Genomic DNA, 56,979 nt, shown 5'->3' with positions numbered 1-56,979 from the left:
CGCTGGGGTGGACGGTGAGCACCCCGGCGGCGGCCAGGGCCAGGACGGGCACGAGGGCGGCGACGGCGCGCCACGGCCGGTGGGCGGGCGGCCGGTCGGGGGGCAGCAGCAGCGCGATCGCCCCGGGGGCGAAGGCGATCGCGGCGGCGTTGGGCAGCGCCCCGGAGTCGTGGTGCATGGCCAGCAGCGGCTGGTGGGCCAGCGCGGCGGCGACGGCGGCGACCCCGCCGGCGGGCAGCCAGGCCGGGGGCAGGGCGCGGGCGGCGAGCGCGACCAGCCCGAGGGTCTGGACGACGGCCAGGACGACGACGCTGGTGGCGTTGAGGCCGCTGACCGGGTCCACGCCCGCGGCCTGCGCGGTGAGGGCGGCCCACTGGTGCAGGCCGTTCGGGTAGTACTGCGCGGGGTCGCCGGTGATGACGTCGATCGCCTGCGCGCGCCAGGGGGCGGCGTCGCCGGTGCGCAGGACCCGCGCGGTGACGAGGGTGTGGGTGATGGTGTCGTGCTCCTGCGACGGGGTCGCGAGGGCGCCCAGGCCGCGGCGGAACAGCTCGGCCGTCGTGCCGACCGCGGCGAGCGCGAGGGCTGCGGCGACGAGCGCGGTGACCGGCAGGGGCCCGCGGGGCGGCCGGTCCCCGGGCGGCCCGGCGCGGCCGCGCAGGACGGCGGCGAGGGCGGCGACGAGCGCGGTGGCGACCAGGACGGTCCCCCCGCCGAACCGGGTGCCGAGCGCCCCGGTGGCGGTGGCGGCGAGGGTGGACAGGCCGACGCTGACGGCCGGGGCCCCGCCGAGCAGGACGGGCAGCCGGCGCACGCCCGCGGCCAGCAGGACGGCGGCGCCGGGGACGAGGACCCACAGCGTCGCCACGGCCAGGGTGAGGACGTCCCCGGCGGGCGTGCCTCCCGTGATCGGGACGACGGTCACAGCAGCTCGGTGACGGCGTCGGCGGCGCGCTCGGCGGCCGCGGCCAGCGAGCCGTGCTCCAGGGCCCACCGGCGCAGCCGGGCCCGGCGCTCGGGCGTGGGCGTCGCGACGCGGGCGAGGGCGTCGGCGACGGCGCGCGGGTCGTGGTCGACGGCCCAGCCGAGGTCGTGGTCGCGGACCGTGCGCGCGCCGCTGCCGACGCCGGCGAACAGGACGGGGGTCCCGCAGGCGGTGGCGGCGTAGATCTTCGTCGGGGACATCAGGTCGTACCCCGAGCCGGGGACGAGGGAGGCCAGGGCGACGTCGGCGCCGGCGAGCAGCGCGGCGGCGCGCCCGGGCGGGACCGTGCCGGGCAGCTCCACGCCGGGGACCGCGCGGGCGAGCTCGCGCAGCCGCGCGACGTCCACGCCGCCGCCGACCATCGTCAGCGTCGCCCCGGGGTGGTCGGGGGCGATCAGGGCGAAGGCGCGGACGAACACCTCCGCGCCCTGCCACTCCGACATGGTGCCGCTGTAGACGACCCGCGGGCCGTGCGGTGCGACGGGTGCGGGGTCGGCGGGCCGGAAGACGTCGACGTCGACGCCGTTGCCGACGACGCGGACCCGGGTGGGGTCCACGCCGCCGCGGACGACCTCGTCGGCCATGCCCCGCGTGACGGCCAGGACGCGGTCGGCGCCGCGCAGCGCGAGCTGCTCGGCGTGCCCGACGGCGGCCAGGACGGGCCGGGGGGCGCCGGCGGCGACGGCGCCCTGCGCCCACACGTCGGGCAGGTAGGAGACGTAGGGGACGCGCCGCAGCCGGGAGGTGAGGCGGGTGACGACCCCGGTCGTGGGCGGGGGCTCGTGGACGACGACGTCGGGGCGGCGGCCGGTGAGCAGCCGCGCGGTGAGCGGGACGTCGAAGGACAGGTACGGCAGGTAGCCGCGGACCACGCCGTCGCCGTCGCGCAGCACCGGCAGCCGCCGCGTCCGCACGCCGGGGTCGGCGTCCTCGGGGGCGGTGGCCGAGGTGGTGACGACCTCGACGTCGCAGCCGCGCGCCGCGAGGGCCCGGGCGAGGGCGCGCAGGCGGAACGGCGCGGCCCCCACGTCCGGCGGGTAGGTCCGCGTCGCGATGCGGACCAGCGGCGACACGATGCGGAACCCTACCCAGCGTCGCGGGGGGCTCCGGCGCGCGACACCCGGGGCGGGGTCTCAGCCGTCCCAGGCGACGAAGTCGTACTCGTGGAACTCGGCGACCTCCGGGGCCCAGCGGTCGGCGACGAAGGCGCGGTGCGCGGGGTGCGCGTCGTAGGCGTCGTAGGCGGCCCGGTCGGCGAAGACCATGGAGAACTGCCAGGTGCCGGGGCTCTTCACGCTGACCTGCCGGTGCACGGTGAAGTCGCGGACCCCGGGGACGGCGGCGAGCTCGTCCCGCGCGGTGCGCAGGAAGGCGGTCTCGGCGGGCGAGCCCGGCTCGTGGACGAGGGTGAAGACGACGGTGTGCTGGATCACCGGCGCCACCGTAGCCGCGCGGGCACCCACAGGGGGACGCGGTCGCGGTAGTCGGCGTACTCCGCCCCGAAGCGCGCCAGCAGGAACCGCTCCTCGGAGGGCCGGATGACGACCTGCCACAGCAGCGCCCCCGCGGGCGGCACGAGGTAGTACGCCGGGGAGCCCAGCAGCAGCGCCACCCCGAGGGCCTGGGAGACGCCGCTGACGGCCATCGGGTTGCGCACCCGCCGGTAGGGGCCGGTGACGACGAGCCGCGCGGCGGCGTCGAAGGGCACCGGGGTCCCCTCGCCGCGGGCCATGGCGAACGCGCACCGGACCCCGGCCGCGCTGGCCGCGACGAGCAGCAGGACCCCCGCGACGCGGCCGCCGGGCAGGTGCCACGTGGGCACCCCCAGCCGGGTCTCGACCGCGCGCAGCACCGCGGGCAGGACGAGCAGGGCCAGGGACCAGACGACGAGCATCCACGCCAGCGTCGCGACCAGGTGCCGGCGGTGGGTCGCGGGCCGGGCCACCCGGTAGAGCCTCACCGGCCGCCCCGCAGCGCCCGCGCGGCGGCCGCGCTGCCCGCCGTCGCCGCCGCCATGGCCGCGACGCCGAGCCCTCCGCTGCGGCCGGCGACCGCGCACCGGCAGGTCCGGGCCGTGCTCGCGCCGACCACGGCCACGACCAGGCCGGCGACGGGGCCCGCCGCGCGGTGCCGGGCCAGGGCCAGCCCGGCGGCCGCGGCCGAGGCGAGGGCGAGGACGACGTCGCCGCGGGCGAAGGAGTCCAGCACGGCGCGGTCGCCGAGCTCGAAGGGGCGCCGGAACGCCGGCGAGAGGGCCAGCCCGGCCCACCACACCGGCACGGCGGCGGCCTGGGCGCCGAGGTAGGCCGCGGCCAGGAGGCGGGGGGTCGGGACCACCTCCCGAGCATGGCCCACCCGCGCCCCGCGGGGAGGGCGTACCGGAGACCCTCAGGCCCCCGAGGTCCCCGTCAGCCCCGACAGCTCGGCCTGCACGGCGAAGTCCGGCACCCGCGCCACGACCTCGTCGAAGGTGCCGACGTCCACGACCCGCCCGCCCTCCAGCAGCACGACGGCGTCGCAGTCGCGGACGGTGGCGAGCCGGTGCGCCACGACGAGCACGGTCACGTCCTCGCGCAGCCGCGCGACGGTCTCGGTGACGGCGGCCTCGGTGGAGGCGTCCAGCGCGGACGTCGCCTCGTCCAGCACGAGCACCTTGGGGTCGGTGTAGAGGGCGCGGGCGATCCCGAGCCGCTGCCGCTGCCCGCCGGACAGCCGCAGCCCGCGCTCGCCGACGGGGGTGGCGACGCCCTGCGGGAGCCCGGCGACGACGTCGGCGAGCTGGGCGGCGGCCAGGACCCGCTCGACGCGCGGCACGTCGACCTCCTCGGGCCGCCAGGACAGGGCGACGTTCGCGGCGACGTCGGCGTCCAGCAGCGCGACCTCCTGCGGGACGTACCCGATCCGCCCGCGCCAGGAGGCGGTGACGTCGGCCAGCGGCTCCCCGGCGACCAGGACCCGCCCGGCGGTGGGGGTCAGCAGCCCCAGCACCACGTCGACGAGGGTCGACTTGCCCGACCCCGAGCGCCCCACGACCGCGACGCGGGACCCGGCCGGGACCCGCAGCGACACCCCGTCCAGCGCGGGCCGGTCGCTGCCGGGGTAGGTGAAGCCGACGTCCTCCAGGACGATCTCGACCGCTCCCGGCGGCAGGGCCACCGGGGCCGTCCCGGGCTGCGCGACGGGCCGGTCGTCGCGGGAGGCGCCGGTCTCGCGCAGCGCGTCGAGGACCTCGTGGGCGTTCGGCTCGTGGGCGTGCATGGTGGCGAACACCGACTGCAGCCGGGTCAGGCACGGCACGACGCGGAACCCGGCGACGGCGAACAGCCCGATCGCCGAGACGGCCTCGGTGACCCCCTGGGTGAGGACCGCGACGCCGCCGACGACGAGGAACCCGCCGAGCAGCGCCGCCTCGAGCACGAACCGGGGCCCGACGGAGTAGAAGAAGGCCATCCCGCGGGCGCGGGCGCTGCCGGTGCGGACCTCCCGGGCCACCCCGGCGAGCTGGTCGCCGCGACCGCGCAGGGTGATCTCCTTCGTCGTGGCGAACGACTCCTGCACGAGCCGGATGGTGTGGACGCTGGCCGACGTCGCGGCCCGCCCCGCGGCCGCGGCCCGCCGGGCGATCACGGCGTACAGCAGCACCGCGATGAGCCCGAAGTAGACGGCGGCCACGATCGCGGTCTGCCAGGCCGCGACGAGCACGACGACCCCGACGGCGACGAGGGAGGCGACCTCGGCGACGAGGCTGGAGAACGGCATGAGGAACCCGTTGAAGGACTGGTTCAGCGACTCGTCGACCGTGCGGACGGCCCGCGCCGACGACGACCGCAGCCGGTAGGCCCACGACGCGGACAGGTAGGCCCGCACGAGGCGGTCGGCGACGTCGACCTCGTGCTCGGCGAACCGGACCACGCCCCAGCGCACGAGGGCGAGCTGGGCCAGCGACTTCAGCACCAGCAGCAGGCTCGCCACGCAGATCAGGACGATGAGCTGGACGGTGCCGACGGCGGACCCGACGCCGGGCAGCGCGACCGCGAGCCGCCCGTCCCCGCTGACGGCCGCGGGCAGCAGCACGGCGAGCAGCCCGAGCGCGGCGACGTCGAAGACCGACAGCAGCGCCTGGGCGGTGCAGTACACCGCGACGAACCGCGAGCTGCCCGCCGGCAGCAGGGCGAGCAGCGCGCGGACCGTCGACAGCAGGGACTTCACGCGCGTCATCCTCGCCGATGCACGACCCGGGCCGGTGACCCGCCATGATGGACGGGCCGTGACCACGCCAGCCCCCTCCCCCGCCGACACCCCGCCGCGCCCCGCGCCGGGGTTCGACCACACGTGGGTCGTCGTCCCGCTGTACTGCGAGGCCACCGTCATCGGCGACGTCGTGCGCGGGCTGCGGGAGCGGTTCCGGCACGTCGTGTGCGTCGACGACGGCAGCGCCGACGACTCCGCGCGCGTCGCGCAGGACGCCGGGGCGGTCGTGGTGCGGCACGCGGTGAACCTGGGGCAGGGCGCGGCGCTGCAGACGGGCATCGCGTACGCGCTGCGGGACCCGCTGACCCGGTCGGTGGTGACGTTCGACGCCGATGGCCAGCACCGCGTCGAGGACGCGGTGACGATGGTGCGCCGCCTGCACGACGAGGACCTCGACGTCGTGTTCGGCACCCGCTTCCTCGACGGCCGCACCGAGCTGGACCCGCTGCGGCGGGTGGTGCTGCGCGCGGCCGTCGTCTACACCAACCGCACCACGGGGCTGCGCCTGACCGACGCGCACAACGGGTTGCGGGTGCTGTCGCGGCGGGCGGCGGCGACGCTGCGGATCCGGCACAACCGGATGGCCCACGCCAGCGAGATCGTGCACCAGGTGGGGCGCTCGGACCTGCGCTGGGCCGAGGAGCCCGTGCACGTGCTGTACACCGACTACTCCCGCTCCAAGGGCCAGTCGCTGCTGAACAGCGTCAACATCCTCGTCGAGACGCTGCTGGGGTAGGGGGTAGCCGTGCTCGCGATCCAGGTCCTGCTCATCGCCGTGGTGCTCGTCGTCGGGGTCCTCCTCGTGCGCAGCACCGCCGGGGCCCGCCACCAGGCGGTGCGCCGGCTGCTGCTGGCCGCCCTGGTGGCCCTCGCGGTGGCCAGCATCCTGGCGCCGGGGGCGGTGACGGCCGTCGCGAACGCCGTGGGCGTGGGCCGCGGCGCGGACCTGCTGCTGTACGGGCTGGTCGTGGCGTTCCTGGGGTTCGTGGTGTCGTCGTACCGGCGCTCGCGGGCGCTGGAGGAGACCGTCACCCAGCTCGCGCGGCGCCTGGCCCTCGACGAGGCCCCCACACCGGAACAGGCCCGCCACCGCGAGGGTGACGGGCCTGCCGGGTCCTGACGCGGGGCGCCGGGGTCAGCTCGCGGCGGCGACCGCGGCGTCGTAGGCGGCGTTCGAGACGGAGTTCTCGCTGCCGAACACGAGGACCTGGGTGATCGACTTGCCCCCGGCGGCCGCGTCGGCCTTGAGGACGTCGATGGCCCGCCGGGTGCTGTCCGGCAGGGAGCCCTTGGCGGTGAGCAGCATGGGGCCGCCGCCGTAGGCCATGAGCGCCGAGCCCGACAGCGCGTCGGGCCAGTTCTCGCCGGTCGCGACGCCGAGGACGGTGGTGGCGTCGTCGAAGAACGCCGCGGAGGTGAACTGCTGCGCGACGAGCGCGGCGGTCTCGTAGCGGTCGGCGCCGGCGAGCTGGGCCCAGCCGGCGGTGCTGCGCCCGACGGCGGTGACGGCGGTCCCGCCGACGGCGAGCTTGGTCTGGAAGGTGCGCGAGCCCAGGTAGTTCGCCGTGGGGGCGCCGAGGTTGGTGCCGTCGCTGAGCAGGACGACGCCGATGCTGTGCCTGGTGTCCTTCTCCACGACGCCCATGAGGGCGCCGGCGGCGAGGCCGTCGGGGAAGTTCCAGCCGTTGACGACCGAGACGGTCGTGGCGGCGGGCAGCAGCTTGGCGATCTCGACGGCGGTGCTGAGCCGGTCGGCGCCGGAGACGCGCTGGGTCTTGTAGCCGAGCGCCTTGACGGCGTTCTCGACGTCGGCCGACAGCGCGTTGCCGTCGCCGAGGAGGTAGACGGTGCCGGTGGACGCGAGCACGTCCTTGATCGCGGCGGCGACCTCGGGCTGCAGCGCGGTGCGCGACGTCATGAGGACGGGACCGGTCTTGTCGGAGGCCAGCGGCGCGCCGGCGAGGGCGTCGGCGTAGGTGTCCGAGCGGGTCAGGACGACCGCGGCGGCCTTGCCGCCGGAGAAGGACTTGGAGGCGGCGACGGCCGTGCCGACGCGGTCGGCCCCGTAGACCCGGGCCCCGGCGGCCTTGAGGTCGACGCCGGGGGACGCGGTCGCGGGCGCGGCACCGGCGACGAGGGCGGAGCTCATCGCGAGAGCGGCGACGAGGCCGAGGGTGCGGGGACGCAAGCGCATGGTGACCTTCCGGTGGGACGTGCCGTGGCTCCTGGTCTCGACCCCGAACGGCCGAATCTTGAGGCACAGAGTGTCACGACTTTTCCCGATCCCGGTCGCCGCACCCGCAGCAGTACCCCGTTGCGGCCCTTCTCACACCCGCGCGATCGGACGCAGATGTGTTCACAGCGCGTACGTGTGGCTACTCTGCGCTCCATGCGGATGACTGTCATCGGGTGTGGGTACCTCGGCGCCGTCCATGCTGCGTGCATGGCCGAGCTGGGGCACGAGGTCATCGGGATCGACGTCGACCCGGAGAAGGTCGCGGCCCTGCAGGCCGCCAGAGCGCCGTTCTTCGAGCCGGGCCTGCCCGAGCTGCTCGAACGCACCATGGCCACCGGCCGGCTGCGGTTCACCACCGACATGGCCGAGGCCGCCGGCTCGGCGGTGCACTTCGTGTGCGTGGGCACCCCGCAGAAGCGCGGGGAGTTCGCCGCGGACATGACCTACGTCGACGCCGCGGTGGACTCCCTGCTGCCCCACGTCGGCGCCGGGGAGCTGGTCGTGGGCAAGTCCACCGTCCCGGTCGGCACCGCGGCCCGCCTGGCCGTCAAGGTCGCCGACTCCCAGCCCGCCGCGGCGCTGGCCTGGAACCCCGAGTTCTTGCGCGAGGGCCACGCGGTGGAGGACACCTTGACCCCCGACCGGCTGGTCTACGGCGTGCCCGGCGGGCAGACCACCGCGGCGGGCAAGGCCGCCAAGGCGCTGCTGGACGAGGTGTACGCCACCCCGCTGGGGCGCGGCACCCCGCTGATCGTCACCGACTACCAGACCGCCGAGCTGGTCAAGGTCGCCGCCAACTCCTTCCTGGCCACCAAGATCTCCTTCATCAACGCGATGGCCGAGCTGTGCGAGAAGGTCAACGCCGACGTCACCCAGCTCGCCGACGCCATCGGCCACGACGACCGCATCGGGCGCAAGTTCCTCAACGCCGGTCTCGGCTTCGGCGGCGGCTGCCTGCCCAAGGACATCCGCGCGTTCATGGCCCGCGCCGGGGAGCTGGGCGCCGACCAGACGCTGACGTTCCTGCGCGAGGTCGACTCGATCAACATGCGCCGCCGCATCCGCATGGTCGACCTGGCCCGGGAGGTCTGCGACGGGTCCCTCATCGGCAAGCGGGTGGCCGTGCTGGGTGCGGCGTTCAAGCCGCTGTCGGACGACATCCGCGACTCCCCGGCCCTGAACGTGGCCGCCCAGATCCGCCTGCAGGGCGGTGACGTGGTGCTGACCGACCCCGCGGCGCTGGACAACGCCCGCAAGGCCGTGCCGGACATCTCCTACGCCGACACCGTCGAGGAGGCCGTCACCGGCGCCGACGTGGTGCTGCTGCTGACGGAGTGGAAGGAGTACCGCGACCTGGAACCGGCCACCATCTCGGCGCTGGTGAAGGAGAAGCGGATCCTGGACGGGCGCAACGCCCTGGACCCCGGGCGCTGGCGCGCCGCGGGCTGGACCTACCGCGCCCTGGGCCGCCCCCGCTCCTGAGGCACCGCCTCACCCTCCCCGCGTGTGAGGGGAGGGTGAGACTCGTGCGCACGCTCCCGGGTGGGGCGTCCCGGCGGCCGTACGGTGGGGCCATGCCCGCTGAACCGCCCGAGCAGGACGACCCCGACCGCGGCCCCGGGGACGCTCAGCGCTGGCACTCCACGACCTACGGCCGCCCGCACCGCCGTCCCGCCCGGCCCGTGCGGCCCGCGGCGCAGACCCCGGGCCGCGAGCAGCGGCTGGCCGAGCTGAGCCGCCCCGCCCCGGCCCCGCCCCGCTCGTCGCCGCGGCCGCCCTCCCCCGCCCCGGCTCCGCGCTCCGGGTCCCGCCCGGTCCGCTCGCCCGGCCGCGCGCGGGTGCGCCGCCGGCGTGTCCTGGTCGCGGCGGCCCTGGTGGCGGTCCTCGCGGTGGCCTACCCGGTCACCCTCGGCTGGCGCGCCTGGTCGGCGGTGGACCGCGTCGCGGCGGCCTCCACGGGCTCGCGCCCGGCCGTCACGCCCGGCACGACCTACCTCATCGTCGGCTCGGACTCCCGCGACGGCCTCAGCGCCGAGGAGATCGCCGAGTACTCCGCCGGCGGCGACGACATCGCCGGGCGGCGCACCGACACGATCATGCTGCTGCACGTGCCCGCCGGTGGCGGCCCCGCGGCGCTGGTCAGCATCCCCCGCGACTCCTACGTCCCCATCCCCGGCCACGACCGGAACAAGATCAACGCGGCGTTCGCGATCGGCGGGGCGCCCCTGCTCACGCAGACCGTCGAGGAGGTCTCCGGCCTGCGCGTCGACCACTACGTCGAGACCGGGTTCGGGGGGTTCGCGCGGATCGTCGACGCCCTCGGCGGGGTCGAGATGTGCCCGGCCGCCGCGGTCGACGACGTGCGGGCCGGGCTGGACATCCAGGCCGGCTGCCAGACGATGGACGGGAAGACGGCCCTGGGGTACGCCCGCTACCGGTACAGCGACGTCCAGGGCGACTTCGGCCGCGCGCAGCGCCAGCGGGAACTGCTCGGCGCGATCACGGCGAAGGCCGCGAGCCCGGCGACGCTGCTGAACCCGTTCCGCGCCTACCCGCTGGCCTCGGCCGGCGGCGGCGCCATCACCGTCGACGACGACTCCTCGCTGCCGGAACTGGTGGCGTTCCTGCGCGGCATGCGCGCCGCGACCGGCTCCGGCGGGATCTCCATGACCGTGCCGGTCTCGGACCCGAACTACCGCACCGGCCACGGCCTGGCCGTGAAGTGGGACACCGACAAGGCGCTGGCGATGTTCGAGGACCTCAAGTCCGACGACACCGAGGCGCTGCGCTCCCTCACCGCCTGAGCACGCGAGAACCCCCGCGGCCGGGACGGGTGCGTCCTCGACCGCGGGGGTTCCCGGTGCGTGGGTCCCGATCAGTACTGCGTGACCGCGGTGAGCGCGTTCACGACGCCCTCGCCGTAGAACCCGTTGTCGTCGCCGCTGCCGGCGCAGGTGGCCGTGGAGATCAGCTCACCGGCCGTCGCCGACACCCGGCGGTAGGTGAACTCCGCCGGGACCGGGCACGGGGTGTCGGTGGCCGATCCGAGCAGGTACGACTCGGTGACGTCCGGGTCCAGCGTCAGCGTCCCCGGGTGGGCGGGGTCGCGCTTCCCGTACTCGCTGACGATGAGCGCGGCGACCCCGGCCGCGTGTGGGGCGGCCATCGAGGTGCCCTGCAGGTACTGGTAGTACGCGGCCCGGCCGTCGCGGGTGGTGACCTTCAGCACCGTGGCGGTGGTGGGTTCACCGTCCTCCCCGATCGTCCCGGCCGCGCGGCCGACCGACTCGGGGTACGCGGCGAGGATCATGCCCGCGGGCGAGATCCGCTGGTTCGGGGTGTCGTACGCGTCGCCGCCGGGCGCCGACACGTCCGACTGCTCGGTGCCGTAGTTCGAGTAGTACGCCTTGCGGCCCGAGGGACCGGTGGAGTTCACCGTCACGACGCCGTCGGTCTCGGCGGGCACGTTCAGGCAGGTGGCGTTGTCGATCGTGCGGTCGCGGGCGTCGACCGGGTTGCCCTCGGCGTCGACCGGGTAGTCGGGGCTGGAGGAGTCCACCCCGGGGGCGCCGAGGTCGGTGGCCTCGTTGCCGCTGGCCGAGACCGGCAGGACGCCCTTGCCGCGGGCGTAGTCGACGGCCCGCTGCACGGCCGCGACGATGATGCGCTGCTGCTGCTGCTCGGCGGGCGAGTCAGCCGGGTTGGCCTGGCAGTTGTACAGCCACGGGTCGACGTAGAAGCTCATGTTCACGACGTCGACGCCGGAGTCGGCGGCGAACGTCAGCGCGTCCAGGGTGGGCTGGAGGAAGAAGTACCCGGAGTCCTGACCGGCGCGCAGGTTCACGAGGTTCACCTTCGGCGCGACGCCGGCGATGCCGAGGCCGTTGATCGGGGACCCGATGGTGCTGGCGACGTGGGTGCCGTGGCCGTCGTCGTCGACGTCGACCGGGTCGACGCAGCCCTCGACCTCGCACTCGCCGTCGATGTCCGGCAGGTCGGTGACGAAGTTCCGGCTGCCCTCGGCGTCGAAGTTCGGCGCGATGTCGGGGTGGTTCCCGTCGACACCGGTGTCGATGATCCCGACCGTCACCTTCTTGCTGCCGCGCTGCTCGGCGTAGGACCCCTCGGCGGTGGCGCCGATGGCCCGCATGTCCCACTGCAGCGGGGCCAGCGGTTCCTCGGCGGGCTTGCGCGCCGCCAGCGACTTCAGCGTCGGCCGGCCCTGGAGGGTGGCGCGCTCGGCCTCGGACAGCCGCTCGACGTCGTCGGCGCTCACGACCACGTCGGCCGGGGCGCGGCCGATGCTGCGGTCGGCGGCGGCCCCGACGAGGGCGGCGGCGCCGTCCGCGCGGTCGGCGAAACCGGCGTCGGTGCTCTCGACGACGGCGTAGCCGACCGCCGCGTTGCTCGACACGACGGTGCCGCCGGCGGCGGTGATGGCGGTGCGCGCCTGCGCGTCGTCGACGCCCGGTTCGTACAGGACGACGTACCGGGTCGCACCCGTGGTGGTGGCTCCCGTGGCGGTGGTGGTGTTCAGGTCGGAACTGGTCTGGGCGGACGCGGACTGCGTCACGGCCAGCGTCGTCGCGAGGAGCGCGGAGCTCATCGCGGCCGACAAGACGATCTTGCGCACAGGGCCTCCCTGCTCGGTGGTTCGATCGGGCACACTGTGCTGCACAGAGTGCACACAGGCAACCCTTGACCTCGGGCAGTCTGCGCGGTATCCGCCCTCAGCGGCGGGCCAGGTCGACCAGCACGTCGAGCAACCGCCGGCCGTCCAGCCGCAGCCCGTCGTGCTGGTACTCGTTCGTCACGAACGTCCGCGCGCCCCGGACCGCCGCCGCGGTCGCGCGGGAGAACGCGTACGGCACGAACATGTCGTCGACGTAGACGGCCGCCGCGACCGGGACGGTGTTCCGCGCCAGGACCGCCGCGTCGTACAGCGGCGGCAGGGTGTCGTCGGCGGCCAGCAGGTGGGCCGCCTCCCGCAGCGGCACCAGCGCCGGGTCCTCCTCGAACTGCCACGGGTAGACGTGCTCCCCGGTGAACGCGAACCCCGGCGCACCGGTGGCGAACCCGGCGAACTCCTCGCGGACCCGGTGCGCCGACCAGTTCGTCGCCGCCCCCTGGGCGTAGATGCTCTCGTGCAGCAGCGCGTACAGCGGGTGGGCCGCGAACGAGACCCGCTGCCCCACCTCCACCAGGAACCGCTCGCGCAACCGGCCGCCGGGGGTGAACGGGTCCTCCAGCGCGAAGTGCAGCGCGTCGAAACCCGACGCCTGCCCCAGCGCGATCCCGATCGTGGCGAACCGGCGGGCCGACAGCCGCTCCCCCGTCGGCAGGAACTCCTCGGTGCCCTCCAGGTGCTCGGCGACCCGCTGCGCCACCGCCACGTCGCGCGGGTACCGGGCGGCGAACTCCGCGCCCCGCACGGCGGTCTGCGCGTAGGTCGCGCGGTACACGTCGTCGGCGGTCGTGGTCAGACCCGGCAGGCCGGCGGTGATGAACACCTCCCGCAACCCGTGCGGCGCCTGCGACAGGTACGTCGTGAGGCAGAAACCCCCGTAGCTCTGCCCCAGCGCCGCCCAGGTGTCCCCGCCGAGCGCGGCGCGCAGGAGCTCGGCGTCGGCCACGATCGAGTCGGCGCGGAAGTGCGTGAGGTACCGGGCCTGCTCGGCCGGGGTCCCCGTCAGCGACCGCCGGTCCAGCGGCGTCGAGCGGCCCGTGCCGCGCTGGTCCAGCAGCACCACCCGGAACTCCTCCAGCGCCCGGTCCAGCCAGCCGCCGACGACGTCGGGCCGGGTCGCGGGGTGCCCCGGCCCGCCCTGGAAGTACACCAGCCGCGGCGCGTCGCGCCGGCCGTCGCGGACGTACTCGCGCGCGAAGACCTCGACCGTCCCCGGCGCCGCACCGCGGTGGTCCAGGGGCGCGACCAGGACGTGCTCGTGCACGTCGTGGCCGTCGACGCGGTGGGACTCGGTGCTCAGGGTCGCGCTGGAGGTCACCGGCGCGACGCTACCCGGCGGCGGCGCGCCTCAGCGGACGGCGGTCGGCCGGTCCGGTGCCGGCACGTCGTGGAAGGACATCACCCCACCCGCGAAGGTGAAACCCGGTCCGGTCGCCGCGACCTCCGTGACGGTGCCCTCCACGCGCAGCCCCTCCCCGACCACCCGCAGCCAGCCGGGCCACACGACCGCGGAGTCGACGACGCGCAGTCGGCGGGCCGGGCCCGCCCGCCGCGGGCGGGGCAGCCCCAGCTCCTCGGGAACCAGGTCCCCGGTGCACTCCAGCACGCTGCCGTCGTCCAGCCCGAGCTGCAGGTACCCCTCCTCGGCGCCGAGCTCGTCCACCACCCGGCCCCGCCAGGGCAGGACCCAGCCGGGGTCGGCGGCCGGCTCGGGCGTCCCGTACCCCCCGACGAGCAGGTCCGTGCCCGTCGCGGCGTGCGCGGCGACGGCGTCGGCCTCCAGGAAGATCCCCGCCCGGGCGGGGTCGGTGTCGGCGCAGTCGACGACGGTGAACTGGTCGACGTCGACCGCCCCGCCCCACGCGGCCGCCTCCGCGAACAGCCCCGCCGGCACGACGTGCCCGTCGCCGGGGGCCTGCTGGATGAGCACCCGCACCGTGAACCCGCGCCCGCGCAGCACCGCCAGCGGCCCGCGCAGCGGGACGACCCGCTCCAGCAGCCGCCGCGTGGCGACCGTGAGGGTCTGCCCCGCCGGGGGGTCCTCCCGCAGCACCCAGCTCACCCCGCGGCGCTCGTCCTCGCGGTCGCCGCGGCACCCCACGACGTCGAGGACGTCGTCGAGGGTCGCGTCGGGGGCGGCGTCGCGCCGGCTCACCTGCAGCTCCACCGACGGACGCGCGGTCTGCCGGTGGGGCCGGGGCGCACGTCTCACCCCGGACGCATCGGCCGGGCCGGGCGGGCGCTGGAGCGGTGGCGGCCACGACCACCGGATCAGCGCAGCGGGCGGCGCGGCCGCCCCGGGCTCAGGCCCCGAAACCCACCCCGCCGCGGCGCGTGCGCGCCCGCAGCTTCTCGCCCTTGTCGTGCGCGGTCTGCCGCAGCCCGTCCTGGAACTCCACCATCCGCTCCCGCAGCCCGGGGTCGGCGGCGGCGAGGATCCGCACCGCGAGCAGCCCGGCGTTGCGGGCCCCGCCGATGGAGACGGTCGCGACGGGCACGCCCGCGGGCATCTGCACGATCGACAGCAGCGAGTCCATGCCGTCGAGGTGGCGCAGCGGCACGGGGACGCCGATGACCGGCAGCGGCGTGAGGCTGGCGAGCATCCCCGGCAGGTGCGCGGCCCCGCCGGCCCCGGCGATCACGACCTGCAGCCCGCGGCCGGCGGCCGCCGTGCCCCAGGCGACCATGTCCTGCGGCATGCGGTGCGCCGAGACGACGTCGGCCTCGTAGCCGACGCCGAACTCCTCCAGCGCCTTGGCGGCCTCCTCCATCACCGGCCAGTCGGAGTCCGACCCCATGACCAGGCCCACGCGAACGCTCACTCGTCGATCTCCCCCGCGATGAAGGCCGCCGCGTGCCGGGCACGCGCGCGGACGGATTCCAGGTCGTCGCCGTAGACGGTGACGTGCCCGAGCTTGCGGCCGGGCCGCTGCTCCTTGCCGTACAGGTGCACCTTGACGCCCGGGTCGTGCGCCATGACGTGCAGGTAGGAGCGGTACAGGTCCTCGTGCCGCTCCTCGATGCGCTCGGGCCCCAGCACGTTGACCATGACCGTCCACGGCGCGCGGGGGGCGGTCTCGCCCAGCGGCAGGTCCAGGACGGCCCGCAGGTGGTTCTCGAACTGGCTGGTCACCGACCCGTCGATGCTCCAGTGCCCGGAGTTGTGCGGGCGCATCGCGAGCTCGTTGACGACGACGTCCCGGACGCCTTCGCGCTCGACCTCGAACACCTCGACCGCCAGGACGCCGGTGACGCCGAGGCCGCCGGCGATCCGCAGCGCGACGTCCGTCAGCCGGGCCGCCAGCTCCGGGGCCAGGCCGGGGGCCGGGGCGGTCACCTCGTGGCACACGCCGCCGCGCTGCACGGTCTCCACCACGGGCCAGGCCGCGGCCTGCCCCGACGGGCTGCGCGCGACGAGCGCGGCGAGCTCGCGGGTGAACGGCACGTGCTCCTCGGCCAGCAGCCCGCCGCGCCCGGCCCAGTCGGCCAGCCACGCCTCGGCCGTGGCCCACCCGGCGGCGTCCTGCGGGCCGTCGAGGACGAGGACGCCCTTGCCGTCGTACCCGCCGCGCGGGGTCTTCAGCACCACCGGCCAGCCCGCCGAGGCGGCGAACGCCTCGACCGCGGCCCGGTCGGCGACGCGGGCCCACGCCGGGCACGGGACCCCGAGCTCGGTGAGCTTCTCGCGCATGACGACCTTGTCCTGGGCGTGCACCAGGGCGTCGGCGCCCGGCTGCACCGAGGTCACCTCGGCCATCGCCCGCAGCCCCTCACCGGGGACGTGCTCGTGGTCGAACGTCACGGCGTCGCAGTCGGAGGCGAACGCGACGAGCGCGGCGAGGTCGTCCGCGGCGCCGACCGGGGCCGGGGTGATGACCTGGGCGGCGGCGACGTCCGGGCCCTCGGCCAGGACCCGCAGCCGCAGCCCGAGGGCGAGCGCCGCCGGCTGCATCATCCGGGCCAGCTGCCCCCCGCCGACGACGCCCACGACGGGGAAGCCGCCGGGACGGGCGTAGGGGGCCGGGTCGGGGCGCGACGGCTCGGCCGCCGGGGTGGCCGACGGGGTGGTCGTGGGGGCGGTCACGTTCGTCAAGGGTAGTGGGTGGCGCGGGCCCCCCGGCCTGCCGACGGACCCCGGGACGTCCCGGGGTGCCGCCCGCGCCCGGGTGGGACACGCTGGTCGCACGCGCCGCGGCCCGGTGGTGCGGCCCACGGAGGGGGAAGACGTTGTTCACCGTGATCGCCTGCGTGGCGCTCGTCGTCGCCGGTCTCGTCGCGGCGGTGAAGATGGAGGACCACCTCGCCCCCCGCCGGCCGCGCGAGGAGACACGCGCGGGCGCGGACCGGTGATCTGGAGCCGGTTCCCAGGCTGACCCGTCAGACTGCGTGGCCGCAGGACGAGTTGGCCACCACCGAGGGGACGCGAGTGAGCAGGGACGACCGGGACGGCACGGGTCTCGTGCGCAGGCTGCGGGACACCTACGAGGTGCTGGCCCGGGAGGCGGCGAAGTTCGGGATCGTCGGCGCGGTCGCGTTCGTCACCGACTTCGGCCTGTTCAACCTGCTGCGCTTCGCCGGTCCCGACGGGGTCGGGGTGCTGCACCACAAGCCCCTGACGGCGAACGTGATCTCGGTCGTCGTGAGCATCGTCGTGGCGTGGCTGGGCAACCGCTACTGGACGTTCCGGCACCGGCGGCGCGCCTCCGCCCCGCGCGAGCTGTTCCTGTTCTTCGTGATGAACGGCGTCGGCCTGCTCATCTCCCTGGTGTGCCTGGGGTTCACGTACTACGTGCTCGACCTGCGCGGGCCGGTCGCCTCGAACGTCTCGGCCAAGGTCGTCGGGGTCGCGCTGGGCACGCTGTTCCGCTGGTGGGCCTACCGCCGCTTCGTGTTCGTCGAGGAGCTGCGCGAGGAGGGCTGGCAGGCCCACCCCGCGCCCTCCGCACCCCCCGCCGACGGGACCGCCGACGGGACCCCGGGCGGGACCCCGGGCGGGACCTCAGGCGGGCCGCAGGTGGACGACGTCCGCCGCAGCCAGGCTCGTCCGGGCCCCGCCTGAGGGCTGCACGACCAGCCGGCCGTCGTCCTCCACGTCGACGGCCACGCCCTCCAGCGCGGTGCCGTCCGGCAGCTGGGCCCGCACCCGCTGCCCGAGGGTGAGGCTGGCGGCGCGGTAGTCCGCCAGCACCGGCTCCCCCGCGGCCCAGGCGTCCAGCCGTCCCCGCAGCGCGCGCAGGTAGCGGCGCAGCACGGTGTCGCGGTCGCGGGCGCGGGCCCCGGCCAGCGCGATCGAGGTGGCGGTCTCGACGGGCAGCTCGCCGGTGCGCAGCGAGACGTTGATCCCGGCGCCGACGACGACGCGGCCGGGACGGACCTCGCACAGGATCCCGCAGACCTTCCCGGGGCGGTCCGGGCCGGTGACCAGGACGTCGTTGGGCCACTTCAGGCCCGCCCGCACGCCGAGCGCGTCGAGGGTCTCGACGACGGCGAGGCCGGTGACCAGGGGCAGCAGCGACCAGCGGTCCACCGGCGGCGCGGGGCGCAGCAGCACCGAGACCGCCAGCGAGGACCGCGGCGGCGCCGTCCACGTCCGGCCGAGCCGGCCCTTCCCGGCGCCCTGGTGGTCGGCGACGAGGACGGCCCCGTCGGGGGCGGACTCGTCGGCGAGGAGGTCGGCGTTGGTGGACCCGGTGGTGGCGACGACGTCGAGGCGGCTCCACCCGCCCGGCCCGACGAGCGCGGCGCGCAGGGCGGCCGCCCGCAGCGGCGGGCGGTCGAGGTCCGTCCAGGACGACGGGCCGGGCCGCTCGGGGGGTTCCACGGGTCGATTGTGCCCCGCGGATTTCGCCCAGCCGGGCAACCTGTGGTGAGGTGAGCCTCCCCTGACCCGTGAAGACAGGAGTCCTCCCCGTGCCCACGACGCGCCGCACCGTGCTGTCCACCGTCCCCCTGCTGGCCGGTCTGCCCCTGCTGGGCGCCTGCGGCTCCGACGACGGCTCCGGCGACGCCGCGAGCACCCCCGCGGCGACCACCGGCGGCGGCGCGGCCGGCTTCCCCGTGACGATCGAGCACGCGCTCGGCACCACCACGATCGAGGCCGAGCCGCAGCGGGTCGTGTGCCTGGGCTGGGGCTCCCAGGACGTCGTGTGGGCGCTGGGCGGGCAGCCCGTCGGCGTCCCGGAGATCACCTACGGCGGCAACCCCGACGGCACCCTGCCCTGGTGGGAGGGGCACTTCGACGCCGGCACCACGACCTTCCTGCCGAACCCGACGTCGGGCGAGGTCCCCTTCGAGCAGATCACCGCGCTGGCCCCCGACCTGATCCTGGCCGTCTACTCCGGCATCACCGCCGACGACTACGCGACGCTGGAGCAGATCGCCCCGACCGTCGGCTACCCCGACCAGCCGTGGCTGACGAGCTGGCAGGACCAGACCACCCTCGTCGGCAAGGCGCTGGGCAAGTCCGCCGAGGCGGAGAAGCTCGTGGCCGACGCCGAGGACGACCTCGCCACCCGGGCCGCCGCCACCCCGTCGCTCAAGGGCAGAACGTTCAGCTACGTCTACGCCACCCCCGAGAACCTGTCGGTCTACCTGCCCGGCGACTCCCGGGTCGACACCCTGCACGAGCTCGGCCTCGTCGACGCCCCCGGCATCACCGCGCTCGCCGACGCCCAGGACGCCTTCTACACCGAGCTCGCCAAGGAGCGCGTCCGCGACGTCGACAGCGACCTGATCGTCGGCTACGGGACGATCACCCGCGACCAGCTGCGCGCCGACCCCGTCTACGCCACCATGCCGGCCGTCGCCTCCGACGCCGTCGCCTGGATCGACGACGAGCAGCTCGTCACCGCCACCTCCGCCACCCTGCTCAGCCTGCCCTGGGCGCTGGACCGGCTGGTCCCGCTGCTGGACGCCGCCGCGCAGAAGGCCCCCGCGACGACGTCGTGATCACTAGGGTCGGGGTGTGAGCGAGCAGCAGCGGCGGCCCACCGCGATCGACGCGGTCGCCGAACGACACCTCGAGTCCGTGCTGCGCCTGCAGCCGTCCTTCGCGCTCAGCCTGGGGGTGCCCGACCCGGCCCCCGGGCTGGGCGACCGGTCCCCCGCCGGGCTGGAGGAGGTGGCCGACGCCGCCCGCGCCACCCTGCGCGACCTGGCCCGCACGCCCGTCGAGGACGACGTGGACCGGGTCACGGCCGCGGCCCTGGCGGACCGGCTCGGCCTGGAGGTCGCGCTGCACGAGGCCGGGGAGCTGCTGGGCGACCTCAACGTCATCGCCTCCCCCGTGCAGGACCTGCGGATGGTCTTCGACCTGCTGCCCACCGGCACCGACGCCGAGCGCGCCCTCGTCGGCGAGCGCCTGGCCGCCGTCCCCGCCGCCGTCACCGGCTACGTGGAGTCGCTGCGCGCGGCGGCGGCCGGCGGCCGGGTCGCCGCGGCCCGGCAGGTCGAGGCGTGCGCGGTGGAGGCGGCCGGGTACGCGACAGGGTTCTTCCCCGACTTCGCCGCGCAGCACGGCCTCGGGCCGGCGGGGGACCTGGCCGCGCGGGCGTACGCGGAGCTCGCGGGGTTCCTGCGGACCGAGCTGCTGCCGCAGGCCCCGGCGGCCGACGCCGCGGGTCGCGACCGGTACGGGCTGTGGTCGCGGTACTTCGTGGGCGCCGACGTCGACCTCGACGAGACGTACGCGTGGGGGCTGGAGGAGGTCGCGCGGGTGCGCGCCGAGATGGCCGACGTCGCCCGGCGGGTCACCGGCTCCGGGGACGTCGCGGCCGCGGCCGCCGCCCTCGACGCCGACCCCGACCTCGTCGTGCAGGGCGCGGCGAACTTCCGCGCCTGGATGCAGGACCGCTCCGACCGGACGGTGGACGCGCTGCAGGGCAGGCACTTCGACATCCCCGCCCAGATCCGGCGGCTGGAGTGCCGGATCGCGCCGACCACCAGCGGCGGCATCTACTACACGGGCCCGAGCGAGGACTTCTCCCGCCCGGGCCGGATGTGGTGGGCCGTCCCGGCCGGGCAGACGACGTTCTCGACGTGGCGCGAGGCGACGACCGTGCACCACGAGGGCGTCCCGGGGCACCACCTGCAGATCGGCCAGACCGCCGTGCGCGGCGAGGTGCTGAACCGGTGGCGCCGGCAGGGCTGCTGGATCTCCGGTCACGGGGAGGGCTGGGCGCTGTACGCCGAGCGGCTCATGCAGGACCTGGGTTTCCTGGAGTCCCCCGGCGAGGTGCTCGGGATGCTCGACGCGCAGCTGCTGCGGGCCGGCCGGGTCGTGCTGGACATCGGCTTCCACTGCGGGCTTCCGGCCCCGGCCGAGGTCGGCGGCGGGGCGTGGACGTACGAGACGGCGTGGGCGTACCTGCGGTCGGTCTCGGGCAACCACCCCGACGTCCTGCGGTTCGAGCTGGACCGGTACCTGGGCTGGCCGGGGCAGGCGCCGAGCTACAAGGTCGGCGAGCGGCTGTGGACGGCGCTGCGCGACGACGTCGCGGCCGCCGAGGGCGCGGCGTTCGACCTGAGGGCCTTCCACCGCCGCGCGCTGGACGTGGGGTCGGTGGGGCTGGACGTGCTGCGCTCGGCCCTGCTGCCCTGACCCGGCTGCCCCGACCCGGCTGCCCTGACCCGGCTGCCCTGACCCGGCTGCCCCGACCCGGCTGCCCCGGCCCGGCTGCCCCGGCCCGGCGCCGCTGACGGGCCGGGGAGCCGCGCGGGCCGTGGAACGATGACGGCGTGACGACGCTGCTCCTGGCCTCCGCCTCCCCCGCCCGCCTCGCGACCCTGCGCGCCGCGGGCCTGGACCCGGCGGTGCTGGTCTCCTCCGTCGACGAACCGGCCGTCGTGGAGCGCTACGGCGTCACCGACGCCGAGGACGTCTGCCTCGTGCTGGCCAAGGCCAAGGCCGAGGACGTCGCGGGCGACGACGAGCGCCCCGAGGACGCGCTGATCCTGGGGTGCGACTCGGTGCTCGCCTTCGACGGGGAGGTCCTGGGCAAGCCGGCCGACGCGGCCGAGGCGACGGCGCGGTGGAAGGCGATGCGGGGCCGTTCGGGTGTCCTGCACACCGGCCACTGGCTCATCGACGACCGCGAGGACTCCTCGGGGGCCACCATCGGCGGCGTCGCGAGCGTGACCGTCCACTTCGCCGACGTCACCGACGCCGAGATCGACGCCTACGTCGCCACGGGCGAGCCGCTGAAGGTGGCGGGCGCGTTCACGATCGACGGGCTGGGCGGCGCGTTCGTCAAGGGCGTCGAGGGCGACCACCACGCCGTCGTGGGGGTGTCGCTGCCGCTGCTGCGCGACCTCGTCCGCGAGGCGGGCGTCGCCTGGACCGACCTGTGGGCGACGCGGGGCTAGACGGCGCGGGTAGTCTCAGCCATCGCCCCCGCCCCCCGAACTCCCGGAGATGCCGCATGACCTCCCCCGATCCGACCGCTGTCACGGGTCCGGTGACGAAGGTCCTCGTGGCCAACCGCGGCGAGATCGCGGTGCGCGTGGTGCGCGCCGCCCGGGACGCGGGGCTCACCTCCGTCGCGGTGTACTCCGAGGGCGACCGGGACGCGCTGCACGTGCGCAGCGCCGACGAGGCGTACGCCCTGGGCGGCAAGACCGCCAAGGAGTCCTACCTGGACGGCGCGAAGATCGTCGAGGTGGCGCTGCGGGCCGGCGCCGACGCCGTCCACCCGGGGTACGGGTTCCTCTCGGAGAACGCCGCGTTCGCGCAGGCCGTCATGGACGCGGGGCTGACGTGGATCGGCCCGCCGCCGGCGGCCATCGAGGCCCTCGGCGACAAGGTCTCGGCCCGCCACCTGGCCGCCCGCGCGGGCGCCCCGCTGGTGGCGGGGACCCCGGACCCGGTCGCGGGCCCGGAGGAGGTGCTGGCCTTCGCCGACGAGCACGGCCTGCCCATCGCCATCAAGGCCGCGTTCGGCGGGGGCGGGCGCGGGCTGAAGGTCGCCCGCACCCGCGAGGACGTCCCGGAGCTGTTCGCCTCCGCGGTCCGCGAGGCCGAGGCCGCGTTCGGGCGCGGGGAGTGCTTCGTGGAGCGCTACCTCGACCGGCCCCGGCACGTGGAGACGCAGGTGCTGGCCGACGCCCACGGCGGCGCCGTCGTGGTCTCCACGCGCGACTGCTCGCTGCAGCGCCGGCACCAGAAGCTCGTCGAGGAGGCGCCGGCGCCGTTCCTGACGCCCGAGCAGGACGCCGAGCTGCGCCGCGCCTCGCTGGCCATCGTGAAGGAGGCCGGGTACGTCGGGGCCGGGACGGTGGAGTTCCTCGTCGCCGCCGACGGGACGCTGGCGTTCCTGGAGGTGAACACCCGGCTGCAGGTGGAGCACCCCGTCACCGAGGAGATCAGCGGGATCGACCTCGTCGTGGAGCAGTTCCGCATCGCCCGCGGTGAGCACCTGGGCTACTCCGAGGTCGCCACCCGCGGCCACTCCATCGAGTTCCGCATCAACGGCGAGGACCCCAGCGCGAACTTCCTGCCCCGGCCCGGCAAGCTCACCCGGTTCTCGCTGCCGTCCGGCCCGGGCGTGCGCGTCGACACGGGGATCGACCCGCGGGCGGCGGCCGTCAACGGCGGGGTGGAGATCTCCCAGGACTTCGACTCGCTGCTGGCCAAGCTGATCGTCACCGGGGCCACCCGCGAGCAGGCGCTGGCCCGGGCGGCCCGGGCCCTGGGCGAGTTCGTCGTCGAGGGCGTCCCGACCGTGATCCCGTTCCACCGCGCGGTCGTCGCGGACCCCGCGTTCGCCGCGAAGGACGCCGAGGGGTTCACGGTGCACACCCGGTGGATCGAGTCGCCCGAGTTCGACGCCTCGAAGATGGGCGGGTCCGGGGCCCTGGAGGCGGCCGGGGACGGTGCGGCGCACCGGGAGACGATCGTCGTGGAGGTCGCCGGGAAGCGCCTGGAGGTGTCCATCCCGGTCGAGCAGCTCAACGCGCAGCTCTCCCGCGCCGGGCACGAGATCTCCCGCGCCGGGGTCGCCACGGGGGCGGCGGTGGCCCGCGCCTACCGGTCGGCGACGCACCGCGGGAACCGGAAGGGCAAGTCCGGGGGCGGGTCGGCGAAGAACCCGAACGCGCTGGTGACGCCGATGCAGGGCACGATCGTCAAGATCGACGTCGCCGACGGCGACACGGTGGCCGTGGGCGACCTCGTGGCGGTGCTGGAGGCCATGAAGATGGAGCAGCCGCTGCTGGCGCACCGCGCGGGCACGATCTCCGGCCTCACCGCGAAGCCGGGCGACACGACCACCACGGGCGCGGTGCTCTGCGAGATCGTCGACGCCTGAGCGGCCGGGCCCGGTGGCGGGCCCGGCCCGGGGTCACTGCGGTTCGACGGCACCGCTCGTCTGGTTCCCGCACCCGACGGTGCGGGCGCCCTCCACGCGCGGGTCGTCGGCGGCCAGGCCCTCGGCGACCACGGTGGTCTCCCCGTTGGTGGCGCGGCGGCCGGAGTCGTCGAGCTGCACGGCCGTCCGGGTGACGCGGTAGGTGCCGTCGCCGGCGTCCACGGCGTTCAGCCCGGCCAGCGACAGGTCCTCCTCGTCGCCGCCGGCCACGCACCCGACGCCGGTGCCGTAGCCGGTGAACCCGAGGTCGAAGACGTACTGCTCGCCCTGCGCGTTCAGCGTGGGCGTCAGCGCGCAGTCGACGACGGCGTACAGCGCGACGGAGCGGCCGGTGTTCAGCAGGACGACCGCCGGGCCGGCCGGCTGCAGCTTCTGGCCGATCGCGGTGGCGGCCTGCGGGGCGGCGCCGGTGAAGGTCGTGGAGAACGTGGCCCCGGTGGCGGTGGTGATGCCCAGGGTGCGTTCGGGGCCGCCGCTCAGCCAGACGGTGTCGGCCTCGCCGTCGAGGTCGACGTCGCCGGTGGTGGCGGTGCCCGCCCCGGCGGGGGCGGTGGCCGAGTTCGGGGCGCAGCCGTTGCCGGCCCCGGCGCCGACGCCGTCGGGGACCCCGTCGGCCGCGGTGGACGGGCCGGCCGAGGAGGTCGCGCCCACCGGGCTGCTCGCCGCGCTGGACGTCTCCTCGGCGCCGGTGGTGCCGTCCTGGCTGCCGCAGGCGGTGAGGACGGCCGACAGCGCCAGCAGCGACGCGGCGGGCAGGGCGAGGGCGCGCGAGGAGATCACCCCAGGCACCTTGGCACTGCACGCGCCGTGAGTCGAACCGGACGCGCGGTGACGGCTGCCGCCGATCGGCTCTCCCCCCGGTGGTCCATCGGCGATCACCGGCCCGGTGCCGATGCCCAGGACAGGTGTGGAGCAGCGGCGCACCGACGAGCACGTGGAACCTGGAGGAGACGTCGTGAGCAGGAACGTGGACCGCGTGGGGACCCGGCTGGGGGCGGCACTGGTGCTGGCGCTGTCGTTCGCGGCGGTGGGCGCCCCCGCACAGGCCGGTCAGTCCGGGTCCGGTGAGGTGCTGGAGGTGGAGGTCCGCCCCGCGATCGCCACCCCCAGCGGGGTGGTCACGGTGGCCGCGGAGTACGACGCCTCGGCCGCCGCGGGACCCGGCGACGACGCGGACGACTCCGACGACGACACGGAGGAGGACGGCCCCACCGCCTCGCCCACCGCCTCGCCCACCGCCTCGCCCACCGCCTCGCCCACCGCGTCCCCCACCGCCTCGCCCACCGCCTCCCCCACCGCGTCCCCGGTCACCCCGCTGGCCCGCCCCACCGAGCGCCCCGCGCAGCGTCCCGCCACCGGGCGCCCCGCCACCGGCCTGGAGGTCGTCGTGGACTACGGCGACGGCACCGCCCCCACCCCGATGCGGGTGGTCGGCGGCTCCCGCCAGGTGAAGGCGTTCGGCAAGCACGCCTACGGGAAGGCCGGCACGTACACGGTCACCGTCACCGCGACCCCCGCCGGGGGCGACCCCGTCACCGTCCCCGTGGAGGTCACCGTCGGCGCCGGCAGCGCCCGGCTGTCCGGCACCGACCGCTTCGAGACGGCCAACCGGCTGGCGCGCGAGGACTTCCCCACCGACGGCGAGGCCGACACGGTGCTGCTGGCCCGCTCCGACGGGTTCGCCGACGCCCTCGCCGCCGCCCCGGCCGCGGTGCTGCAGGACGCGCCGGTGCTGCTGACCTCCACCGCGGAGCTGCCCGACAGCGTCCGCGCCGAGATCACCCGCACCCTCGGGGAGAGCGGGACCGTCTACGTCCTGGGCGGGGACACCGCCATCGCCCCGTCCGTCGCCGCCGAGCTGACCGCGGCCGGGTACGAGGTGGTCCGCATCGCCGGGCAGGACCGCGTCGAGACCGCGCTGCTGCTGAGCCGGTTCCTGCTCGACGCCGGGGTGCGGATCGACGAGGTGCTGCTCACCAACAGCGCCAACTTCCCCGACGCCCTGTCCGGGGCGGCCTTCGCCGCCGGGGCCCAGGCCCCGGTCCTGCTGACCCCCACCGACGCCCTCGACCCGCGCGTCCTGGCGTTCCTGGAGGAGCTGGGCGACGTGCGCGTCCACGTCGCCGGGTCGGCCGCCGCGGTCGGCGACGCCGTCGTGACGCAGCTGCGGGGCGCCGGGTTCGCGGTGGACCGCATCGCCGGGCAGGACCGCTACGCGACGTCCGCCCAGCTGGCGGCCACCCTCTTCCCGGCCGCCTCGACCGTGGTGCTGGCGACGGGGAGGAACTTCCCCGACGCCCTCGCCGGTGCCCCCACCGCGGGGCGGCGCGGGGCGCCGGTGCTGCTGGTGGGGTCGGAGCTGTCCCCGCAGGCCCGCGCCTACCTGGCCGCGGGGAAGGGCCGGATCCAGGCGGTGTACGTCCTGGGCGGCGAGGGCGCCGTCCCCACCGCCGTGCGGGACGAGGTGGACGCCCTCCTGGGCCTGTGAGCCCCGCCGGTCAGGAGGTGGCGACGGTGACGTCGCCGCCGGTGGTGCTCAGGTCCAGGCGCGGGTCGGCGGCGGCGTCCCCGGTGGGCACGCCGACGACCCGGTCGCCGAGCAGCGAGCGGCCGGTGACGCGGTAGGCGGTGCCGTCGTCGGGGACGGTCACCTCGACGTCCCCGGCGGTGGTGGAGGCCGTCACCGCCGCGAACCGGCCCTCGAACGTGAGGTCACCGGCCTCGGAGCGGACCTCGACCCGGGTGCCGGTGGGCACGGTGATCGTCCAGTCGCCGTGGCACGGGGACGGCCAGCCCACCCCGCCGCAGGAGCTGGCGAACACCAGGCGGCCGTCCTCCCGCTCGAACCCCCAGGCGGGGCGCTGCCAGCCGCGCACGACCGTCCCCACGGCCTCAGCGCCCACCACGTCCGCGGACGTCCGCACGGTCAGGTCGCCGGTGGCGGTCTCCACGACGAGGACGTCCTGCGCCGGCAGGTCGGCGCGGACCTGCTCGCGGACCTCCTCGGAGGTGAGCTGCCCCAGCGTCGAGACGGTGCCGCCGGCCAGGAGCAGGGCGGTCAGGGCGCCGACGGCCGCCTTCGCGGCGCTCACCGCGACGCCCCGTCGAGGTGGCGCAGGACGGCCAGGACGCGGCGGTGGTCGTCACCGTCGGCCGGCAGGTCGAGCTTGCTGAAGATGTTGGACACGTGCTTCTCCACCGCTTTCTCCGTCACCACGAGCTCCGCGGCGATGGCCTTGTTGGACCGGCCCTGGGCCATGTGCCGCAGGACCTCCGTCTCACGGGGGGTGAGCCGGGCCAGGGGGTCGTCGCGGCGGGCGCGGGCCAGCAGCTGCCCCACGACCTCGGGGTCGACGGCGGTGCCGCCGGCCGCGACCCGGCGCAGGTCGTCGACGAACTGACCGACGTCGGAGACGCGGTCCTTCAGCAGGTACCCGACCCCCCGCGCGCTGGAGGACAGCAGGTCCCCGGCGTACTTCTCCTCCACGTACTGCGACAGCACCAGCACCGCGGTGCCGGGGTGCTCGGAGCGGATGACGACGGCGGCGCGGATGCCCTCGTCGGTGAACGTGGGCGGCATCCGCACGTCGACCAGCGCCAGGTCGGGGGCCAGGCGGGCGACGGCGTCGAGCAGCAGGGGGCCGGTGTCGACGGCGGCGACGACGTCGACGTCCTCGGCGGCCAGCAGGCTGGTCAGCCCCTCGCGCAGCAGCACGGAGTCCTCCGCCAGCACCACCCGCAGGCGCGGCGCGCCGGTCTCAGCGGCCACGGGTCGCCTCCGGGAAACCGGGCAGCCCCACGCTGACGTCGGTGGGCCCGCCGGGGGGCGAGTCGACCTGCAGCCACCCGTCGACGGCGCCGAGCCGGTCGGCCAGGCCGGTCAGCCCGGACCCGGTGGGGCGGGCCCCGCCGACGCCGTCGTCGCTGACGCGGGCCCGCAGCTCGGCCCCGTCGCGCCAGACCTGGACGCGGGCGGAGGTGGCGCGGGCGTGCTTGGCGACGTTGGTGAGCGCCTCGGAGACGCAGTAGTAGGCGATGGTCTCGGCGGCCGGGTGGGGCCGGGTCTCCAGCCGCACCTCCACGGTGACCGGCAGCGGGGCCGACGCGGCGAGCCCGGACAGCGCGGCGTCGAGGCCGCGGTCGGTCAGGACGGGCGGGACGATGCCGCGGGCGACCGAGCGCATGTCGGTGATGGCCTCGCGGGCGTTGCCGTGGGCGGCGGTGAGGAAGCCGCTGACGTCGGCCCGCGGGTCGCGCTCGAGGGCGCGCTGGGCCATGCCGAGCTGGAGGGCGACGGCGACCAGGCGCTGCTGCGGGCCGTCGTGCAGGTCCCGCTCGATGCGGCGGCGCTCGGCCTCGACGGAGTCCAGGGTGCGCTCGCGGCTGCTGGTGAGGGTCTCGACGCGGCGGCGCAGGGCCTCCTCGGTCCGGTGCGGGGGCTGCAGCAGCGCGCGGCCGGCGGCGACCTCGACGGAGGTCAGGGCCGGCGCCAGGAGGAACCCGCCCGCGGCGCACAGGACGCCGCCGGCGACCACGACGACGTCGGGCGCCGCGATCGTGCCCGGGATGCCGAAGGGCCAGTGCACGCGGTCGACGAGGAACGGCGCGACGACGGCCGCGGCGCCGGTGCTGACGAGGACGAGGACGACGGTGCCCAGGGTGGCGCCGACGGTGCTGACGACCCCGAGCTGGGCGGTGGTGCGCCACATCACGGGGTCCAGGGGCAGCCGCAGCCACGGCAGGCGCCGGGGCGGGGGCGGGTCGAGGTGCACGCCCCGCAGGACGCGGTAGCGGGCGCGCTCGACGGCGGCGGCGGCGCGGGCCAGGACCCGGCCCAGCAGCAGGACCGGGTAGCCGGCGCCGACCAGCGGGGTGAGCAGGGCGCCGACGACGACGAGGATCGCGGTGGCGAGGTAGGGGCCGAGCAGGAGCAGGCTGGTGACGCCGTGGCACAGGGCCCACCAGCACCGCCCGAGCCGGTCGTGGATCTTCACGTCCACGACCCTAGGGATCCGGTCGCCCGGTGGACACGGGGTGCTCCCCCGGACCGGGGGTGGGGTTCACCCCACCCCCGCCGGCCGTCCTACTCGCCGAGCACGTGCAGCTGCCGGGCGGCCTCGGCGACCGAGCCGGACAGCGAGGGGTAGACCGTGAAGGCGTGCGCGACGTCGTCGACGTTGAGCCGCTTCTCGACGGCCAGCGTGACCGGGAAGATCAGCTCGCTGGCCCGCGGGGCGACCACGACACCGCCGATGACGGTGCCGGACCCGCTGCGGCAGAAGAGCTTCACGAACCCGTCGTGGATCCCGAGCATCTTGGCGCGGGCGTTGGTGGACAGCGGCAGCTTGACGATCTCCCCCTGGGCCTCGCCGGAGTCGATCTGCGCCTGCGTCCAGCCCACGGTCGCGATCTCGGGGGACGTGAACACCGTGGAGGCCACCGACCGCAGCTTCAGCGGCGCGACGGTGTCGCCCAGGGCGTGCCACATGGCGATGCGGCCCTGCATGGCCGCGACTGAGGCCAGCGGGAACACCCCGGTGCAGTCGCCCGCGGCGTAGACGCCGCGCGCGGAGGTGCGGGACACCTTGTCGGTGTCGATGTGGCCGGACTCGCTGGTCCACACCCCCGCCTCCTCCAGCCCGATGCCGCCGGTGTTGGGGACGGCGCCGACGGCGACGATGCAGTGCGACCCCTCGACGGTGCGGCCGTCGGCGAGGGTCACCACGACGGTGTCGCCGTGCCGCTCGACCTTCTGCGCCCGCGAGCGCGACATGACGTCCATGCCGCGGCGGCGGAACACCCCTTCGAGGACCTCGGCGGCGTCGGCGTCCTCACCGGGCAGGACGCGGTCGCGGGAGGAGACGAGGGTGACGTGGGCGCCGAGGGCGTCGTAGGCGTTGGCGAACTCGGCGCCCGTCACCCCCGAGCCGACGACGATGAGGTGCTCGGGCATCTCCTGGATGTCGTAGACCTGCTTCCAGGTGAGGATGCGCTCCCCGTCGGGCCGGGCGTCGGGCAGCGTGCGGGGGCTGGAGCCGGTGCTGAGGAGCACGACGTCGGCCTCCACCCGGGCCCCGGCGTCCTCGCCGTCGGTGACGACGACGGCGTGCGGGCCGTCGAGGGCCCCGCGGCCGGAGAGGATGCGGACGCCCTCCTTCTCCAGGCGGGCCCGCACGTCGGCGGATTGCGCGGCGGCGAGCGCCTTGACGCGGCCGTTGACGCGGGCGAGGTCGACGGTGACGGCGCCGGCCGGCTCGGAGTCGGGTGTGCTGCCGCCGGGGAAGCGGACGCCGAGCTCGGAGGCGCCGCCGACGGTGGCCATGAGCTCGGCCGTGGCGATGAGGGTCTTGGAGGGGACGACGTCGGTCAGGACGGTGGCCCCGCCGAGGCCGTCGCGCTCGACGACGGTGACGTCGGCGCCGAGCTGGGCGGCGACGAGCGCGGCTTCGTACCCACCGGGGCCGCCGCCGAGGACGGCGACCCGGGTGGCGCGGGCGGTGGCGCGGGTGGTGGGGGACGCACTGGTGGCACTCACCCCTCCATGCTCCCCTACGCTTCGTGTCCGTGCCTGCCTCGCCCTACGCCGCCTACGCGACCAACCTCGACCCGGAGGTGATGGGGCGCAAGGCCCCGCACTCGCCGCTGCGCTCGACGGGGTGGCTGCAGGGCTGGCGGCTGACGTTCGGCGGGGAGGACCGCAGCTGGCAGGGCCCGCTGGCGACGGTCGTGGAGGCGCCCGGTGAGCAGGTGTACGTGGCGCTGTACGACCTGACCGAGGCCGACGAGGTGCGGCTGGACGCCAGCGAGGGCATGGACATCGGGCTGTTCCGCAAGATCAAGGTGCGGGTGGGCACGCTGGACGGTGACGTCGTGGCGTGGACGTACGTGCTGGACGACTACGAGGGCGGGCTGCCGACGGCGCGCTACCTCGGGGGGCTGGCCGACGCCGCGGAGGCGGGGGGCGCGCCGCACGACTACGTGCTGGCCCTGCGCGCGCGGCCGTGCCGCTCCAACGACGCCTGACCCGGCTCCCGGCCCGGCCGGGCCGCGCGCCGGGCGGCGCTCACTAGGCTGCGCGGCGTGACCGACACCGCGCCCCAGGCCGCCCCCGAGGACCCGTCCACCCTCGCCGAGGAGGCCGCCGCCGCCCTGGCCGAGCGCACCGGGGTGCCCCGTCACGACGTCGCCCTGGTGCTGGGGTCGGGCTGGGCCGCGGCCGCCGACCGGCTCGGCGAGGTCGTGGCGGCGCTGCCGGCCACCGACCTGCCCGGTTTCGTCGCCCCGGCCGTGGTGGGGCACGCGGGCACGGTCCGCTCGGTGCGGGTGGAGCGGCCGGGGAGCGACCCGCTGCGGGCGCTGGTCCTGCCGCGCACCCACGTCTACGAGGGCCACGGCGTGCGGGCGGTGGCGCACGGGGTGCGGGTCGCGGCGGCGGCCGGGTGCCGGACGCTGGTGCTGACGAACGGCTGCGGCGGCCTGGACCGCGCGGTCCCGGCGGGCTCGCCCGTCCTCATCAGCGACCACCTGAACCTGACGGGCGCCTCCCCGCTGGAGGGCCCCACGTTCGTCGACCTGACCGACCTGTACTCCTCGCGGCTGCGCGCGCTGGCCCGCACCGTCGACCCGTCGCTGCCGGAGGGCGTCTACGCGCAGTTCCGCGGCCCGCAGTACGAGACGCCCGCCGAGGTGCGGATGGCGGGCGTCCTGGGCGCGTCGCTGGTGGGGATGTCGACGGCGCTGGAGGCGATCGCGGCCCGGCACGCGGGCCTGCAGGTCCTGGGGTTCTCGCTGGTGACGAACCTCGCCGCGGGCGTCAGCGACCAGCCGCTGTCGCACGAGGAGGTGCTGGAGGCCGGCCGCGAGGCGGCCGGCCGGTGCGCGTCCCTCCTCGCGGGGGTCGTGCCGCTGCTGTGATCAGCGGGCGGCGGCCCGCCGGTACTGGCGGGTCGCCAGCGGCACGAACACCGCGAGGATCACCACGACCCACAGCAGCGTGTAGAGCTCGGAGTTCTGCATCGACCAGGTGCCCAGCTCGGTCCCGGGCGGGACGTTGCCGAAGCGCTCGCGGGCGGCCTGCACGAGGGTGGAGACCGGGTTCCACTGCGCGATGGTCTTCAGCGGGCCGGGGAAGGACTCCAGCGGGACGAACGCGTTGGTGATGAACGTCAGCGGGAAGATCGTCAGGAACGTCAGGTTGTTGAACGCCTCCGGGGTGCGGATCAGCAGGCCCAGCAGGCCCATGACCCACGACAGCGAGTAGGCGAACAGCAGGAGCAGGGCGTACCCGACGACGGCGTCCAGCAGCGAGGTCCGGATCCGCCAGCCGATCAGCAGGCCGGTCAGGGACATGATGACGGTGACGATGACGTTGAGGACGACGTCGGAGGCCGTGCGGCCCACCAGCACCGCGGACTGCGTCATGGGCAGCGACCGGAACCGCTCGATGATGCCCTTCTGCATGTCGTCGGCGATGCCGGCGCCGGTCACGGTGGCGCCGAAGATGACCGTCTGGGCGAAGATGCCCGGCACGAGGAACTCGCGGTAGTTCCCCCCGCCCACGGCGATGGCGCCGCCGAAGACGTAGCCGAACAGCAGGATGAACATGATGGGTGAGATGAGGGTCCCCACCAGCAGGTCGGGGATCCGGGTGATCTTCAGGATGTTCCGCTTGGCGATCACCGAGCTGTCGGCGACGATCTCGGCCACGGCGCTCACGAGCGCACCCCCTGCGTCCTCCGGGCCGGTGCGTCACCGGCGACCTCGTCGGCGGGTTTGCCCGTCAACGTCAGGAACACGTCGTCCAGCGTGGGCCGGCGCAACCCCGCGTCGAGCGGGACGACGCCGACGTCGCCGAGGCGCTGCAGCACGTCCACCAGCACCCGGGTGCCGGCGGTCACCGGGGCGGTGACCCGCCGGGCCCGGCGCTCGACCTGCAGCTCCCCGACCGCCACCTCGTGCAGCACGGCGGCCGCGGTGTCCACGTCGGCCTCGGAGGCGACGACGACCTCGACGCGCTGGCCGCCGACCTGGGTCTTCAGGTCGTCGGCGGTGCCGCGGGCGATGACCCGGCCGTGGTCGATGACCACGATGTCGTCGGCGAGGCGCTCGGCCTCCTCCAGGTACTGCGTGGTCAGCAGCAGCGTCGTCCCGCTGCCGACCATGCGGGTCAGCAGGTCCCACATGTCGTTGCGGCTGCGCGGGTCCAGGCCCGTGGTCGGCTCGTCGAGGAACAGCACCGGCGGCTCGGCCACCAGCGCGCCGGCCAGGTCGAGGCGGCGGCGCATCCCGCCGGAGTAGGTCTTCGCCACCCGCTTGGCCGCGTCGGTGAGGTCGAACTGCTCCAGCAGCTCCCACGCCCGCTCGCGCGACCGCCTGCGGCCCAGGTGGTACAGCCGCCCCACCATGTCGAGGTTCTCGAACCCGGTGAGATTCTCGTCGACGGCCGCGTACTGGCCCGACAGGCCGATGCGGCGCCGGACCTCCCGCGGGTCGGCCACGACGTCCACGCCGGCGACCGTCGCGCTGCCCCCGTCGGGCACCAGCAGCGTCGTCAGCATCCGGACGGTCGTCGTCTTGCCCGCGCCGTTCGGCCCCAGCAGGGCCAGCACGGTCCCCTCGGGGACCTCCAGGTCGACGCCCGCCACCGCGGTCACGTCGCCGTACCGTTTCACCAGCCCCGTCGCCTGCACCGCCGGGGCTCGACCCGCAGAAGAACTCGCCATGCCCACGACCCTAGGTGTGACCTCCGACACCACGCCCGTCCTTTCTCCGCCGTCCCGTCCCCCGTGCGACCGGCGGCGGCCGCCGGACTCATCGGTGGTGGGGCGGGGACGCGGTCTCAGTCCCCCTCGGTGGTGCGCAGGACCCCCATCATGGCCATCTCGTCGTCGAGCGGGGCACCCTCGTGCACGCACGCCTCCAGCCGCCGCCGCAGGTCGGCGGCGTCCAGCCCCGCGCCGATGAGCACCAGCTCGGTGACCCGCTGCGAACCCCGGGGCCAGCGGCCGCGCTCGAACCGCACGACGGGCCCGACGGCCTGCAGCAGGTAGCGCTCGTCGAAGCCCTCGACGGCGAACCGCACGAAACCCTTCGCCCGGAACACCCCGGAGGGCCGGTCGTCGAGGAACTCCACGAAGCGCCGCGGGTCCAGCGGGGCCGGGCTCCGGAACTCCACGGTCTCGTAGCGGGTGTGCAGGTGGTCGGCGTGGTCCTCGTGGTCCCCGTGGTCCTCGTCGCCGGGGACGACCTCGCCCAGGGCGAGCTGGCGCTGCCGCGGGGGCCGTTCCTCGAACAGCAGCCGCGGGTCGACCCGGCCGCGGGCGGCCGGGACGATCGGCGCCCACGGGTTCAGCTCCCGGCAGGTCGCGGCGACGCGCTCGGCCGCCGCCGCGTCGACCAGGTCGGTCTTGCTGAGGAGCACCACGTCGGCCATCGCGACGTGGTCGTCGAGCTCGGGGTGCCGGGCGCGGGTGGCCGCGAACCCCACGGCGTCCACGACCACGACCAGCCCCCCGTAGCGGACCCCCGGGACCTCGCTGGTGAGGACCCGGCGCACCATCGCGGACGGTTCGGCCACCCCGCTGGCCTCCACGAGCACGGCGTCCAGCGACGCCCCGCGCTCCCCGGCCGTCAGCCGGGCCAGCAGCTCGTCGACGGTGCCGTCGTCGGTGGAGCAGCACAGGCAGCCGTTCTCCAGCGACACCGCGCTGTCGGCCCACCCGGCGACCAGGAGGGCGTCGATCCCGACGGCCCCGAAGTCGTTGACGACCACGCCGACGCGCACGTCCGCGGCCGAGCGCAGCAGCTGGTTGAGCACCGTCGTCTTGCCCGCCCCGAGGAACCCGGCGAGGACGACCACGGGGATGCTCACCCGCGCCATGCTGCCACGGGCCCGCGCGGGCCCCTCGTAGGGTGAGGCCGTGAGCGCACCGCTGGCGGACCGGGTCCGCGCCTGGATCGAGGACGACCCCGAACCCCGCGACCGGGCCGAGCTGCAGGCCCTGCTGGACGACGGTTCCGCGCCGGCCCTGGCCGACCTCGCCGACCGGTTCTCCGGGCCGCTGGAGTTCGGGACGGCCGGTCTGCGCGGGGTCGTGGGCGCCGGCCCGCACCGCATGAACCGGGCCGTGGTGCAGCGCGCCGCGGCCGGTCTGGGCGCGTGGCTGACCGGCCGGTTCGAGCGGCCGCGGGTCGTGGTGGGGCTGGACGCCCGGAACGGCTCGCGCGAGTTCGCCGACGACTCCGCCGCCGTCCTGACCGCCGCCGGCTGCGAGGTGCTGCTGCTGCCCGGGCCGCTGCCGACGCCGGTCCTGGCGTTCGCCGTCCGGCACCTGGGCGCCGACGCGGGCGTCATGGTCACCGCCAGCCACAACCCCGCCCGCGACAACGGGTACAAGGTCTACCTCGGCGGCCGGGCCACCGGTCCGGAGGGCCGGGGCGTGCAGATCGTCGCGCCGGTCGACGCCGAGATCGCCGCGGAGATCGCCGCGGTCGGCCCGCTGGCCGAACTGCCCCGCGCGCAGGACGGCTGGACCGTCCTGGGCGCGGACGTGGTCGAGGACTACCTCGCCGCGATCACCGCGGCCGTGCGGCCCGCCGCGGGCCGCGACCCCCGGGTCGTGGTGACCGCGATGCACGGCGTCGGCAACGACGTGCTGGTGGAGGCGCTGCGCCGCAGCGGGTTCACCGACGTCCACCCGGTCCCCGAGCAGGCCGAGCCGGACCCGGCGTTCCCGACGGTCCCGTTCCCGAACCCCGAGGAACCCGGCGCCCTGGACCGCGCGGTCGCCCTCGCGGGCCGGGTGGGCGCCGACGTCGTCCTGGCCGTGGACCCCGACGCGGACCGCTGCTGCGTCGCGGTCCCGGGCCCGGGCGGTTTCACCCAGCTCTCCGGCGACGACCTCGGCCGCGTGCTCGGGGAGGAACTGGCCGCGCCGGGGGCGGTGCTGGCCTGCTCCGTCGTCAGCTCGCAGGCGCTGGCGCGGGTCGCGGCCCGGCGCGGGGCGCGGTTCGCGTCGGCGCTGACGGGTTTCAAGTGGATCGCGCGGGTGCCCGGCCTGACCTTCGGGTACGAGGAGGCGATCGGGTACTGCGTGGCCCCGGAGGTCGTGCGCGACAAGGACGGGATCTCCGCCTCGCTGCTGGTGGCCGGGGTCGTGCGGCGCGAGCTGACCGCCGGCCGGACCCTGCTGGACGTCCTGGACGACCTCGACCGCGCCGACGGGGTGCACCTGACCGCCCCGGTGACGCTGCGCGTGGAGGACCTGGCGCTGATCCCGGCCGCGATGGACCGCCTGCGGACCGCACCCCCCGCGCAGCTGGGCGGGTCGCCGGTGACCAGCGTGGAGGACCTCGCCGACGGGCTCGACGGGTTGCCGCCGACGGACGGGCTGCGGTTCCGCACGGCCGACGGCACCCGCGTCGTCGTGCGGCCCAGCGGGACCGAACCGAAGCTGAAGTGCTACTGCGAGGTCGTCGCCGACGTCGGCGGGGGCGACCTCGCCGCGGTGCGGGAGGCCGCCCGCGAGCGCCTGGACGCCGTGCGGCGGGACGTGCGGGCGGCGACCGGCCTGGGCTGAGCGCCGGACCGCCCGGCCGGTCGCCTCGACCGCTGGGCGGACGCGGGCAGCACCGTTCGGTGGACCCCGCGGCGGCGGGTGCGCAGGAGGATCGGGGGGTGGACACCGCCGACCGCGCCACCACCCCGCTCGCGACCCCCACCCCGCTGGACCGGCGCAGCCCGGCGCCGGACGTGGCGCGCGGCGCGATGCTGCTGCTCATCGCGGTGGCGAACGCGCCGTTCTACCTGTGGACCGCGTCCTCGGGCACGTTCGGGGCGCATCCGGTCGAGGGCGGGACGGCCGACCGGGTCGCGCAGACGCTCGCGCTGGTGCTCGTCGACGGCCGGACGTACCCGCTGTTCGCGTTCCTGTTCGGGTACGGGATCGTGCAGCTGTACCGCCGCCAGCACGCCGCGGGCGTCCCCCACCGCGAGGCGCGGCGGCTGCTGCGCCGCCGCCACGGGTGGATGGTCGCGTTCGGCGCCGTGCACGCGGCGCTGCTGTGGTTCGGGGACGTCGTCGGCGCCTACGGCCTCGCCGGGCTGGTGCTGACCGCGCTGTTCATCGACCGCCGCGACCGCACGATCAGGGTGTGGATCGGGGTCCTCACGGGTCTCGTGGCGCTGTTCGCGCTGCTGGTGGGGGCGCTGGCGGTGCTCGTCGCGCTGGCCGGGCCGGAGGCGGCCGGCGACGACGGGTTCACGATCCCCGAACCGGCCGCGGTCGAGTCGTACCTGCCGTCGGTGCCGGCCCGGCTCGGGGTCTGGCTGGTGATCGCCCCGGCGCAGGGGCTGCTGGTGCTGGTGACGCCGATCGCGGTCCTGGTGGCGTTCCTCGCCGCCCGCCACCGGGTGCTGGAACAGCCCGCGGAGCACCTGCCGCTGCTGCGCCGGACCGCGGTGACGGGCATCGCGGTGGGCTGGGGGGTGGGGGTGGTCCTGGCCCTGCAGAACCTCGGCGCGCTGGGGGTCGACCGCTCCCTGGACTTCGGTCTGCTGCCGCTGCAGCTCCTCAGCGGCCTGGCCTGCGGCCTGGGGTACGCCGCGGCGTTCGGGCTCCTGGCCGCCCGCCGGGGTGCGCGGCGCGGCCCGGTGGTGCGGGCGCTGCAGGCGACCGGGCGCCGGTCGATGACCTGCTACGTGGCGCAGTCGGTGGTGCTCGCGCCGCTGCTGAGCGCCTGGGGGCTGGGGCTGGGTGCGCACCTGTCGAGCTGGTCGGTCGCGCTGGTCGCGGTCGCGACGTGGGGGGCGACGGTGGCGCTGGCGGTGGCGCTGGAGCGCGCCGGGCGGCGGGGGCCGGCCGAGACGCTGCTGCGGCGGCTGGCCTACCCGCGCCCGGCGGTGGTGGACGTGCGCTGAGGGGGCGTGGTCGCCGGGGAACGGGTCGATGCTCCCCGTGAGGCGGCGACGCGCTCACGCCGAACACGGAGCCGGGTGGTTGCCGGGCCCCGGAACCCGCGTCGACGACGCACCGCGACGGCCGGTGCGACCGCGGCGGTGCTCACCGCCCACCGGTGCCACCGCGGCGGTGCTCGGGGCGTTCGGGGCTGGAGGGCGAACGTTCTGGTCAGCGGGATGACCGTGCGCCCGCGCACCGCGGGACGGCCGTGAAGTCGCTCGCACAGCCGGCGGGGGCGCGCTTTGCTGGTCTGGTGACTAAGGAGCTCGCAGTGGGTGCGAGCGAGGCGCCGCCCCCGTTCGTGGCGCGCATGCGTCAGGTGATCGACGATGCCGTGGCACGCCACGGCGAGCGGTTATCGGTCGTGTACCGGCACGAGGCTGGACCCAATCCCTACGGTTGGGAGTGGCGCGTGCAGCTCATCGGGCATCCGGAGGTGGAAGCCGTCTTCTGGTACGACGGGCTGGACGACGACGTCATGTTCTGGGGGGACGCGCCGTTCGGGGAGTGGTGGCCCAACGACGATGAGCATGCTGCGCAGGCGTGCCTTCGCGAGATTGAGGTGCGGGTCCTGGACCTGGCCGGCGCTGGTCATGCGGTTGCTGTGGCTCAGGCGGCTCGACGTCGGTACCTGGAGGGACGACCTTGGTGGCAGCGCTTGCTGTGGCCACGGGGTGAGGAGCGGTGGCCTTGACGTCGAGCGTGAGCGTCGGCGTGCGTGCCAGGTGAGCCTCGATGAGTCGTGACGTCGCGCTCGGCTCGCTGCGACCGCGACATCGCCCGGGCGGCGCCATGACCGTGACGTCGCCCGCAGGGCGCCATGACCGGACGAGGTGGCGGCGCAGCACGCCCTCACGGGTCACTTAGGTGACGTCGCGCCGGACTCGTGTGGTCGGTGGGTGGCGCCGCTCAACGGGGCGTAGGCGTAGAGGCCGGACCGGTGCTCGTCGGCCGACGTCTCGACGGCCGGCAGCGGCGGTAGGCCCAGCTGCTGACGCAGGGACGGGCATGACGGGTCCGGGGCCCCGTAGTTGCCGTAGTACACCTCAATGTCCGGCAGCTGCCGCTGCAACTCCAGAGCCAGCTGCAGCCCCTCCTCGCCCCACTCGGCTTCGCTCTGCTCGGCGCGCCACTGGAAGTCGGTGACCGCCAACTGGCCGTAGGTGTCGTTCCACGCGCTCAGGCGGGCGAGCAGATCGGGGTCGGCGCCCATGTCCGCCAGGATCGAAGGGGGCAGGTGGCCAACTTCGCCCGGTGAGTGGTCCCAGGCGTAGGCGTCCTCTTCGTACTCGGCAGCGATGGAGACGACCGTCGGCCGGTACGAATCAGAGGGCATCCCAGGATCGTCGCACCTCATCCAAGGACCGTCGCACCTCCCGGAGCATCGCCCGCATCTCGGCAAGACCGTGAAGTCATCGGTCACAGACCGGCGGTGAGAGAGCGTCTCCGTCCCGCGCCGGGCCGTCCTCGGCATCCTGCGCTGCGACGCCCTCAGCGCACGTCCACGAACACCGGGTTCGTGTAGCACCACAGGTCGTCCCACGGGTCGGAGTCCCCGATGCGGTCCACGCGGGGGTGCCCGTCGGCGTCGGCGTGCTTGCCGTCGCTGCCGCGGAACCGGACGTAGAGCGGGTCGGCGACGCCCCGCAGGACGGTGCGGAACGTCTGCCGCCCGCCGGTGCGGGGCATCTCGAAGCTCTCCACGACGCGGGTGCCGGGGGCCTCGAACAGGTCGCGGTCGGTGACGCGGCCGGTGACGGTGCCGACGATGACGTCCCAGCGCGCCGAGCGGGGGACCTCGCCGCTGCCGTTGGCGGCGGTGGCGGGGTCGACGGTCAGCTCGACCTCGACGTCGCCGCCGCGCTCGACGGTGGTGCGGGCGCCGAAGGTGACGCCGGGCCCGGGGCCGGTGCGGACGCGGCCCTCGACGGCGGCCACCAGCCCGCCGTGGACGACGAAGACGCGCCCGTTCCGCAGGGCGGCCATGACCGAGCGGTAGTCGCGGGAGGGTGCGCCGACGCAGGTGCGGGAGTAGAACCCGGGGGCGAAGTCGACGTAGCCGTGCTGGACGACGCCGGTCTCGACGGGTTCGCCGCGCGAGCCGTGCTCGCGGTAGTGCTCGGCGGAGGGGTTCCCCACCCGCACGGTGTCGCCGATGTCGAAGTGGTTGTCGGAGTTCGCGGTGATCCACCACGGCAGGCCCTCGGCGAGCAGGGAGTCCCACAGGCCGCCCATGCGCGCGGTGGCGGCGTCGAACCCGCCCCAGGTGCGGTACTGGTCGAGGTCGTAGCCGGGGAAGGACCACTTCCCGGGGGACTCGTCGTACTGCCCGCGCCCGCGGCCGCGGCCCAGGGGGGCCGGCAGGGCGGCGGCCTGGTGGCCGGGGGCGCCCTCCCAGCCGATGAACAGCCCCGGGGCGGCGTCGCGCCAGCCGCGGACCTTCGAGGGGGACACCCGGCCGGTGCGCATGGGGTGGTTGGACAGGACGAGCGCCTCGCCGACGGTCCCGGTGCGCAGCTCCTCGGTGAGCCAGGCCAGGGCGTCGAGGCCGAGCTGCTCGGCGACGGGCCCGCCCTCGACGGAGTGGTCGATGAGCCGGGGGCCGGTGGGGTTCTGCCGGGCGGCCAGGACGTCGCCGTCGAACATCCGCTCGAAGCGCTGGAGCAGGTCGGGGGTGTCGGCGTGCTCGGGGGCGATGAAGGTGGCGTGCTCGGCGCCGGGGATGTTCCACTCCATGCCCTGGAAGACGAGGACGTCGTGGCGGCGGCGGGCTTCGGCGATGAGCGGGGTCTGCAGGGCGACGGACTGCTTGGCGTGGTCGGGCCCGCCGTGGTCGGTGATGACCATCCAGTCCAGGCCGCACTCGCGGCCGCGGCGCACCTGGTCGTCGACGGTGTACATGGCGTCGCGGGAGAACGTGGTGTGGATGTGGTGGTCCCCGGCGTACCAGGCGAAGTCCCGCTCGTCGCCCGCCGAGCTCACGGGGTCCGGCGGGAGGGGCTGGGGGTCGTGCGAGTGCGTCTCGCCGGTGGCGTGGGTGTGGACGGGCACGGCGCCCACCTTGCCAGTGGGGTCGATCTCCTCCGCGAACGGCCCTCTCAGGACACACGAACCTCAGTAGACTCACTCTTCGTGAGCACATCGCTACCGGATGCTGTCGCGGGTCTGTCCGCCCCGCGGGAGTCCCCGCTGCGCGTGACCACCCGGGACCTGCCCGCCGCCGCCGAGTCCCTCGCCGCCACCCCGCCCCCCGCCGCCCCGCTGTCCACCCCGCTGTCCGCCTCGCTGCCCGACGAGGTCCCCGCCCTCGTCCTGGCCGACGGCCCCGGCGACGGCCGCGCGGCGGGCACCGGCGAGCTGCTCGACGTCCTGGCCCCCACCACCGGCGAGCGCCTGCTGCGCGTCGAGGACACCTCCCCCGACCTGGCCCGCGACACCGCCACCGCCGTCGCCGCCACCAGCCGCACCGACTGGGCCTGGCTGTCCGCCGAGGACCGGGCGCGGTTCTGCTTCGCCGTCTCCGACGTGCTGGCCGGGCACGTCCGCGCGCTCGCCGTCACCGCCGCCCTCACCACCGGCCGCCCGCTGGCCGCGGGCTTCACCCTCGACGCCCCCGCCGCCCACGCGGCCGCCTTCTCCGCCGCCGGGTGGGCCGACAAGCTGGAGGCCGTCGGGGCCGCGCACCGGCCCGGCGGCGGGGTCGTGGTGCTGCTCACGACCTGGCGGACCAGCGCCGCGGACGCGCTCAGCGCCGTCGTCGCCGCCCTGGCCACCGGCTGCGGGGTCGTCCTGCGGGCCCGCCCGGCCGCCGCCGCGACCGCCCGCCAGCTCGTCCGCCTCTTCGAGGAGGCCGGGCTCCCGCCGGGCCTGGTGCGCTCGGCGCCCGGGGCCGACGCCGCGGCCGACGCGGCCCTGTGGTCCCACCCCGACCTCGTCGCGGTCCGCGCCGACGGGTCCGCCGACGACCTGCGCGGGGTCGGCGTCGCCCTGGCCCGCCGGGGGACGCCGCTGCTGCACCGCGTCGACGCCCCGCACGTCGACGTGGTGCTGACCGGCGCCGACCTGGAGGAGGTCGCCACCGCCCTGGTGGAGGCCGCGATCGGCGGCGCCCACGAGCGCCCGGGCGGGTCCCGCGTGCTGGCCGAGCGGACGGTCGTGGACGCGCTCGTCGCGCGCGCCGCCCCCGTCGTGGCGCGGCTGCGGACCGGCCACCCGCTGGACCGGGCCACCGCCGTCGGCCCCGTCCCCACCCCGCACCTGGCCCGGGCCGCGCGCGAGGTGCTCGACGCGACCGCGGGCCTGCCCGCCGGGCTGCCCCCCGGCGGCTGGTGGGCGCCCCCGGGCGTGGCGACGGTGGGCCGGCACAGCGCCTGGCCGCCGCCGGGACCGGTCGTGGGGGTGCGCTCGATCCGCTCGGCGGCCGACGCCCTGCCGCACCTGGCCGGGGCCGGGTCGGTGACCGTCTGGGGCGGTGAGCTCGGCACCGAGGTCCCCGCCCCGCCGGACCCGCGCCGCGACGCCCTCGACCTCGTCCGGGCGTGCCGTGGGTGAGTCCCCCACCGCACGCCCGGCGGGGGCCCGGCCCACCGCGCAGAGCGCCGCGCGCCGGGGCCGGGCCCTGCTGGCCGCGGCCTCGGAGGTCGAGTCCGGCCGCAGCGCGTTCGTCGAGCAGGTGCGCCGGGCGCACCGCTGCCGGATCTCCGAGGCCGTCGCGCAGGTCGACGGCTGCGTCGACACGATCGTGCGCTGGGCGGGGTGGGCCGACAAGCTCGACCTGCTGCTGCCCGTGGCCGCCGGGGGCCGCCGCCCGCCGCCGGTCGCGATCCTGCCGCCGGAGGAGTTCGGCGGCGCGGCCCGGGCGCTGTGCTCGGCGCTGGCCGCCGGGGCGCGCTGCGTCGTGGCCCACGAGTCCGCCGCCGTCGGCTCGCTGGTCGACGTGGTCGCCGCGGAGTTCCCGGCCTCGGCGGTCACCGTCGTGGCCCGCGACCCCGACACCGTGCGCAAGCTCGCCACGACCGTCGCGCTGCTGGACGCGCGGGCCGCGCCGCAGGAGTACGACGCCGACCTGCGGCTGGCGTGCGCGGAGGCCGGGACCCGCGTCCTGCCGCCGCTGCCGCCGGCCGAGCTGGCCGGGCTGGACGACCTGCACCTGGTCGGGGCGCTGTTCACGGGGGCGGTGCTGACCGCCTAGGACCTGTGCTGCGGGTCATCCACGACGACTGCACCCGGATCGCGGGATGACCGCGAGGTCATCGCATGCTCCGCCCACGCGCGACGGCCAGGGTCGTCAGTCCAGGCTCCAGGTGGCCAACGCAGCACCGAGGGGGGTGAACCTGACCACCGTCGCGGACACCAGCAGCGCCACGACGATGACGTGCAGCGCCAGGCGTCGCCTCGCGCCGGGGGCCGTCGAGCGGTGCCCCAGCGCCGAACGCAGAGCGAAGGCGCTGACCACCGCTGCGGGTGCGGTGACCAGCCATCCGAGCACCACGGCGCTGAGACCAGCCAGGTGCACCCACGCACCCAGGACCCCAGCACCGGCCGGCCACAGGTCCTTCGGATCGTGGGCTCCGCTGGTCAGCTGCTCGTACGTGAGGTGGTGCAGGTCGTTGACGAAGTACGGCAGCAGGACGCCGCCGGTGTAGGCCGCGACGACGAGGAGTCCTGCGATCGTGCTGGCGGTGACCAGCGCGGGGGCAGGAACCCACGGTGCTTGCATGTGGCTGGAGCTGCCCGGCACCGTCGGCTGCGTCGCGATCACGTTCACACCCTGGCAGGGCGGGGTCGGGCAGATCCAGCGGTTCACCGACCTTCGCGGCCGGGTGCCGTCCCGAGCGAGCTCGTCCCCTCGGAGGGATGAGGGACCAGGACGCCCAGTGCGCTCTTCGACGTGACCGCGACGTTGCCGTGCGCGATCCGCAGGACAGGCCCCAGCCCCCCGATCGTGGGAGCGGTCGCCGTCGATGGCGCCCACACCCTTGACCCCACTGAATTAGGAGCCTAAGTTGCTCGTCGTGGACCTCGCGCACGAACTGCACGACCTCGTCCGGACCCTCGACCGGCACGCCGAGCGGGTGCTGCGCCCCGAGGGGCTCAGCTACCACCGCTACGTGGCGCTCGTCATCACCTCCGAGCACCCCGGCATCACCGGCCGGCAGCTCGCCGGTGCCCTCGGCGTCTCCGAACCGTCCACCAGCGCGCTCGTGCGCCAGCTCATGTCGGCCGGCCTGCTGCGCGACACGGCCCCGGCCGGCGCCGGCAACGTGCGCCGGCTCGAGGTCACCGACCTCGGCAGGTCGACCCGGCAGCGGTGCACCGACCTCCTCGGCGGGGCGCTGGAGCGCAGCGCCCGGCGCATCGGCCTCGACGCCGCCGGGCTGGCCACCACCGTCCGGGCCCTGCACGACGAGGTCCGCCGCCCCGCCCCCGCCCCCGCCCCCACGCAGGAGGACCAGTGATCCCCACCGCTCTCGTCGCCGTCCCCACCGCCGCTCTCATGGCGACCCGCCTGGGCCTGTTCACCGCTCTGCACCTCGTGCCCAGCGGGTACTCCCCGGTGCGGCACGCCGTCAGCGACTACGCCGTCGGCCGCACCCGCCCGTTGTCCACGGCCATGACGTGGGTCGGTGCGGCCGCGTGGGCGGGACTGGCGGGGACCGTCGCGCTCGCCCTGCCCACCTGGGAGCACCGGACCTCGACGGTGACCTGGCTGCTGGTCCTGGCCGCCCTCTTCGTGGTCCTGCCCCACCTGCCCACCGACCTGGAGGGCGCCCCCCGGACGCGGACCGGGACCCTGCACCTGATCGCCGCCGTCGCCTGGTTCGCGATCAGCTACTCGCTGACCGGCACCTTCGCCGACGCGCTCACCGGCACGGCCGTCGGCACCGCCCTGCACCTGCTGCACCTGCTGGCCGCGGCCTCCCTGACCTGCCTGGTGATCGCCCTGGTGGTCCCCCACCTGCGGCGGCGCGCCTTCGGCCTCAGCGAGCGCGTGTTCCTCGTGACCATCGCGGTGTCGTACCTGCTCGTGACGATCGGTCTGGTCACGAGCCTGCCCGGCCACTGACCCACCCCCGACGAGGGGCGGGGCTCACCGGTCCGCGCGGCGGGCGGTGCCCCGGGGCCGGGCCGAGCGCGGCGGCGCGGCGCGCAGCCGGTCGCGGACGGGGCCGAGCACAGCGCCCAGGGCGGCGAGGTCGGCGGCCGGCATGTGCTCGAACAGCAGTCCACGCACCACCTCGACGTGCCCGGGCATCACCCGGGCCAGCAGGTCGCGACCGGCGTCGGTGAGCCGGACGACGGTGCTGCGCTCGTCGTGCGGGGACGGTTCGCGGGCGATGAGGCCGCGCTTCTCCAGCTGGGCCGCCTGGTAGCTGAAACCGCTGCGGCTGTAGACGATCCGGTCGGCGAGGTCGGTCATCCGGAGGGCGGTGGCGCCGGCATCGCCGAGGGTGGCGAGGACCTGGAACTGCACGGGGCTCAGGTCCCCGTCGGCGCGCAGCTGGTCGGAGACGGCCTGCTGGAGCAGGTTGCCGACCTCGGTCAGCGTGAAGTACGCCGCCAGCTGCTGGTCGTCCAGTCCGCGCGAAGTCACCCCGCCATCCTACTTGCATCGAATTCGAAGCAGTCGTACGCTCCTCGTGTGCTTCGAATTCGGAGCACTTGGGGAGCACCCGACGAGAGGGAACCACCGTGCGCGCAGTCCAGATCACCCGGTACGGAACCGCCGACGCCCTGGCGGTCACCGACGTCGAACGCCCCGAACCCGGTCCCGGCGAGGTCCTCGTCCGGGTCGCGGCCACCACCTTCAACGCCGTCGACGCCGCGATCCGCGGCGGCTGGATGACCGAGCTCATCCCCGTCGAGCTGCCCTACACCCCCGGCCTCGACCTCGCCGGGACCGTCGAGGGGACCGGCGAGCAGGTCGTCGCCTTCCTCGGGGTGCCCGTCGGCGGCGGCGCGGCGGAGTTCGCCGCCGTCCCCCGCGACCTGCTCGTCCCCGCCCCCCGGTCGATCCCGCTGACCGACGCCGCCGCCCTGCCCGTCGCCGGGCTCACGGCGTTTCAGGGCCTGTTCGACCACGGCGGGCTCACCGCCGGGCAGCGCGTCCTGGTCAACGGCGCCGGCGGCGGGGTCGGGGGTTTCGCCGTCCAGCTCGCCAAGCGCGCCGGCGCCCACGTCGTGGCCACCGCCAGCCCCCGCAGCCGCGCCGCGGTGGAGGCCGCCGGGGCCGACGAGGTCGTCGACTACGCCACCACTCCCCTCGCCGACGCCCTCACCGGACCCGTCGACCTGCTGTTCAACAACGTCTCCGGCGACCCGGCCGAACTCAGCCGCCTCACCGACCTGGTGCGCGACGGCGGGACGGCCGTGAGCGCTCCCCCGCTGCCGCTGACCGGCGACGACGCCCGCGACGTCCACTGGAAGATCCTCTACGTCCGCAACGACACCGCGCAGCTCGCCGAGCTGTCCCGCCTCGTCGACGCGGGCGAACTCCGGGTCGACGTCTCCGACCGCCGCCCGCTGGCCGAACTTCCCGCCGTCCACGCCGACGGGGAGGCCGGGCGCCTGCGCGGCCGCGTCGTCGTCACCCTCTGAAAACCCTTCGCCCCCGGTCGCGGCGAAACCTAGCCTCGTGGCGTGCCGAACGACGTCCAGGACGACGAGAACCCCACCGACCCGCTGGCCCGGCTCGGCTGGGACGAGGACTGGGCCGGCCGCTGGCGGGCGTTCCACGAGGCGTCCCCGCACGCGGGCCGGCACCTGCTGCCCGCACGGGTGGTGCGGGTGCACCGCGGGGCGTGCGACGTCGAGACCCCGCTCGGGCCGCAGCGGGTCGAGGTCCCCGCCGGGCACCTCGTGCCCGGCCCCACCACCGGTGACTGGGTCGGGCTCCTGCTCGACGACCCGCACGGCGTCCGCGTCGTCGGGGTCCTGCCCCGCCGCACCGTCCTGGCCCGCGCCTCGGTGAGCGGCCGCTCGGCCGAGCACCAGCTCGCCGCGAACGTCGACACGGTCGTCATCGCCCTCGGCGCCGATTCCCGGACCACGAACGGCAAGGTGGAACGCTTCCTGGCGCTGGCCTGGAACTCCGGCGCCCAGCCCGTCGTGGCGCTCACCAAGAGCGACCTGCTCGGCGACGCAGAACTCGCCGCGATCCTCGACCGGGTCCGCGGCGACGCCGTCGGGGTCGAGGTCGTCGCCGTCCGGCACGACGACCCGGAGTCGGTCGCGGAACTGCGGAACCACTTGCGCGGCACCGTGGTCCTGCTCGGGGCCTCCGGGGCGGGGAAGTCGACGCTGGCGAACCTGCTGCTCGGCGAGGACCGGTTCGAGGTCGGCGCGGTCCGCTCCGTGGACGGCAAGGGCCGGCACACCACGGTCACCCGCGAACTCGTGCCCGTTCCCGGCGGGCTGGTCCTGGTGGACACCCCCGGGTTGCGCACCCTCGGCGTCGCCGAACTCGGCGAGGCCCTCGACCGGACGTTCGCCGACGTCGAGGACGTCGCCGTCGACTGCCGGTTCTCCGACTGCTCGCACACCTCCGAACCCGGGTGCGCCGTGCTCGCCGCGATCGGCGCCGGGGTCCTGGACCAGCGCCGGTTGGAGAACTACCGGCGGCTGGAACGGGAACAGGCGTGGTTCGCCTCCCGCGCCGACGCCAGGCTGGCCGCCGACCGCCGGCGCGAGTGGAAGAAGATCGCCAAGGCGAACCGCGCCCGCCACTGATCCCGACCGGGGGTTCCCGCCGGACGGGGTCAACCCTCGACCGCGGGGGCGGGCAGGGAACGGCCGGGCAGGGAACGGCCGAGCCAGGCCGACAACCGGACGTGCGCGGGGGCGTCCCCGGCCACCGGGACCGGCGGGCCGAACGGGAAACCCGGCCGTTCGGCGGGGACGAAGCGCACCGCGATCTGCAGGACCTGCTCCAGGAACTCCTCGTCGAGCAGGTCGGTGCGGTCCAGCGCGACCGCGAGGTCGACGGCGTGGGTGGCGAACTCCTGGGCGTAGATCGTCGCCCCGGCCGCGCCGGGCATGTCCCCGGCGGGGTGGTGCACGGTCGCGCCGAGCACCGCGGGGTCGGCCCACGCCTGCCGGACCCCGGCCACCCCGGCGGCGTAGGCCGCGGCGAAACCCCCCTGCGGTTCGGCGTCGAGGACGGTGGGCAGGTCGGAGGGGGAACCGCCGCGGGCGATGTGCGCGACGCGGGCGGTCACGGCCACCAGGTGCCCGAGGAGGGCGCGGACGTCCCACTCGGTGCAGGGCGTGGGGCGGTCGAGGGCGTCGGCGGGGACGGCGGCGACGAGGACGCCGGCGAGGTCGGCGGCGCGGTGCATCTGGTCACGGGGATCGGTCACGACGGCCACGCTGCCACCTGAACACGACACCTCCTGTCATGTTCTCGTGGGATCCTCGGGACCGTGCGCGCCGACCGCCTGCTCTCCCTGCTGTTTCTGCTCCAGACCCACGGCCGGCTCACCGCCCCCGACCTCGCCGCCCGCCTGGAGGTGTCCTCCCGCACCGTCCTGCGCGACGTCGAGGCCCTGTCCAGCGCCGGGGTCCCGGTCTGGACCGAACGCGGCCGCGGGGGCGGCATCTCGCTGGTGGAGGACTGGCGCACCGACGTCACCGGGTTCACCACCGCCGAGGCCCGGGCGCTGTTCTCCGGTTCGGCCGGCGTCGACGACCCGCAGCGCCCCGCCTGGGAGTCCGCGGTGCGCAAGCTGCTCGCCGCCACCCCCGCCGACCGGCGCGCCCCGTTCCAGCGCGCCGCCGAACGGGTCCTCGTCGAACCCGCCGGCTGGCGCTCGCGGGAGGCGACCCCGCCGCACCTCGCCGCGCTCCAGGAGGCGGTGTTCTCCGCCCGCGCCGTGCGGGTGACCTACCGCTCCGCCGGCGCCACCGGGGCCTCGACCCGCGCCCTGGCCCCGATCGGGCTCGTCGCCAAGGGCGGGACCTGGTACCTGGTGGCCCGCACCGACGCCGGTGAGCGGCTGTTCCGCGTCGACCGCGTCACGGGCGTGGAGGTGCTGGCCGACCCCGTCCCCGCCGACCTGCCCGCCCTGCCCGCGGTGTGGGCGCGGCTGCGCGGGCAGGTGGAGCGGCCGCCGGGCGCCGGGGTGGCCGTGCGGCTGCGGGTGGCCCCCGAGGACGCCGGGATGCTGCTGCGCATCGCCGACGCGCAGCTGGTCGCCGAACCCGTCGTCGACCCCGTCGTCGTCGGCGGGGAGTCGCTCGTGGAGGTCGGCGCGGTGTTCCGCGCGCTGCCCGCGGCCCGCGCCGTGCTGCTCGGCCTCGGGCCGCTCGTCGTCGTGCTCGACCCGCCCGAGCTCGTCGCGGACCTCCTCAGGACGGCCCGCGACGTGCTCCGGACGTACGGTCAGCCGGCGGCGACCGAGGCGTAGGCCGGGCGGATCACGGTCGCGGCCAGCGCCAGGCGCTGCGGGAACGGCAGGAACGACGCCGACAGCGCCGTGATCGTCGCCCGCTCGACGTCGGCCACGTCCCAGTCGGCCTCGTCGACGAGCAGCGCGAACTCCCGCGACAGCGACGTCCCCGACATCAGCCGGTTGTCGGTGTTGACCGACACCGAGAACCCGAGGTCCTTCAGGACCGTGACCGGGTGCTCGGCGACGCTGGTCGCCGCGCCGGTCTGCACGTTGCTCGACGGGCACAGCTCCAGCACGATCCCGCGGTCGCGCACCCACGTCGCGAGGCGGCCGAGCCGGGCGTTCGGCAGGCCGAGCTCGTCGCGGCCCTCCCCGAGCTCGACGTCCTCGACGATGCGGACGCCGTGGCCGATGCGCTCGGCCCCGCAGGTGTGCACGGCGTCGGCGATGCTCGGCAGCCCGAACGCCTCCCCCGCGTGGATGGTGACCGGGAAGCTCTCGGCGTGCAGCCGGTCGAACGCGGCGAGGTGGTTCGAGGGCGGGAACCCGATCTCGGCCCCGGCGATGTCGAACCCGACGACGCCGGCGTCGCGGTGCCGCAGCGCGAGCTCGGCGATCTCCAGGCCGCGGTCGGCGTGCCGCATCGCGGTGACCAGGGTCCCGACGGTGATCGGGGTCCCGGCCTCGGCGGCGAGCTGCTCCCCGCGGCGCATGCCCTCCTCGACCGCCACGACGACCTCGTCGAGGGTCAGGCCCTGCTGCAGGTGCTGCTCGGGGGCGTAGCGCAGCTCGCCGTAGACGACGCCGTCGGCGGCGAGGTCGAGGACGGCCTCGGTGGCGACCCGGGCCAGGGACTCGCGGTCCTGCATGACCGCGATGGTGTGGTCGAACGTCTCCAGGTAGCGGACGAGGGTGCCGGAGTCGGCGGCGTCGCGGAACCAGGCGCGCAGCTCCTCCGGGTCCGTCGTCGGCAGCCGGTGGCCGTTGGCCCCCGCGATCTCGACGATCGTCGACGGCCGCAGCCCGCCGTCGAGGTGGTCGTGCAGCGACACCTTGGGCAGGGCGCGCATCCGGTCGATCGTGCTCGGGTTCTCACTCACGGGGTCGATCCTGCCAGCCGGTCCGGGCCCGGACGAGGTGGGCGGGAGGCACGCCCGGGTCCGCGCGCGGCGCCGGGACGGCCGCACCGGCGCGGGTCTCGATCCGCTGCCCGGCGAACGTCGCGCCCAGCAGCAGCACCGCCCCGGCGACCCCGGCCACCCCCAGCGCGTCCCCGGCCAGGGCCAGCCCGCACACCACCGCCCACAGCGGCTCGGTGCCCAGCAGCAGGCTCGCCCGCGCCGCCGAGGTCCGGCGCACCGCCCACGACTGCGCCAGGAACGCGAAGACGCTGCACCCCAGGGCCAGGTAGGCGATCTGCGCCCACTGCGCGGGCGTCGCCGACCGCACCAGGTCCAGCGACGCCGCCGGGGCCAGCACCAGGGCCACCGCCGCGCCGACGGCGAGCTGCACGAGCGTCAGGCCGCGCAGGTCCAGCGGCGTCCGCCGCGTCACCCGGCCGATGGCCGTCACGTGGGCGGCGCGCACGAGCGCGGCGGCCAGCACCAGCAGGTCGCCGCCGCCGGGGACCCGCCAGCCGCCGCCCCCCACGAGCAGCCCGACCCCGACGACGGCGACCAGGGCCGCGGCGAAGAACGACGGCGGCAGCCACGACCGGGTGACCAGCCCCTCGACGGCGGGGGTCAGCAGGATCGTGGTGGAGATCAGCAGCCCCGCGTTCGTCGCGGTCGTCCCGGCCAGGCCGAAGGTCTCCAGCAGCAGGACCGCGGCCTGGGACAGGCCCAGGACCAGGCCCCACCGCAGCTCGTCCCGGCCCAGCCGGGCGCGGGTGGCGACGACCACCGCGCCCAGCGCGAGCGCCGCCACGGCGTAGCGCAGCGCCAGGACCGGCAGCGCCCCGGCGACGTCGACGAGCACCTTCGCCGCGAGGTAGCTGCTGCCCCACACCACGGCGACGGCCAGCAGCAGGGCGTCCACCCGTCGATCACGCACCCGCCGAGGATGCGCGACGGCAACCGTGCAGTCCAGCGCGAGTTCCTGAACCGACCGTTTAGCATCGCTACGTGGACGAGCGGCAGCTGACGATCCTGCGCGAGCTGTCCGAGCGCGGCAGCCTCGTCGCGGTGGCGCGCGCGCTGCACGTCACCCCCTCCGCCGTGTCGCAGCAGCTGGCCGCCCTGCAGCGCACCAGCCCCACCCCCCTGACCGCCCGGCGCGGGCGCGGGCTCGTGCTGACCCCCGCGGGCGAGGCGCTGGCCGCCGCGGCCGTCGACGTCGCCACCGCCATGGACGCGGCCCGCCGCGCCGTCGCCGACCACCTGGAGTCCCCCGCCACCCCGGTCTCCGTCGCCGCCTTCCACTCCGCCGCCCTCGCCTGGTTCGGGCCGCTGCTCACCGCCCTGGACGGGACCCCGCCGCTGCGGTGCGCCGACGAGGACGTCGCCCAGGACGAGTTCCCCGCCCTCGTGGCCGACTACGACGTCGTCGTGGCCCACCGCCCCGAGGCCGGGCCCGGCTGGCCCACCCGGCGGCTGCGGGTCGTCCCGCTGCTCGTGGAGCCCCTGCACGTCGCCCTCGCCACCGGCCACCGGCTCGCCGACCGCGAGGAGCTGACCGTCGCCGACGTCGCGGGCGAGCGGTGGATCTCGGTGCACGAGGGGTTCCCGCTGGCCGGGGCGCTCGACGTGGTCGCCGCGGCCGCCCGCCGCCCCCTGGACGTGGTGCACCGCATCAACGAGTTCTTCGTCGCCGCCTCGGTGGTGGCCTCCGGCGACGCGCTCGCGCTGCTGCCGGCGCGCACCACCCGCCCCGAGCCCGGCGTCGTCGTGCGGCCGTTGGCCGACGTGGGCGTCAACCGGTGCGTCGACGCGCTGCTGCGGCCCGAGGCGCTGGCCCGGCGCGGGGTCCGCACCGTCCTGGACGCGCTGCGGGACCTCGCCGCCGGGGGCTGAGGGACGTCGCTCGTTCGGGCTCTCGGCACCGGGCCCGCAGCGGCCGATGCCTACCGGTGTGGACATCCTCGGGACCGCGCGGCGGGCGGTGGTCGGCGGCTCCCCCCTGCCCGCCGTCGCCCTGTGCCTCCTCAGCGCGGTCACGCTGTCCGTGGCCCAGGCCCGCGTCCCGACGGGCCTGCTGCTGGAGCGGGACGCGCTGTGGCCGGTGGTCGTGCGCTCGGCGCTGCGGCTGCTGATGTTCGCCAGCGCCGCCGTCGTGGTGACCTGGCGGGCCCGGTCGGTGCGCGCGGAGGCCCCGGTGTGGCGCTGGTTCGCCCGCACCGCGTGGGTGGCCGCGGCCTCCGCGGCCGTGGCCGGGGTGGCGGACTGCCTGACGGTCGCCGGTCCCCTGGACGGGACCGGCGGCGGCGGCGCGCTGCTCGCCGTCGGCGTGCTGGCCGCCTGCCCGCTGCTGTACCAGGGCGTCATCCGCTGGAACCGCTACGGGACGCTCCTGACCGAACCCGGGGACTGGCTCAACGGGCTCGGGGCCCTGTTCGCCCTGACCGCGCTGGGCACCCTGCTGCTGCCGGTGGTCGGGTCCCCCGTCGCGGCGTGGCCGCTGTGGCAGGAGCTGCTGTGGCTGCTGCGGCTGTGCGCCGAGATCACCCTCCTGGGCAGCGCCGCCACCGTGATCCACCTGGGCGGCCTGCGGCGCGACGCCCGCGCCTGGGCCCTCACGGCGTCCCTGGCCGCGGTGGTGGCCGTGGAGCTGGCCGGGGTGCTCGACCCCGCCGCGGCCGTGGGCAACGGGCCGCTGTCCGAGACGGGCTGGACGCTGCTGGTCTGCTCCCTGGCGGTCGCGGCGGTGCTGCGCGCCACCCCGCCGCTGGCCCGTCCGGTGACCACCACCGCGCCCGCCACCGGCGCCTTCGTCGTCCTGCTGGCCTGCGTGGCCGTGCTGGTCGCCGCGGGCCTGAGCACCGGCGCCCTGGAGGGTGGGGCCGTGCGGGCCGCCGCCCTGACCGCGGGGCTCGGCGCGGTCAGCGTCTCGGTCCGCGGGGTGCGCCTGATCCGGCTGCTCGCCGACCTCGTCGTGCACCGGCGGGAGGCGCTGACCGACGACCTGACCGGGCTGCCCAACCGCCGGGCGCTGCACCAGCGGCTGCGCGGCGACTTCGACGCCGGTCGCGAGCTCACCCTCGTCACCGTCGACCTGGACGGGTTCAAGCAGGTCAACGACCGCTTCGGCCACCGCGTCGGGGACGAGCTGCTGCGCAGCGCCGCCGCCGTCCTGCGCAGCGCCGCCGGCCCGGACGCCTTCACCGCCCGCCTGGGCGGGGACGAGTTCGCCGCCGTCCTGCCCACCGGGTCGCTGGAGGCCGCCCGGGCCGTGGTGGAGACCCTGGCCCGGACCACGTCGGTGCCCGTCGTCATCGAGGGGCGGCGCCTGCTGGTCAGCGGCAGCATCGGCATCGCCGGCAGCGCGGACGCCGTCGACCCCGAGCAGCTGCTGGCGCTGGCCGACGCCGCGATGTACCGCGCCAAGGCCGCCGGTGGGGCCGGGGCCGCGGTGCACGACGAGGACGCGGCCCGGGAGGCCGCCGAGCGGTCCCGGCTGGTGGAGGACCTGAAGGTCCTGCTGGGGCACCCCGACGCCGCCGACGGGGCCGACCCCGGGTGGCTGGACGTGCACTACCAACCGCAGGTGGGCGGCGACGGGCGGGTCGTCGGGGTGGAGGCGCTCGTCCGCTGGCGCCACCCCCGGCGCGGGCTGGTCGCCCCGGACGCGTTCCTGCCGCTGGTCGAGGAGTACGGCCTGGTGCCGGCCCTGACGGACGCGGTCCTGCGGCAGGCCGCCGACCAGGCGGTCCGCTGGCGCGCGCTCGGCCGGGACCTGCGGCTGTCGGTGAACCTGTCCGCGTCGTGCCTGACCCACCCCAGCCTGGTCGCCCTCGTCGACGACGTCCTGGCCTCGACCGGGCTGCCGCCGCAGCGGCTGGTGCTGGAGGTGACCGAGACGTCGATCATGGCCGACGCGGAGAGCTCGGTCGCGCAGCTGACCGAACTGTCGGCCCGCGGGCTGGAGATCAGCATCGACGACTACGGCACCGGGTACTCCTCCCTGGCGTACCTGCGCGACCTGCCCGCGGTCGAGCTGAAGCTGGACCGGTCGCTGGTGGCCGACGTCGGGGTGGACCGCCGCGCCGACGACATCGTGGCCGGCACCGTCGCCCTGGCGCACCGGCTCGGGCTGCGGGTGGTCGCCGAGGGCGTCGAGACCGCGGAGGTCCTGCACGTGCTGCGGGCCCTGGGGTGCGACGAGACGCAGGGCTACCTGCACTCCCGGCCGCTGCCCGGGCCGGAGCTGGAGCGGTGGCTGGCCCGGCAGGACGAGGAGCAGCCCGAGGGCGGCCTGGTGGCCCCGGCCGCCGGCTGAGGCGCCGCGCTGGCCGTCGGCGGGACGTCAGCGGGCCGGGTCCTGGCGGGTCGACCACCACGCCCACGCCACCAGCACCGGCTGCCCCAGCAGCCGCACCGCGCGCTTGGTGTCGGTGTCCAGGCCGAACGCGTCGCGGTGGTGCCGCCACTGCGAGACGTTCCCGGGGAAGACGGCCGCGAAGAACGCCGCCGCCAGCGCGCCCGTCCGGCGCTGCTCGCGGGGGAACGCCACGAGCGCGGCGCCCAGCGCGATCTCCGCGACCCCCGACACCAGCACGACGTCGTCGGCGGAGAACGGCGAGGCGTCCACCGCCCACGGCGGCACCTGCGCGGTGAACTCGCGGCGGGCGAAGGTCAGGTGCGAGACGCCCGCGAACACCAGGACGCCGCCCAGCGCCCAGCGCGCGGCGGTCCGGGCGCGGGAGACCGGGGGCGGGGACGCGGGAGCGGCGGGCTGCACCGCCCCAGGGTGCGGCCGCACCCGCGACCCCGCACGCCGGGGTTTCCAGCGGGCGCGGTCGCCCGGCCGGGGGCAGGCTCGACGACGTGGTTGAGCACCCGACCGGTGCCTCATCCGGACCGAACCCGCTGTCCGACGCCCCGAGGGGGACACCATGACCGAGATCACCGCCCACCACGGGCTGTTCAGGAACACCGACCTGCACGTCGACGACACCGGCGGCACCGGCCGTCCCGTCGTGCTCGTCCACGGCTGGCCCCTGTCCGGCGCGTCCTGGTCCGAGCAGGTCCCCGCCCTCACCGCCGCCGGGTACCGCGTCGTCACGTACGACCGCCGCGGTTTCGGGCGCAGCGACAAGACCCGCGGCGGCTACGACTACGACACCCTCACCGACGACCTGCACGCCCTGCTCGAGGCCCTCGACCTCACCGACGTGACCCTCGTCGGGTTCTCCATGGGCGGCGGTGAGGTCGCCCGCTACTTCACCAGGCACGGCCACGAGCGTCTGCGCAGCGTCGTGTTCGCCGCCGCCGTCCCCCCGTTCATGGCCCAGGGCGAGGACAACCCCGACGGGCCCCTCACGAAGGAGCAGGCCGCGCAGATGACCGCGGCCCTGGAGGCCGACGAGGACGCCTTCTACGACGGTTTCGTCACCGACTTCTTCTCCGTCGACGGCGTGCTGAAGGTCACCGAGGCCCAGCGCCAGGACGCCCTCGCGCTGACCCGGCAGGCCGACCACAAGGCCGCCCTGAAGGCCATGGAGTCCTTCGGCACCACCGACTTCCGCGACGACCTCACCCGCGTCGACGTCCCGGTCCTGGTGATCCACGGCGACGGCGACGGCACCGTGCCGTTCGAGGGGTCCGGGGCCCGCACCCACGCCGCGATCCCCGGCAGCGTCCTGCACGTCGTCGCCGACGGCCCGCACGGCATCAACGTCAGCCACGCCGAGGAGTTCAACCGGGTGCTCCTCGACTTCCTCGCCCGCTGAGGAACTCCCCGAACGACCCGACCAAGGAGGAACACCGTGAAGGCACTCGTCTACAACGGCGCGTTCGACGTCTCGGTGCAGGACGTCCCCGACGCGCGGATCGAAGCACCCACCGACGCGGTCGTCCGCATCACCAGCACGAACATCTGCGGCTCGGACCTGCACATGTACGAGGGCCGCACCGACATGGAGACCGGCCGGGTCCTGGGCCACGAGAACATGGGCGTCGTCGAGGCCGTCGGCTCCGGCGTGGACCGCCTGAAGGTCGGCGACCGCGTCAGCCTGCCGTTCAACGTGGCCTGCGGCACCTGCCCGACGTGCGTGAAGGGCAAGACCGGGTTCTGCCTGCGCGCCAACCAGGCCGGCACCGCCGGTGCGGCGTTCGGCTTCGCCGCGATGGGCGAGTACGCCGGCGGTCAGGCCGAGTTCCTGCGGGTGCCCTGGGCGGACTTCAACGCCCTCGTGCTGCCCGGCGGCACGGAGAAGGAACTCGACTACACGATGCTGTCCGACATCTTCCCCACGGGCTGGCACGGGGTGGAGCTGTCGCGCTTCGAGCCCGGTGACTCGGTGGCGGTCTGGGGCGCCGGGCCGGTCGGCCTGATGGCCGCGCACTCGGCCCGCATCCGCGGCGCCTCGCAGGTCTTCGTCGTCGACAAGCAGCCCGACCGGCTGCGGCTGGCCGAGCGGGCCGGGGCCACGCCGGTCGACTACTCCGCCGGGGACCCGGTGCAGCAGATCATGGACGCCACCGGCGGCCGCGGCGTCGACCGCGGCGTGGAGGCCATCGGGTACCAGGCCCACGACGCCTCCGGCGACGAGGACCCCGCGCTGGCCCTCAACCAGCTCGTCCAGGTCGTCACCGCCACCGGCGGCATCGGCGTCGTCGGGGTCTACCTGCCGCAGGACCCCGGCGCGCAGGACGAACTGGCCCAGCAGGGCAAGGTCGCGTTCGACTACGGCACCTTCTGGTTCAAGGGCCAGTCGATGGGCACCGGTCAGTGCAACGTCAAGGCGTACAACGTCGCGCTGCGCGACCTCATCACCGCCGGCGTCGCCACCCCCGGTTTCATCGTCAGCCACGAGCTGGACCTGACCGGGGCGGCCGAGGCGTACGGCAGCTTCGACCGGCGCGAGGAGGGCTGGACGAAGGTCGTCCTGCACCCCGGCGCCGCGGGCTGACCCGACCGCGCGGCGGGGGCCGGCCGACCGGACCCCGCCGC

General features: G+C 75.9%; 56 protein-coding genes (1 of these 56 only partly in view). 27 read left to right on the top strand and 29 right to left on the bottom strand.

What is annotated here, in order from left to right:
* The 6 genes in view from ACRYM6_RS08780 to ACRYM6_RS08755 are tightly spaced (at most 60 nt apart) and all read right to left on the bottom strand, a layout consistent with a single transcriptional unit that may run on beyond the window.
* On the bottom strand, positions 1 to 925 hold the 5' end (the start) of the coding sequence (locus ACRYM6_RS08780) for a DUF6541 family protein (RefSeq protein ID WP_432542476.1). It extends 1,100 nt beyond the left edge of the window; the window shows 925 of its 2,025 coding nt (coding positions 1-925); its start codon is at positions 923 to 925; the stop codon falls past the left edge of the window.
* Positions 922 to 2,058 carry a glycosyltransferase gene (locus ACRYM6_RS08775; protein ID WP_432542475.1) on the bottom strand — a complete coding sequence of 379 codons (1,137 nt, stop codon included), beginning with the start codon at positions 2,056 to 2,058 and terminating at the stop codon, positions 922 to 924. Before ACRYM6_RS08775 ends, ACRYM6_RS08780 begins: the two co-directional genes overlap by 4 nt.
* 60 nt (positions 2,059 to 2,118) lie before the next feature.
* Positions 2,119 to 2,418: a Dabb family protein gene (locus ACRYM6_RS08770; RefSeq protein WP_432542474.1), complete on the bottom strand. Its 300-nt coding sequence runs from the start codon at positions 2,416 to 2,418 to the stop codon at positions 2,119 to 2,121.
* The gene (locus ACRYM6_RS08765) at positions 2,415 to 2,930 is read right to left on the bottom strand and encodes a methyltransferase family protein (RefSeq protein ID WP_432542473.1); all 516 of its coding nucleotides are present in this window, start codon (positions 2,928 to 2,930) and stop codon (positions 2,415 to 2,417) included. The genes ACRYM6_RS08770 and ACRYM6_RS08765 overlap by 4 nt, the downstream gene beginning before the upstream one ends.
* An 11-nt stretch (positions 2,931 to 2,941) precedes the next feature.
* Entirely contained in the window at positions 2,942 to 3,322 is a 381-nt protein-coding gene (locus tag ACRYM6_RS08760; protein ID WP_432542472.1) for a hypothetical protein, read from the bottom strand.
* A 51-nt stretch (positions 3,323 to 3,373) separates the two neighbouring features.
* The gene (locus ACRYM6_RS08755) at positions 3,374 to 5,194 is read right to left on the bottom strand and encodes an ABC transporter ATP-binding protein (protein ID WP_432542471.1); all 1,821 of its coding nucleotides are present in this window, start codon (positions 5,192 to 5,194) and stop codon (positions 3,374 to 3,376) included.
* Between the two features lie 58 nt (positions 5,195 to 5,252).
* On the opposite strand from ACRYM6_RS08755, the gene ACRYM6_RS08750 reads away from it, so the two are divergent.
* Complete coding sequence (locus tag ACRYM6_RS08750) at positions 5,253 to 5,972, top strand: glycosyltransferase family 2 protein (RefSeq protein WP_432542470.1); 720 nt, start codon at positions 5,253 to 5,255, stop codon at positions 5,970 to 5,972.
* Positions 5,973 to 5,981: 9 nt separating this feature from the next.
* A complete protein-coding gene (locus ACRYM6_RS08745; RefSeq protein ID WP_432542469.1) occupies positions 5,982 to 6,356 on the top strand; it encodes a DUF2304 domain-containing protein in 375 nt (124 codons plus the stop codon).
* Between the two features lie 15 nt (positions 6,357 to 6,371).
* On the opposite strand, the gene ACRYM6_RS08740 is transcribed toward ACRYM6_RS08745, so the two are convergent.
* Positions 6,372 to 7,430, bottom strand: a complete 1,059-nt coding sequence (locus ACRYM6_RS08740) for a cell wall-binding repeat-containing protein (protein ID WP_432542468.1) — start codon at positions 7,428 to 7,430, stop codon at positions 6,372 to 6,374.
* 195 nt (positions 7,431 to 7,625) lie between these two features.
* On the opposite strand from ACRYM6_RS08740, the gene ACRYM6_RS08735 reads away from it, so the two are divergent.
* Positions 7,626 to 8,954, top strand: a complete 1,329-nt coding sequence (locus tag ACRYM6_RS08735; protein WP_432542467.1) for a UDP-glucose dehydrogenase family protein — start codon at positions 7,626 to 7,628, stop codon at positions 8,952 to 8,954.
* Between the two features lie 92 nt (positions 8,955 to 9,046).
* Positions 9,047 to 10,276 carry an LCP family protein gene (locus ACRYM6_RS08730; RefSeq protein ID WP_432542466.1) on the top strand — a complete coding sequence of 410 codons (1,230 nt, stop codon included), beginning with the start codon at positions 9,047 to 9,049 and terminating at the stop codon, positions 10,274 to 10,276.
* Positions 10,277 to 10,347: 71 nt separating this feature from the next.
* Here the strand turns inward: ACRYM6_RS08730 and ACRYM6_RS08725 are convergent, their stop codons facing one another.
* From ACRYM6_RS08725 to ACRYM6_RS08705, 5 genes are all read right to left on the bottom strand, one after another.
* On the bottom strand, positions 10,348 to 12,105 hold the full coding sequence (locus ACRYM6_RS08725) for a S8 family serine peptidase (RefSeq protein WP_432542465.1): 1,758 nt from the start codon (positions 12,103 to 12,105) through the stop codon (positions 10,348 to 10,350).
* 97 nt (positions 12,106 to 12,202) lie between these two features.
* Positions 12,203 to 13,477 (bottom strand): alpha/beta fold hydrolase, encoded by a 1,275-nt coding sequence (locus ACRYM6_RS08720; protein WP_432542464.1) that lies wholly within the window; start codon positions 13,475 to 13,477, stop codon positions 12,203 to 12,205.
* 30 nt (positions 13,478 to 13,507) lie between these two features.
* A complete protein-coding gene (locus ACRYM6_RS08715; RefSeq protein ID WP_432542463.1) occupies positions 13,508 to 14,314 on the bottom strand; it encodes a hypothetical protein in 807 nt (268 codons plus the stop codon).
* A 148-nt stretch (positions 14,315 to 14,462) separates the two neighbouring features.
* A complete protein-coding gene (purE, locus tag ACRYM6_RS08710) occupies positions 14,463 to 14,981 on the bottom strand; it encodes a 5-(carboxyamino)imidazole ribonucleotide mutase (RefSeq protein ID WP_432542462.1) in 519 nt (172 codons plus the stop codon).
* Complete coding sequence (locus ACRYM6_RS08705; protein ID WP_432542461.1) at positions 14,978 to 16,243, bottom strand: 5-(carboxyamino)imidazole ribonucleotide synthase; 1,266 nt, start codon at positions 16,241 to 16,243, stop codon at positions 14,978 to 14,980. Before ACRYM6_RS08705 ends, purE begins: the two co-directional genes overlap by 4 nt.
* A 143-nt stretch (positions 16,244 to 16,386) precedes the next feature.
* Between ACRYM6_RS08705 and ACRYM6_RS08700 the strand changes: the two genes are divergently transcribed.
* Both ACRYM6_RS08700 and ACRYM6_RS08695 read left to right on the top strand, forming a co-directional pair.
* Positions 16,387 to 16,509: a hypothetical protein gene (locus ACRYM6_RS08700; protein WP_432542460.1), complete on the top strand. Its 123-nt coding sequence runs from the start codon at positions 16,387 to 16,389 to the stop codon at positions 16,507 to 16,509.
* Between the two features lie 76 nt (positions 16,510 to 16,585).
* Positions 16,586 to 17,218 carry a GtrA family protein gene (locus ACRYM6_RS08695; protein WP_432542459.1) on the top strand — a complete coding sequence of 211 codons (633 nt, stop codon included), beginning with the start codon at positions 16,586 to 16,588 and terminating at the stop codon, positions 17,216 to 17,218.
* Here the strand turns inward: ACRYM6_RS08695 and ACRYM6_RS08690 are convergent.
* Positions 17,159 to 17,980, bottom strand: a complete 822-nt coding sequence (locus tag ACRYM6_RS08690; protein WP_432542458.1) for a biotin--[acetyl-CoA-carboxylase] ligase — start codon at positions 17,978 to 17,980, stop codon at positions 17,159 to 17,161. The genes ACRYM6_RS08695 and ACRYM6_RS08690 overlap by 60 nt on opposite strands.
* A gap of 89 nt (positions 17,981 to 18,069) precedes the next feature.
* On the opposite strand from ACRYM6_RS08690, the gene ACRYM6_RS08685 reads away from it, so the two are divergent.
* From ACRYM6_RS08685 to ACRYM6_RS08670, 4 genes are all read left to right on the top strand, one after another.
* Positions 18,070 to 19,107, top strand: coding sequence for an iron-siderophore ABC transporter substrate-binding protein (locus tag ACRYM6_RS08685; RefSeq protein WP_432542457.1), 1,038 nt, complete (start codon positions 18,070 to 18,072; stop codon positions 19,105 to 19,107).
* 16 nt (positions 19,108 to 19,123) lie between these two features.
* Entirely contained in the window at positions 19,124 to 20,758 is a 1,635-nt protein-coding gene (locus ACRYM6_RS08680) for a DUF885 domain-containing protein (RefSeq protein WP_432542456.1), read from the top strand.
* Between the two features lie 137 nt (positions 20,759 to 20,895).
* Entirely contained in the window at positions 20,896 to 21,522 is a 627-nt protein-coding gene (locus ACRYM6_RS08675; protein ID WP_432542455.1) for a Maf family protein, read from the top strand.
* A 92-nt stretch (positions 21,523 to 21,614) separates the two neighbouring features.
* The gene (locus ACRYM6_RS08670) at positions 21,615 to 23,462 is read left to right on the top strand and encodes an acetyl/propionyl/methylcrotonyl-CoA carboxylase subunit alpha (protein WP_432542534.1); all 1,848 of its coding nucleotides are present in this window, start codon (positions 21,615 to 21,617) and stop codon (positions 23,460 to 23,462) included.
* A 33-nt stretch (positions 23,463 to 23,495) separates the two neighbouring features.
* Here ACRYM6_RS08670 and ACRYM6_RS08665 read toward each other — a convergent pair whose 3' ends face one another.
* Positions 23,496 to 24,302 carry a hypothetical protein gene (locus tag ACRYM6_RS08665; protein WP_432542454.1) on the bottom strand — a complete coding sequence of 269 codons (807 nt, stop codon included), beginning with the start codon at positions 24,300 to 24,302 and terminating at the stop codon, positions 23,496 to 23,498.
* A gap of 175 nt (positions 24,303 to 24,477) precedes the next feature.
* Here ACRYM6_RS08665 and ACRYM6_RS08660 point away from each other — a divergent pair, with 175 nt between their 5' ends.
* Positions 24,478 to 26,010: a cell wall-binding repeat-containing protein gene (locus tag ACRYM6_RS08660; RefSeq protein WP_432542453.1), complete on the top strand. Its 1,533-nt coding sequence runs from the start codon at positions 24,478 to 24,480 to the stop codon at positions 26,008 to 26,010.
* 10 nt (positions 26,011 to 26,020) lie between these two features.
* Here the strand turns inward: ACRYM6_RS08660 and ACRYM6_RS08655 are convergent, their stop codons facing one another.
* The 4 genes from ACRYM6_RS08655 to ACRYM6_RS08640 all read right to left on the bottom strand — a co-directional run bounded on the left by ACRYM6_RS08655 (position 26,021) and on the right by ACRYM6_RS08640 (position 30,057).
* Complete coding sequence (locus ACRYM6_RS08655; protein WP_432542452.1) at positions 26,021 to 26,614, bottom strand: DUF4097 family beta strand repeat-containing protein; 594 nt, start codon at positions 26,612 to 26,614, stop codon at positions 26,021 to 26,023.
* The gene (locus tag ACRYM6_RS08650; RefSeq protein WP_432542533.1) at positions 26,611 to 27,264 is read right to left on the bottom strand and encodes a LuxR C-terminal-related transcriptional regulator; all 654 of its coding nucleotides are present in this window, start codon (positions 27,262 to 27,264) and stop codon (positions 26,611 to 26,613) included. Before ACRYM6_RS08650 ends, ACRYM6_RS08655 begins: the two co-directional genes overlap by 4 nt.
* 16 nt (positions 27,265 to 27,280) lie before the next feature.
* A complete protein-coding gene (locus ACRYM6_RS08645; RefSeq protein ID WP_432542451.1) occupies positions 27,281 to 28,516 on the bottom strand; it encodes a sensor histidine kinase in 1,236 nt (411 codons plus the stop codon).
* A gap of 89 nt (positions 28,517 to 28,605) precedes the next feature.
* Positions 28,606 to 30,057 (bottom strand): NAD(P)H-quinone dehydrogenase, encoded by a 1,452-nt coding sequence (locus tag ACRYM6_RS08640; RefSeq protein ID WP_432542450.1) that lies wholly within the window; start codon positions 30,055 to 30,057, stop codon positions 28,606 to 28,608.
* Positions 30,058 to 30,086: 29 nt separating this feature from the next.
* Between ACRYM6_RS08640 and ACRYM6_RS08635 the strand changes: the two genes are divergently transcribed.
* The gene (locus ACRYM6_RS08635; protein ID WP_432542449.1) at positions 30,087 to 30,545 is read left to right on the top strand and encodes a gamma-glutamylcyclotransferase; all 459 of its coding nucleotides are present in this window, start codon (positions 30,087 to 30,089) and stop codon (positions 30,543 to 30,545) included.
* Between the two features lie 57 nt (positions 30,546 to 30,602).
* Positions 30,603 to 31,436, top strand: a complete 834-nt coding sequence (locus tag ACRYM6_RS08630; RefSeq protein ID WP_432542448.1) for a purine-nucleoside phosphorylase — start codon at positions 30,603 to 30,605, stop codon at positions 31,434 to 31,436.
* Here ACRYM6_RS08630 and ACRYM6_RS08625 read toward each other — a convergent pair whose 3' ends face one another.
* The 3 genes from ACRYM6_RS08625 to ACRYM6_RS08615 all read right to left on the bottom strand — a co-directional run bounded on the left by ACRYM6_RS08625 (position 31,437) and on the right by ACRYM6_RS08615 (position 34,401).
* A complete protein-coding gene (locus ACRYM6_RS08625; RefSeq protein WP_432542447.1) occupies positions 31,437 to 32,237 on the bottom strand; it encodes an ABC transporter permease in 801 nt (266 codons plus the stop codon).
* Positions 32,234 to 33,244 carry an ATP-binding cassette domain-containing protein gene (locus ACRYM6_RS08620; RefSeq protein ID WP_432542446.1) on the bottom strand — a complete coding sequence of 337 codons (1,011 nt, stop codon included), beginning with the start codon at positions 33,242 to 33,244 and terminating at the stop codon, positions 32,234 to 32,236. The genes ACRYM6_RS08625 and ACRYM6_RS08620 overlap by 4 nt, the downstream gene beginning before the upstream one ends.
* A 116-nt stretch (positions 33,245 to 33,360) precedes the next feature.
* A complete protein-coding gene (locus ACRYM6_RS08615; protein ID WP_432542445.1) occupies positions 33,361 to 34,401 on the bottom strand; it encodes a CobW family GTP-binding protein in 1,041 nt (346 codons plus the stop codon).
* A 40-nt stretch (positions 34,402 to 34,441) separates the two neighbouring features.
* On the opposite strand from ACRYM6_RS08615, the gene ACRYM6_RS08610 reads away from it, so the two are divergent.
* From ACRYM6_RS08610 to ACRYM6_RS08600, 3 genes are all read left to right on the top strand, one after another.
* Complete coding sequence (locus tag ACRYM6_RS08610) at positions 34,442 to 36,100, top strand: phospho-sugar mutase (RefSeq protein WP_432542444.1); 1,659 nt, start codon at positions 34,442 to 34,444, stop codon at positions 36,098 to 36,100.
* Positions 36,101 to 36,198: 98 nt separating this feature from the next.
* Positions 36,199 to 37,440 (top strand): DUF418 domain-containing protein, encoded by a 1,242-nt coding sequence (locus ACRYM6_RS08605; protein ID WP_432542443.1) that lies wholly within the window; start codon positions 36,199 to 36,201, stop codon positions 37,438 to 37,440.
* Between the two features lie 311 nt (positions 37,441 to 37,751).
* Entirely contained in the window at positions 37,752 to 38,174 is a 423-nt protein-coding gene (locus ACRYM6_RS08600) for a hypothetical protein (RefSeq protein ID WP_432542442.1), read from the top strand.
* 165 nt (positions 38,175 to 38,339) lie between these two features.
* On the opposite strand, the gene ACRYM6_RS08595 is transcribed toward ACRYM6_RS08600, so the two are convergent.
* Positions 38,340 to 38,816, bottom strand: coding sequence for a hypothetical protein (locus tag ACRYM6_RS08595; RefSeq protein ID WP_432542441.1), 477 nt, complete (start codon positions 38,814 to 38,816; stop codon positions 38,340 to 38,342).
* A gap of 155 nt (positions 38,817 to 38,971) precedes the next feature.
* On the bottom strand, positions 38,972 to 40,531 hold the full coding sequence (locus ACRYM6_RS08590; RefSeq protein ID WP_432542440.1) for a PHP domain-containing protein: 1,560 nt from the start codon (positions 40,529 to 40,531) through the stop codon (positions 38,972 to 38,974).
* An 81-nt stretch (positions 40,532 to 40,612) separates the two neighbouring features.
* Between ACRYM6_RS08590 and ACRYM6_RS08585 the strand changes: the two genes are divergently transcribed.
* Positions 40,613 to 42,031, top strand: coding sequence for an aldehyde dehydrogenase family protein (locus ACRYM6_RS08585; protein ID WP_432542439.1), 1,419 nt, complete (start codon positions 40,613 to 40,615; stop codon positions 42,029 to 42,031).
* Positions 42,024 to 42,671, top strand: coding sequence for a hypothetical protein (locus tag ACRYM6_RS08580; protein WP_432542438.1), 648 nt, complete (start codon positions 42,024 to 42,026; stop codon positions 42,669 to 42,671). Before ACRYM6_RS08585 ends, ACRYM6_RS08580 begins: the two co-directional genes overlap by 8 nt.
* A gap of 96 nt (positions 42,672 to 42,767) precedes the next feature.
* On the opposite strand, the gene ACRYM6_RS08575 is transcribed toward ACRYM6_RS08580, so the two are convergent.
* Positions 42,768 to 43,241, bottom strand: a complete 474-nt coding sequence (locus tag ACRYM6_RS08575; RefSeq protein WP_432542437.1) for a hypothetical protein — start codon at positions 43,239 to 43,241, stop codon at positions 42,768 to 42,770.
* Positions 43,242 to 43,494: 253 nt separating this feature from the next.
* On the opposite strand from ACRYM6_RS08575, the gene ACRYM6_RS08570 reads away from it, so the two are divergent.
* Both ACRYM6_RS08570 and ACRYM6_RS08565 read left to right on the top strand, forming a co-directional pair.
* Positions 43,495 to 43,938, top strand: a complete 444-nt coding sequence (locus ACRYM6_RS08570; RefSeq protein ID WP_432542436.1) for a MarR family winged helix-turn-helix transcriptional regulator — start codon at positions 43,495 to 43,497, stop codon at positions 43,936 to 43,938.
* The gene (locus ACRYM6_RS08565) at positions 43,935 to 44,546 is read left to right on the top strand and encodes a DUF998 domain-containing protein (protein WP_432542435.1); all 612 of its coding nucleotides are present in this window, start codon (positions 43,935 to 43,937) and stop codon (positions 44,544 to 44,546) included. The genes ACRYM6_RS08570 and ACRYM6_RS08565 overlap by 4 nt, the downstream gene beginning before the upstream one ends.
* A gap of 24 nt (positions 44,547 to 44,570) precedes the next feature.
* On the opposite strand, the gene ACRYM6_RS08560 is transcribed toward ACRYM6_RS08565, so the two are convergent.
* Positions 44,571 to 45,074: a MarR family winged helix-turn-helix transcriptional regulator gene (locus ACRYM6_RS08560; protein ID WP_432542434.1), complete on the bottom strand. Its 504-nt coding sequence runs from the start codon at positions 45,072 to 45,074 to the stop codon at positions 44,571 to 44,573.
* 98 nt (positions 45,075 to 45,172) lie between these two features.
* Here ACRYM6_RS08560 and ACRYM6_RS08555 point away from each other — a divergent pair, with 98 nt between their 5' ends.
* Together ACRYM6_RS08555 and rsgA are read left to right on the top strand one after the other, a co-directional pair.
* A complete protein-coding gene (locus tag ACRYM6_RS08555) occupies positions 45,173 to 46,078 on the top strand; it encodes an NADP-dependent oxidoreductase (RefSeq protein WP_432542433.1) in 906 nt (301 codons plus the stop codon).
* 42 nt (positions 46,079 to 46,120) lie between these two features.
* Complete coding sequence (rsgA, locus tag ACRYM6_RS08550; protein ID WP_432542432.1) at positions 46,121 to 47,209, top strand: ribosome small subunit-dependent GTPase A; 1,089 nt, start codon at positions 46,121 to 46,123, stop codon at positions 47,207 to 47,209.
* A 29-nt stretch (positions 47,210 to 47,238) separates the two neighbouring features.
* Here the strand turns inward: rsgA and ACRYM6_RS08545 are convergent, their stop codons facing one another.
* Positions 47,239 to 47,838 carry a TIGR03086 family metal-binding protein gene (locus ACRYM6_RS08545; protein WP_432542431.1) on the bottom strand — a complete coding sequence of 200 codons (600 nt, stop codon included), beginning with the start codon at positions 47,836 to 47,838 and terminating at the stop codon, positions 47,239 to 47,241.
* Positions 47,839 to 47,901: 63 nt separating this feature from the next.
* Here ACRYM6_RS08545 and ACRYM6_RS08540 point away from each other — a divergent pair, with 63 nt between their 5' ends.
* Positions 47,902 to 48,885, top strand: coding sequence for a helix-turn-helix transcriptional regulator (locus ACRYM6_RS08540; protein ID WP_432542430.1), 984 nt, complete (start codon positions 47,902 to 47,904; stop codon positions 48,883 to 48,885).
* Here ACRYM6_RS08540 and ACRYM6_RS08535 read toward each other — a convergent pair.
* Both ACRYM6_RS08535 and ACRYM6_RS08530 read right to left on the bottom strand, forming a co-directional pair.
* Positions 48,861 to 49,940, bottom strand: coding sequence for an adenosine deaminase (locus ACRYM6_RS08535; protein ID WP_432542532.1), 1,080 nt, complete (start codon positions 49,938 to 49,940; stop codon positions 48,861 to 48,863). The two genes, ACRYM6_RS08540 and ACRYM6_RS08535, sit on opposite strands and share 25 nt — an antisense overlap.
* Positions 49,941 to 49,962: 22 nt before the next feature.
* Positions 49,963 to 50,922, bottom strand: coding sequence for a DMT family transporter (locus tag ACRYM6_RS08530; RefSeq protein WP_432542429.1), 960 nt, complete (start codon positions 50,920 to 50,922; stop codon positions 49,963 to 49,965).
* Between the two features lie 71 nt (positions 50,923 to 50,993).
* Here ACRYM6_RS08530 and ACRYM6_RS08525 point away from each other — a divergent pair, with 71 nt between their 5' ends.
* Both ACRYM6_RS08525 and ACRYM6_RS08520 read left to right on the top strand, forming a co-directional pair.
* Entirely contained in the window at positions 50,994 to 51,881 is an 888-nt protein-coding gene (locus tag ACRYM6_RS08525) for a LysR family transcriptional regulator (protein ID WP_432542428.1), read from the top strand.
* 58 nt (positions 51,882 to 51,939) lie between these two features.
* Entirely contained in the window at positions 51,940 to 54,303 is a 2,364-nt protein-coding gene (locus ACRYM6_RS08520) for a putative bifunctional diguanylate cyclase/phosphodiesterase (protein ID WP_432542427.1), read from the top strand.
* Between the two features lie 27 nt (positions 54,304 to 54,330).
* Here the strand turns inward: ACRYM6_RS08520 and ACRYM6_RS08515 are convergent, their stop codons facing one another.
* A complete protein-coding gene (locus ACRYM6_RS08515) occupies positions 54,331 to 54,765 on the bottom strand; it encodes a DoxX family protein (RefSeq protein WP_432542426.1) in 435 nt (144 codons plus the stop codon).
* 154 nt (positions 54,766 to 54,919) lie between these two features.
* Between ACRYM6_RS08515 and ACRYM6_RS08510 the strand changes: the two genes are divergently transcribed.
* Entirely contained in the window at positions 54,920 to 55,756 is an 837-nt protein-coding gene (locus tag ACRYM6_RS08510; protein WP_432542425.1) for an alpha/beta fold hydrolase, read from the top strand.
* A 36-nt stretch (positions 55,757 to 55,792) separates the two neighbouring features.
* Positions 55,793 to 56,938, top strand: coding sequence for a glutathione-independent formaldehyde dehydrogenase (locus tag ACRYM6_RS08505; RefSeq protein WP_432542424.1), 1,146 nt, complete (start codon positions 55,793 to 55,795; stop codon positions 56,936 to 56,938).
* Positions 56,939 to 56,979: the final 41 nt, after the last annotated feature.

The organism is Kineococcus rugosus, from assembly GCF_050871975.1.
GTDB lineage: Bacteria > Actinomycetota > Actinomycetes > Actinomycetales > Kineococcaceae > Kineococcus.
The sequence above is the reverse complement of the archived record's forward strand: the minus strand, read 5'-3'. Positions and strand labels throughout refer to the sequence as shown.

Coding starts and splice junctions, on each gene's coding strand:
- ACRYM6_RS08740 (WP_432542468.1), bottom strand. CDS start 7,430: ATGCGCTTGCGTCCCCGCACCCTCGGCCTCGTCGCCGCTCTCGCGATG.
- ACRYM6_RS08730 (WP_432542466.1), top strand. CDS start 9,047: ATGCCCGCTGAACCGCCCGAGCAGGACGACCCCGACCGCGGCCCCGGG.
- ACRYM6_RS08595 (WP_432542441.1), bottom strand. CDS start 38,816: ATGCCCTCTGATTCGTACCGGCCGACGGTCGTCTCCATCGCTGCCGAG.
- ACRYM6_RS08735 (WP_432542467.1), top strand. CDS start 7,626: ATGCGGATGACTGTCATCGGGTGTGGGTACCTCGGCGCCGTCCATGCT.
- ACRYM6_RS08510 (WP_432542425.1), top strand. CDS start 54,920: ATGACCGAGATCACCGCCCACCACGGGCTGTTCAGGAACACCGACCTG.
- ACRYM6_RS08615 (WP_432542445.1), bottom strand. CDS start 34,401: ATGGCGCGGGTGAGCATCCCCGTGGTCGTCCTCGCCGGGTTCCTCGGG.
- ACRYM6_RS08620 (WP_432542446.1), bottom strand. CDS start 33,244: ATGGCGAGTTCTTCTGCGGGTCGAGCCCCGGCGGTGCAGGCGACGGGG.
- ACRYM6_RS08535 (WP_432542532.1), bottom strand. CDS start 49,940: ATGCGCGCCCTGCCCAAGGTGTCGCTGCACGACCACCTCGACGGCGGG.